Origin of the sequence: Shewanella sp. BJSY2023SW001 (assembly GCF_047314685.1) — a bacterium.
Lineage (GTDB): Bacteria > Pseudomonadota > Gammaproteobacteria > Enterobacterales > Shewanellaceae > Shewanella > Shewanella indica.
In genome coordinates this window covers 1-57671 of record NZ_JBKORF010000081.1, presented here as the reverse complement: position 1 = coordinate 57671, position 57671 = coordinate 1, and the positions used below count along the sequence as shown (strand labels likewise).

Below are 57671 nucleotides of genomic sequence, written 5' to 3'. Positions count from 1 at the left end.
AAGACTGCCGCCGTTTACCCCGATGCGGATTGGGATATTTTTGTCACGGGCAGACTCAACCACGGCACGGATACGTTCTTCATTGCCTATGTTGCCTGGGTTAATACGCAGACAGTCGGCACCGTATTCCGCCACTTTAAGCGCTATGCGGTAGTCGAAATGGATATCGGCCACCAGCGGCACCTTGACCTGCTGCTTGATAAGCTTGAACGCCTCGGCGGCATCCATGGTAGGCACAGACACCCGTACGATATCAGCGCCCACAGTTTCCAGCGCCCGGATTTGCGCTACTGTGGCTTCTATATCTGTGGTGCGGGTATTGGTCATGGATTGCACGGCAATCGGAGCGCCATCACCTATGGGAACATTGCCGACATAGATGCGGGTGGAAGGACGGCGTTTTATGGGATTTTCACTGTACATCGTATTCTGCTCTGTTGACTCGGCGCCATGAGTGCGCCACTTCAATTATCCTGCTTGGTGCTATTATGCCTGTGGCAGGGTCAGTCTGGCTACCCGGCCGCTGGGGAAATCGGCAAGGCTCACAGCCTGGCCGTTAAACGTCAGACTCACTGTCTGCGGTGCGCCCAAGACCAGTTTAAAAGGCGCCTTGCCTTGTACCCTGATGGTTTGTCCTGGCGATCTCAAGCCATCTATCAAAGTTTTGCCGTTGGCATCTGTAAGTTTAATCCAGCAGTCGCCATCAAGCTCGATACCGACAGAAGCCTGCGTTGCCACTGTTGCCACCGGTTGCTCGGTCATATCGACATCTGAGTTAACAACACCAGAGTTGACTTCATCAGTATTGTTATCCTCAACAAGACTCTTCTCTACTTCAGCGGTAGGTGTTTCGGTTGAAGTTTCAGGCGGAAGTTCGGTTTCTGCTATTTGTGCCTGACGCGATTCAAACTCTCTGGCCTGCTGCACCTCTTCTGCCGTAGGTTGGGAGAAATCGACATCGGAAACCACAGAAGGTTTTTGCAGCCACCACACCACCAGCAGGGCCAGCAGCAGAAAACCGATAAGGTAAGTCACCAGCATCAAACGGCTGTCGGTAGCCTGACGGCTGGTCTTGCGCGAAAAGCTCTGCATCGCCGGCTCAGTCACCTTGGGGACCTGCCGTGCCAGGCAATTGTTGATAGCTTCTTTATCCACGCCCAATATGCGGGCATAGTTCTTCACGTAGCCGCGGACATAGGTGGAGGAATCGATATTGCTGAAACAGTCTGCTTCAATATCGGTCACTATGCAGGGGCGCAAGTGCAGCCTGGTAGCCGCATCTTCTACAGTGATACCTTTTTGTTCGCGTGCGCTTTTCAGTAATGACCCGAGCGTATCCTCTTGCCCGGGAACCTTTGGGTTCTCGTCTTCATCCTTGTTGACTTGGTTATTCAACTCTGTCATCAGTGCATACTTGCCCGGTATTGTTTAGCCTGGGGAGACGCCGGAAATTTGGCCTGCAGCAATATTCCATATCGCTTGGCGGCCGCGTCATCATTTAACCCTTGCTCAATGCGAATGCCCAACGCCAAGCTTTCCGCGGTTTCAGGAACTACTCGGTGGAGGCGTTCCAATTGCATTCTGGCCGCGGCGTAGTTATGGGCGTCAAGCTCCAATTCTGTCAGTTCCAGTAATGAGACCTGTCTTCTGGGCTCATACTTTAGCGCCATCTCAAAATAGTGTCGCGCTTTTTCTCTTTCCCCGGCATCCCGACTGCAAATACCCAGGTTTTCATAGCTGGAGGCGGTGCGGGTATATCTGGGGTTGTCGATTGCCATCAGGAACATCTTCTCTGCCTTGGCATATTTCTGCTGCTGGCAGAGAAATACCCCAAAGTTGTTCATCGAGTCGCCGCTGGCATTGCGGGTATCTATGGCGGCTTCATAAGCTTGCTCAGCCTTCACCACTTCACCCACGGTTTGATAATAATAAGCCATGGCAATATGCACATCCTCAAGGTGAGGGGCGTATTCCATGGCTCTGTCTAGATTATATTTGGCTTGTTGGGAGTTACCTTTTTGCAGATAGGTCAGGCCTAGCTGCGTCCGTTCCTTGGCGGCGGCAATTTTATCAAACTGGCGTTGCGAGACCGGAATGTCCGTGCCGGCATAAGTTCGCTCGGTTACACATCCGGGCAACATGGCCCCTAGCAGTAACGCGAGCGTTAAACCTGGCAATCCGTGCTTCATTGGCAAACCTATAAATCTGGACAAACAAAGAGTTAATCCATTGTGACCGAAATTTGATTGGCTTGCATGCGTTTTTTCGCCAGACGCTTGGTTCTATCACGTATATCACCGGCCAACTGGCCACAGGCGGCATCGATATCATCGCCGCGGGTCTTACGCACTATTACAGTCAGACCGTATTCCATCAGCACTTTGGCAAACCTGTCGATACGGGAGTTGGAAGAACGCCCGTAAGGAGATCCCGGATAAGGATTAAACGGAATAAGGTTGACCTTGCAAGGAGTATCCTTCATCAGTTTGGCCAACTCATGGGCTTGCTCTGTGCTGTCGTTGATATGATCCAGCATCACATATTCCAGTGTGACCCGGCCACGGTTAGCGTTGGACTTGGCGATATAACGACGAATAGCAGCCAAAAATTCGTTAAGCGGATACTTCTTGTTGATAGGCACCAACTCGTTACGCAGCTCGTCATTGGGGGCATGGATACTGACCGCCAGCGCCACATCGAGGGCATCGCCCAACTTATCCAGCGCAGGTACTACGCCTGATGTCGAAACCGTTACCCGCCGTTTGGACAGGGCAAAACCAAAGTCATCCAGCATGATATCCATCGCCGGGATCACATTGGCCAGGTTCAGCAAGGGCTCACCCATGCCCATCATCACCACATTGGTGACCGGGCGCTCACCGGTTTCCTTCTGAAAACCGAGGAAGTGGGATACCCGCCAGATCTGGCCGACAATTTCAGACACTGTCAGGTTACGGTTAAAGCCCTGCTGAGCCGTGGAGCAGAAAGTACATTCCAGCGCACATCCCACCTGAGATGAGATACACAGAGTCGCCCTATCATCTTCCGGAATATAGACAGTTTCCACTTCCTGACCTTCGCCGACATTAATGGCAAACTTGATGGTGCCATCGGCCGACTTCTGATAGCTGGAGATCTCCGGCGCTACCACTTCACAGCGCTCTTTCAACTTGGCCCGCAGGTGTTTGTTGATATTGGTCATCTGGTCAAAGTCACTGATCCCGAAGTGATACAACCACTTCATCAGCTGTTCGGCACGAAACGGCTTATCGCCCAACTCGACGAAAAGCTCACGCATTGCCTTACGATCAAGATCCAAAAGATTGATCTTTTTTTCACTCATTTGACTTTCCTCAACACCAAAACCTGCAGCAGGGCGGCGAATTATACAGATAGGCCGCAACTATAGCCAGTAATTCAGCGGTTCCCCTTATACCCTACTTTCTCTCTACCGAGCATAAAATTAAGCTTCAGCTCACAAGCTCTATGATAGAATAGCGCTGGGCTAATGTTGGCCTTTGCATCGGAGTGATAATTCCCCCCTTATGCTAACGCTTATCGTTATTGTATTGGTCGCCATCGGCGTCTCTTTTCTCTGTAGTGTGTTTGAAGCCGTGCTGCTTTCGGTGACGCCCAGCTATATCGCGTCGCAGCGCCAGTCCAACCCGGACGCTGCCGAACGTCTTCAAAAACAGAAAGACAATGTCGAATCTCCTCTGGTCGCCATTTTGACACTCAACACCATAGCCCATACCGTAGGTGCGGCCGTGGCCGGTGCCCAGGCCGCCAAAGTGTTTGGCGATGAGATGTTGGGGGTATTCTCCGGGGTACTGACCTTCCTCATTCTATTCTTTTCCGAAATCATCCCCAAAACCATAGGTGCCAACTACTGGCGAGCCATGGCCCCCAGTGTGTCTGTTGCCCTGGTGTGGATGGAACGCATCACTCTGCCGCTTATCTGGATGTCCAATAAGGTTACCCGTTTGCTCGGCAAAGGTGACTCTGGCCAGTATATCCGTCAGGAAATGAGCGCCATGGCCAAGATAGGCCATGAATCCGGTGAGCTGGATGAGCAGGAAAGCAAAATTCTGACTCAGATGCTGAGCGTCAAGGAGATGCCGGTTACTGCCATCATGACCCCAAGAACCGTGATGTTCACTCTGCCGGCCGCCCTGACTCAACATGAATTTGTCAGCCAGCATATCAACAAGCCTTTCACCCGGGTGCCTATTTTCGACAAGGATCACGACGACATTATAGGCTATGTCAATCGTACCGATGTGCTGCTGAGTGAACGGGATAACCCAGATGCGCCCCTAGGGAACCTCAAGCGCAATTTGGTGATAGTGCCGGAAACCGCCCGCATCCTGCCGCTGTTTGAACTGATGATCAAACGCAACGCTCAGATAGCCATGGTGGTTGACGAGTACGGCAGCGGTCAGGGGCTGGTGACACTGGAAGACATAATCGAATCCTTGCTGGGGCTGGAGATTGTCGATATCAATGACCCGGCCACCGACATGCAGCAACTGGCAAGGCGACTTTGGAAACGTCGCATGAAAGACAAAGGGATCCGCCTCTCGGATGACAGAGAGCCGGTCAGCGAATCCCAAGGGCTCTGATTGCAGATTATTAATTCAGCGCTTTAACACAAATGTCATCCTAGTGGGAGATAGTGTGACAGGCTAACGACCCACCCATCAATACAGTCATCATTTTGGGGGAGCTCAGGCTCCCCCTTTTTCATCTGCCTCTGGAGGTGTACAATCCCCGCTCGCAGAATGAGGATGATATGCACACAGATTATGTTTTAAGACTTGCCCATCTCAACGATACCCACTCACACTTGGATCCCAGCCGGGTTCAGTTCAAGATTGACTCTCAGGGACGCGAGTTTGATCTTCACAGCCACAGTGGTGGCTACGCTCGGATCTCGGCTCAGGTCAAGGCCGCAAGAGACGCTGCCCAAGCACAAAACCAGCCTTTTATCCTGCTCCACGGCGGCGATTGTTTCCAGGGCACCTTGTATTACAGCCAGTTCAAAGGCCGGGCCAACGCCAAACTGCTAAAGATGTTGGCACCCGATGCCATGGTCATAGGCAACCATGATATTGACGATGGCAACGCTCTACTGGCCGGTTTTATCAAGGAGGTTGGCTTCCCTGTGCTGGCGGCCAATATGGATCTCAGCGGCGAAGCTGAAGATAAGCCCGGGCGTCTTCGAGGGCTGGACAACCTCTATGATCTGGATACTACCTCAGGCATCGGCCGCTGCCTGATAAAACCTTTCCACGACAAGCAGCTGGCGATAGTTGGTATTACTCTGGATCAAATGAAAGCCATCGCCAGGCCGGATCCCGATACCGAATTTACCGATGCCTTTGCCACTACCAGGAAGACTGTTGAAGCCCTCAGAGCCAAAGGCATAGTGCATATCATAGTGCTCAGTCACTTAGGGTTGGATCAAGACAGATTACTGGCCGAAACTATCCCTGGGATCAGCCTGATCGTCGGCGGCCACACCCATACCCTGATGGGTGATTTCCGCGGTTTTGGCCTGCCATGCCTGCCCTATGGTGAAAGCGTCAACGGCGTGCCTATCCTCCATGCCGGTAAACATGCCGAAACCCTGGGGCTCGCCGACATTCAGTTCGATGACGCGGGCCGGGTGACCCGACTCGAAGGCAGTAACATCTTTATGCTGGACCGTCAGTTTCTGCTGAGCGGCCCCCAGGCGGCCACCGAAGCCGACTATCAAGCCGCCAAGGCGATCTTGGAGCAACACCCAGGTATTCACTGGGATGATAACGATGAAGCCATGGAGCAAGTGATAGCCAACGAGTTCCGCCCGGCGATAAGCTGCATGGAAAATCAGGTGCTTGCCCTGGTATCCAAACCTCTGGTGCATACCCGTCTGCCAAGCCGCAGCCTGCCCCACGGCAGTGAAATAGCCCCCTGGGTCAGCCGCAGTATGTTTCTGGAGTCCAAAGCCAAAGACCAAAGAGTGGACTTTGCGCTGCATAACGCCGGCGGCGTGCGTCAATCTGTGCCCCAAGGACAACTGACCAAAGCCGATGTGCTCGGGCGCCTGTTGCCGTTTGAATTGCCGCTGGTTAAATATGAAATCGCCGGGGAACACCTCTACCAGGCACTGGAGTCGGCCATCAACGCCGCCACCAACAACGGTGTGCGTGGTACCGGCGCCGGCAGTTTTCCCTATACCTATGGGCTGAGATATTTCTATGATGGCCGCAGACAGCAGGGAGAAAGACTATTCCGGCTGGAGCTGTTGCGGGCAAATGGCCTGTGGCAAGCGCTGGCACCAGAGCAGCATTATGTCGGGGTGTCCACCTGCTACACCACGGCCGGGAAAGAAGGCTATGAACCTCTGCTGCAAGCCCGCTGGCAGGAGTCCATGCCATCACTGACATTGCCGGGCGCCTTCATCAACTTCCTGAAAAAGGCTCCCAAACTGGATGAGTTGCTATTGCCCCATGTGCACTATACCAGCCACAGAGCCGAAGCAGCCGGCGAATAAGCCTGCCACATTGAGCGCGGTTATCCCTCGCCCCTGTGCGGGCAAAGCAACCATTCAAGGCCATAAGCTCTGCTCCTAAACCCTGGTTGTAAGCCATTTTATAAACTGCTTTATAAACCTACCGCCTTCATAAACCTATGGTTCCATAAACCTACAGCTTCATAAACCAACCGCTTCATAAACCAACCGCTTCATAAACCAAAGTCACTGCCTTGCAGGCGCTCGGCAAACCAGCCAAGCGCCTTTCCCATCTCCCCTTTTCGCCAGGCCATATAGATGGGCAGCGAAGGCCTGGGCAAGGCCACTTCACGCTGCACCAACTCACCTTTGGCCAACGCATCCCGGATCAAATGCACAGGCAGAAAACCCACCCCTATTCCCATCTTCTGTGCGGTGATCTTGGCTTCCATCGACGACACCCGGATAAGCTGACGACTGTCAAACACCCCACTGGAGCGCTGACTCAAGGAGCGCGAGGTATCTGCCACTATGATAGATGGAAATTGCAACAAGGCTTCAGAGGCTATCTCAGTGTCAAATTGCGCCAAGGGATGCTCAGGCGCCACAACAAACACAAACTCCAGCTCACCAAGCTTTTGCAACTCATACTGACCTCTTGGCAATTCGCCCGTGACGCCTATGGCGATATCGGCGCGGTTGGAATAAAGCGCATCCCAGCCGCCGCCAAGGGCCTCATGGGTCACGCTGACGGTGAGCTGTTTACCCAGCTCAGTGAATTCTTTAATTAGTGAAAGCAGCGGCGCCTGCGGCAAAACCGTATCCAGCGCCAGGGTCAGTTGCGCCTCCCAACCGGTTTCCAATTGCCTCACGGCATCCTCAAGCCGGGCGGTGGCCGCCAGGATCTCCCGCCCCTGGGTCAACACCAAACGTCCCACTTCGGTAAGTTGAGCCCGAGTGCCCTTACGTTCAAATAATCTGCTTCCCAGCTCACTCTCCAGCTTTTGAACCTGATAGGTCAAGGCAGATGGCACCTTGAAAAGCGCCTCGGCCGCTGCCGAGAAACTGCCTTTTCTATCTATAGCATCCAATACTTTAAGCGCATCCAGGCTAATGACAGAGTGCATGACAAAACCTATGTTCAATTTTTTTGAAGTTCAATGTCAAAATGTTCCGATTTTCAGCCGCAAAGGTCAAGAATAAACTGCACAGTAACTGGACAGGAAAGCCTATCCACCCTATTCAAATTCATTGAGGACACCATTATGAAACACCTGATGATAAAACTGCTCCGCACCGATGCCGGTTTCGCGCCTCTGGCGCTGCGCCTGCCTATAGGTATCACTTTTATGGCTCACGGCGCCCAGAAGCTCTTTGGCTGGTTCGGCGGTTACGGCCTGGAAGGCACAGGACAATGGATGACCTCTATCGGCCTGACTCCCGGATATTTGATGGCGCTGATGGCCGGTTCCAGTGAGTTTTTCGGTGGCCTGCTGCTTATCATAGGCCTGCTGGTTCGCCCCACTTCCGCGGTGTTGGCCTTCACCATGCTGATGGCGATAGTCACAGTGCACCTGGACAACGGTTTGTTTATGTCCAACAACGGTTACGAGTTTGGTCTGGCATTGTTGGCCGCCACTGTATCCCTGGCGATTTCCGGCGCCGGTAAACTGTCCGTCGACAACATGATTGCCAGCAAGACACATTAATTCTCGCAAAGCACACATCTTGCTTTAAGCCATTCACTGCTTACAGGCCTTGCATCCTGGCCTGTAAGTCTGTGAAGAGCACATAAAAGACTTGTCTGCACCTTCCCAGCAGGAGAACTGAATTATGATTTATGTACGTCATGCCGATGAGCGCGGCCGGGCCGACTTCGGCTGGCTCAAGAGCCAACACAGTTTTTCATTCGGCAACTATTACGATCCAAGGTTGATGGGGGTCTCGGCCCTAAGGGTCATCAATGATGACAGAGTCGCGCCAAGCGCCGGTTTTGATACCCACGGCCACAAGGATATGGAGATCATCAGCTATGTGATTTCCGGCACCATAGCCCATAAAGACAGCTTTGGTCATGTGAAAACCCTGCCGGCCGGTGAGTTCCAACTTATGTCTGCCGGCACGGGGATCTATCACAGTGAATACAATGCCTCGGCAACTGAACCTCTGCATTTCCTGCAGATCTGGATCCAACCGAGTAGCCAGGGAGGCACCCCGGGTTATCAGCAAAAAGCCTTTGTCCAGAGTTCGGCCCTGACCCCGGTCGTCACTCCCGATGGCCGCGATGGCACCCTGTCCATCAAACAGGACGCCAGCGTCTACCGCCTGGAGCTGACCGCTGCCGAGCAGACGAGCTTCAAGCTGGCAAAGGGGCGCAACTTCTATGCTCAAGTGGTGGAAGGAGAGCTGCAATTGGCAGGTGAACCCCTGCAAAGTGGTGATGGCATTCACATCAACGAACTTGAGGAGTTTGTCATCAAGGCCGGCAACAAGCGTACTGTCGCCCTGGTGTTTGATTTGCCGTAACCAGCAGCGTTTTTGGCGTTTGCCCAAGGCCGCCCCTGGAACTTCATTTGGGTGATTTTCCAGGGCAGCTTAGGTTATAACTGCAACTGCATACTGAAATTGGTCAACACTTCCCCGTGACGTTGATGCTGATTGCGCTTCAAGGTTGTAAAGCCCTGCTTGCCGAAAAACGCTTTGGCATAGAAAGAAGCTTCAACCCTCAAACACTGCACCCCGGAATCGACGGCGTATCTCAACAGCTGCCGGTAAAGCTTGGCGGCAATCCCCCGGCGCTGGGCATTGGGGTGAGAAAAAAGGCAGTCTATCTCGGCTTCACCCGGCGCATTCAAAGGCTTTAAGTTAATAAATCCAAGCAAATTGCGACCATCTTCGGCAACCCAGAGCGCCGTCCCCTGCAAACGATTTCGCCACTCATCTTCGCTGCGCTTTGCCGGCGACCAGGCCTGGCATTGCGCCTGACTGTAATGCTCAGTGCTGGCGTTTACCACCAGATGAAACAGCTCGGCGATGGCCGCGCAGTCCTCAGGGCGACCTTGGCGAACAATAAAGCCATGCTCGATTTGAGTGGCAGTTGGTGAGTTCATGAAGACTTAACTCTTTCGTGCACCAAAGGCGCCAGTATCAGCTTCATAAAATAGCTGCCGAACATTTGGCCGGATTTTTCCTGATAGCTTTTGTGACGCAAACGAAACCCTGCACGCTCAAACACAGGTTTGGACAGCGCCGAAGCATCTGTTGTCAGGTGATGATAGCCTTGGGTGAGTGCCCACTTCTTGGTGGCTTCAAGCAAGGATGAGGCAACCCCCTGACGCTGGCTATCGGGCGCCACATAAAGGCAAGCGATGTAACCTCGCTCACGGAAGGTGGTCTCCAGCAACACAAAGCCCACACATAGAGGACTTTGCTCACTGCCCTTGAGCATCACCCAGGCCTGAGCCCGTTTGAGCCTTAGCTGCCAGTATCGCCCCGAGCGCGGCGCCGCCGACCAAGCCAGACGCTGAGCCGCATTATAGCGGGCATCATCTATGGCAGTAACGGCACTGTGGTACAGATTGGCTATCTGCTCCCCCAAGTGCCTGTGACGAGAATGAGAGTAAACCTCTACCCGCAACATGAGAATTGGTACCAACACAGTTGAATTGCAGGCATTTTGCCCGACATTTGTGCTCAGGCAAAGCCCTTAAGCACAAATAAAAAAAGCCGCGAACAGAGTCGCGACTTTAACAGAGAGTGGATGAAATCACTTCTTATCGATTTCACCAACAAACATCAGCTTGTCAAAAGTACGGTTGAGGGTCTTGCTGGTGAAGTTGTTCATCCACATCTGCTCGGTCACCTGCACCTTATCACCCTTGGCCACAGCTACCTGAGGACCAGCCGCCCAAAAGGTTTTATCGGCTTCTTTAATCTGCACATAGGTATAACCGCCACTATTCATGGTGTCGACCACTGTGCCTTCATGTACCGCACCTTGTGCCCAGGCTGAAGATATACCCAGAGCCAAAGCCGCGGTCGCCAAGATCTTTGCCAATTTTGCCATTGTCTGTTGCTTCCTGTTGTCGTTGGAAATACTGCGCCATTAAAACATGTGTTATTTCATAAATCGCTAATAGGGTTCACACTTTTGACAGCTTCACGGACGTAGCAATGGCCGCAGCATAGACTCAAGACCATTGAGCTTCACCTCATAGATAAGCGCCAATTGCTGCCCAAGCTTGCCCTCGGGGAACCCCTTGGAGTGAAACCACACCAGATAAGGCTCGGGAAGCTCCAATAACTTGCGTCCGGCGTACTTGCCAAAGGGCATGGTCTGATTGATCGCTTCCAACAACTGCTGTTCCGGCTGCATCTTCTCTCCGTTTCAGGCTAAAGTTGCCAGTATACTCCGGAAAAGTAAACTTGAGTGGAAAGCCTGCCAAGCCGCGCGGCTCAGCGCCAACTTTTGTCTGAGGTCAATTCAGCGACGTATAAGTGACCCACGACATGAATAACTGTCGAATTGATAACTCAACTAGCCTACCTGGGTAAACCGCAGCGTTAGCCTGGCCTTCAACAAAGAAAGGCAAGCTTTCAATTCAACCTACGCTTTTCAGCCAAAGATTTCCCGGCACACTATGGCCGCCAGGCTTGAACCCCAGGCGCTGCGCCAAGACTTCATCTCCCGGAAGCACCTCCAGCATCAGTTGCCATTTAGGCGAGCCCAGAAGCGATAATCGCTCAATGACAGTCTCCAACAAAAAGCTGCCGAGTCCAAGATGGCGAAATTCGGGCAACACCAGAAAATCCTGTAGCAGATAGTGTCCAGGCTCCCGACAAGATCCAGCTGCAGAGCCGCTTCGCACCAAAGCCAGCGCCACCAGTTGCCCACCTTGCTGATTTTCCCTGATACATAAGGACAACAATGGTTTGGCAGGCAAATAACTGTCATCCAGTCCATGCACGGGCAGTCCAGCCCTGTCTCTAAGCAACAAGAGTTCATGGATTGCCAGACAACACTCCTCAACTTCAAAGCGACTGGTCTGGTTAAGTACGTGGCCCATAAATGCCTCCTTGCATAAATGCAGATGGTCGGAACGTCCAGAGAAAAGTCTGGCTAGCATCCCAACATGGCAGAGTTCTGTGGCAAGGAAATGACAGTTGCTAAGCTCACCAAGCGGCATAGAGTAATAAAAGACCACTCCCTTCTCGGCCCATAGACACCCAAGCGTTTGATTAACAGCCCAATCGACAAAGATCACATTTATTTATATTTTTTAAATCTAAAAAAATACTTTTAATTCCTATATACAGTATTGGCGGTGTCATAAAAGAGACTCTGGCGGTTCGGATCCGGGCACAGTTCAGTTTTAACAAATAAATGACGCGGCAACATTTTTTTAACGACATAATTTTATTGATAATTTCTCCGGCAACCTTACTCATGGATAACACCGCCATTATTACGACAACCCAAGAGGGTAACGCCAAAAACATGACGCCACAAAAACAGTAAAAACCAATAAAAATCATCAAGTTGACCAATAACAATTTAACTTTTACATTTGTTTTACCGTTCACTGTTCACCTCCGTCAGCGAAAGCTTTTGGGAGCGCAAACAAGCAACGACACGGTAAACATTAAGTAGGGAACATTTCCGAACCAAGGAAAGTTGTAAGCCATCAGGGAAAGAACAAATAACTTAAGAACAAACTTTCAGAGGGCAAGACAATGATCATACTCGTTGGCGGTGAAAAGGGGGGCAGCGGCAAAAGCTGCCTGGCACAAAACATTGCCGTTTTTCTCACGGTAGAGTGTGGCGCATCGGTGATCATGGTGGATTGCGACCCTCAGCGAACCACCTCTGATTGGATCCAGGCCCGCAACAACGACAGCAAACTCGCCGGGATTAACTGTGTGCAACTCTATGGCAAAATCCGCAACGATCTACTGAGCCTGGAGCAACACTACGACTACGTGATAGTCGATTGCGGCGGCCAGGACAACTTGGCGCTACGTGCCACCATGTCAGTAGCCTCCCATGTACTTATGCCCCTTAGACCCAAGCGCCGCGATCTTAAAACCGTCAGCCATATGGATGATATCGTCGCCACCTGCATGATGATAAACCCCAAGATGCGCGCCTCTTTTGTTATCACCCAGTGCCCTAACCTGCCCAACCAGGCCAGCCGTATTCTCGAGGCCAAGGAAGTCTGTAAAACCTACGATATCAATGTGCTGGACGCCATTACCTACAGCCGCAACATCTATGATGACAGCGAAGAGTCCGGCCGCTCGGTAATTGAATTCGAGCCCAAGGGCAAGGCCGCCACCGAGATCCGTGCCATCGCCTGCGAAATGCTGCAGGCACAGAATGCCACTGAGATCCGCAGCCGCCTGATGACCAACCAACTCAACAGCATGAGGACTCAGTATGGGACTGGCCGATCTGAAGAAAAACGTTACGCCATCTGAGGTTGATGCCCGCAGACATATGATGGCCATGCAATCCCTGGATGAGTTTATCGACGGCGCCATCTATTACGCCATGGGACAAACACAACAAGCGGCGGTAACTATGCAGGTTGAACAGCTGTGTTCCAATACAGCTTCCACCAATCAGGAAACCACCCAGCAAAAGCTGATACCCAAACGTCGCCACGAACCTTTTCGCAAGGCGACTTTTACCCTGAGTGAAGCGGCCATCAGCCACCTGGCCGAAATGGCCAGCGATTGTGATATTGCCAAGTCACGCCTGATACGTTTGCTTATCAAGCATCATCACAGCCTGGCGCCACAAGAGCGCCGCGAGCTGGAACAGAAGTTTATGCCGGACTAACTCTTTCCCTTGAACTGCGTGGACTGTTTGACACTCCCACCCTTTGCTGACAGCCGATAACAGGTTTCAACCTCTTTGCTGTCAGCTTTTTTTTGCTTATTTTTCATGCGCCGAGCTTGAGTTATTCCCACTGAGCCCCCACAGATCTGATTAGACGCTTTAGCCATGGAGCCGGATCATGCTGGCCATTCTGATAACCCTCGCCGCCGGCGCCAGCGCCATAGGTTGGATCCTCAGCCAATCCTGGCGGGATCGCAGACGCAGAGACAAGATACGCGCCAAGCCTTTCCCCAAGGAATGGCGCACTATCCTGAAAAAACGTATGCCCTATTTCCGTTCCCTGCCCAGTGACCTGCAACTGCAGCTCAAGAAACACATTCAGGTATTTCTGGCGGAAAAGCAGTTTGTCGGTTGCGACGGGTTGGAGATAGATGATGAAATCCGCGTAACCATAGCCGCGCAGGCCTGTCTCTTGTTACTCAATCGTCAAACCGACTATTACCCTAACCTGAGACAAATTCTGGTGTACCCATCAGCCTTTATTGTTCGCCAGCAGCAGCGGGATGCCAATGGCTTGGAATGGCACAGTCAAAGGTTATTGGCGGGAGAATCCTGGGGGCAGGGGAAAGTCGTCCTTTCCTGGCAAAATACCCTGGATGACGCCGCCGATCCGGCAGACGGCAGGAATGTCGTGATCCATGAGTTTGCCCATCAACTGGATCAGGAAGCAGGCGATGCCAATGGCGCTCCCAGACTCGGTGAGTTCAACGCCTATCCTGTGTGGTCGCAGGTTTTGGGGCAGGAGTTTGCCAAACTGCAGGCTCAGGCCGCCCGTGGTGAGCCGAGCCTATTCAGTTACTACGGCGCCACCAATCCGGCCGAGTTCTTTGCTGTCATAAGCGAGGTATTCTTCGAGCAACCGCAGCAGATGAAAGCCGATTATCCGCAACTCTACCAGGAACTGAGCCGCTTCTATCGTCTCGATCCCTTGAATTGGCACTAGGTCATCCTTGCAACAGTACAATTGCACACTTCCCCCCTCCTTTGGCTCACATCTTGTGCCCAATTGGGTTAAGCTGGGTTCGATAATAAAAAATTATAATAGGGAACATTATGTTGCACCTTAAACCTTTGTTGCTGACCACAGCGCTGCTAGCGATTTACGGCCATTCAGCCTTGGCAAATAACCCACAAGCCGGCAATCAAACCGGCCAAGAGCAAAGCGGCCAGCTCGATGACAGCCAAACTCAGGCCGCTTTGGTATTGGATAAACTGCACCAAAGTGCTGCCAATGCTGACTGGGACAGTTACTTTAGCCTTTTCAGCCCGGACGCGGGATTTATCGGCACAGATGCCAGTGAATACTGGAATATGGTTGAATTTGAGCAGTATGCCCGTGCCACCCAGGGCTGGACTTACCAAAGCTCCTCACGCCGCCTGGTGCAGCACGGCGAGGTGATAGTGTTCGATGAACTGCTGGACAGCCAGTCCTATGGACTTGGACGGGGCACAGGCACGCTTGTTAAAACCGAACAAGGCTGGCAAATACTGCAGTACAGCCTGAGTTTTCCCATTCCCAACGCCCTGGCGCCCAGAATTACTGATCAGATAAAGCTGTATCGAAAAAAGCAGAAATCAGTGCCTGAAGGCAACTGAAAAACAGATATTGGCCAGCTGCACGAAGTGACTAAAGCTGTCAAAATCTTCAGGATGAATATCCCGGCCTGAACTGGCTCTGTCAGCGTAATAGACGCCTATCACCTTATTATCCACCTGTAATGGTGCCAGCAAAAAACCACTGGCGGGGACTTTTCTCGCCAGCTGTTCACCCAGTACAGCTTTGTCGGCCCCCTCGCCCTGCCAGATCAGACGCTGATTTTCGATGCAATCCTTCAGCAAGGTGCCGCGACCTTCCAGCTCGAGAATAAAGTCGTTTTTCATCTCCTCGGCGCCGTCCCCAAGCGCGATTCTCGGTTGCAACATGCGCCTGCTCGGTGACAGCAAGAGCACGGCGCAGCGGTCGAGACCAATGCCCTCGAGTATTCCCTCCAATGCCGTGGTCACTACCTTATTGAAATCAGTCTTCTCAACAGCAAAGCCGGTCAGCTCTCTAAGTTTTTTCAGCTGAAACGCAAGATTTTCCTCGCGCACCACAACCTCAGCCAACCTCTCCTGAGGCAGCAGCAGATCTGTGTCCGGCAGATACTCGATAAGTACTTTGGCACCATAGGCTTCGGCCAACTTGGCGGTAGCGTTGGAACAGCGAAGGACCCGACCCCGAAACTCATCTGTATCCAGCTTTAGCATATCGGCGGCTTGTTTAAGGCGCCGCTCCAGCTCCTCGGGTTTGAGTGAGGCGCCGGCCAGCGCTTCGCTGAGTTTATTGGCCAGAAAAATACTGCGAATTTCCGGCGTGCGTTCATCGGGATTACTGAGCGACTTGCACAAGAGTTCACCCAGGCCCCAACTGCGGGCCAACCCCTGGCTGAGCTGATTGAATGAAGTCCCGAGCGCTTCGCGCACCAGATTGAGCCTACTTACGGCATCACTCTCGGCGCTGAGGGCTGAATCCAGTTCCTCGGCCAGTTCGGCTCCCGTGCTCCAAAAGGCACTCTCACCCAGGTGATAGAGCAGCGCGGCGATAAACACCTCTTCCTGCAACTCCTCATCGTAACCGTCAAGCATCATCTTGGCCAACATGGCGGCCTGAAACGCCTGAGCCATCAACTTCAGCAACCTTTGGTAAACCGAGGGTGTCAGATTTTTGCTTTCCAGCAAACTGGAGAGGAGTTTGGCGGTAATGCAGATATTGCGGATGGTGTCGAACCCCAGCACCACAGCAGCGCGGCTGACCGTAGTAACAGGGCTTATCCCCTTGTTATAGATGGCGCTGTTGGCCACCCGCAAAATACGGGAAGTGAGCGCATTGTCGTGCATTATGCTGCGCCCCAGAATCGCCATGGAGGACACATCGTCCTTGGCGAGTTTTTCCAATGTCCTTATTGTTGAGCAAAGTGCGGGCATTTCCTGATCACTGATCCTGCGGGTCCAGTAATCCACCCCCTTGTTGGCTGATTTCAAATACGACTCAACTCTTTCAGGTATTGGCCCAGTGGTGGGCTTGAGAATGGAACTCTTGTTATGAATAAAGCACAAACTTCAAAGAAATAACACAATTACAACAAAAAAAGGCGACTCAATGAGTCGCCAAAACACAAGCAACAAGGCTCAAATGACTGGGAAGTCACAAATTACCCCCGAAAATGGCGTAGGTTCATTTCCGGGGAAGTGGCGCCCGAGGACGCCAACACAGGGGATTAAAACTGCTCTTCTTCGGTCGAACCGCTCAGAGCCGTGACAGAGGACTGGCCGCCCTGGATAACATTGGTCACCTGATCAAAGTAACCTGTACCCACTTCCTGCTGGTGCGCCACAAAGGTGTATCCCTTCTGCGCGGCAGCGAATTCGGCTTCCTGAACCTTCTCAACATAGTGCTTCATGCCTTCGCCACGGGCATAGTCGTAGGCGAGATCGAACATGTTGTACCACATGTTGTGAATACCGGCCAAAGTGATGAACTGGTACTTGTAGCCCATGTTGGCAAGCTCCTGCTGGAACTTGGCAATGGTGGCGTCATCCAGGTTCTTCTTCCAGTTGAACGAAGGTGAACAGTTATAGGCCAACAGTTGATCCGGATACTGGGCATGAATGGCTTCGGCAAAGCGGCGCGCCTCTTCCAGATCCGGCTTAGCGGTTTCACACCAGATAAGGTCGGCATAAGGTGCATAGGCAAGCCCACGGGAAATGGCCTGATCCAAACCTGCCTTCACCCGGTAGAAACCTTCCTGGGTACGCTCTCCGGTGATGAAGTCGCGATCATAGGGGTCGCAATCTGAGGTCAGCAAATCAGCAGCGTTGGCATCGGTACGGGCAATCACCAGAGTATCCACTCCGGATACATCGGCTGCCAGACGGGCCGCCACCAGCTTCTGTACCGCTTCCTGAGTCGGCACCAAAACCTTGCCGCCCATGTGACCACATTTTTTCACTGAGGCCAGCTGATCTTCGAAGTGCACCCCGGCAGCGCCAGCGTCTATCATGGACTTCATCAACTCATAGGCGTTCAGCACGCCACCGAATCCGGCTTCCGCATCGGCCACAATCGGCAGGAAGTAATCGACATAACCCTCATCTTCCGGGTTTTTGCCTTGGCTCCACTGGATCTGATCGGCGCGGCGGAAGGAGTTATTTATTCGCCCCACTACGGCAGGCACGGAGTTGGCCGGATAGAGTGACTGATCCGGATACATGGTGCCCGCCAGGTTGGCATCGGCCGCCACCTGCCAGCCTGAAAGGTAGATGGCCTCGATACCGGCCTTGGCCTGCTGCACCGCCTGACCGCCGGTCAAAGCGCCGAGAGAGTTGACATAGCCCTTCTTGGCGCCACCGTTAACCAGCTCCCACAACTTGGCTGCGCCGCGCTTGGCGATGGTGTTTTCAGGAACCACTGAACCGCGCAATGCCACAACCTCTTCGGCGGTAAATGGACGGCGAACGCCCTGCCAACGTGGATTTTCAGCCCAATCCTTTTTCAAAGCTTCTATCTGCGCCTGACGTGAATTCTGTGTTGCCTTGGTCATTTTAACTCTCCTTCGTAGGGTAATTTGGCAGCCCCCAGCCCCCGCGGGCAACTGCCGTAAATGGTTATTGGGTTACTGGGTAAGCAGCTCGTAGCCCGGCAAGGTCAGGAAGGTCACCAGCTCATCGGCGGTGGTGATCTCTTCCAATAAACTTGCCGCCCGCTTGAATTGACCGTTATCAAAACGCTCGCTGCCGAGCTCTTCACGCACATTGGCCAACTCTTCTTTCAACATGGCGCTGAACAGTGCCTTGGTCACCGGCTTGCCGTTGGAAAGCTTTTGTCCGTGCTGGATCCATTGCCAGATAGAGGCGCGGCTGATTTCTGCTGTGGCTGCATCTTCCATCAAGCCATAGATGGGCACACAACCATTACCGCCAATCCAGGCTTCTATGTACTGCAATGCAATACGGATATTGAGTCGCATCCCCTCTTCGGTGCGCTCACCATCACAGGGTTTGAGCAGCTCGGCCGCCAGGATGGGTGCATCCACGTCGCGGGTGATATGCAGCTGGTTGGCGTGCTCTTCACCTATATATTCGTTGAAAATTCCCATGGCCGTATCAGCCAGGCCAGGGTGCGCCACCCAGGTGCCGTCATGGCCGTTTCGGGCCTCAAGCTCTTTGTCCTTGCGAACCCGCTCCAGTACCTGGGCATTGGTTTGCGGATCCTTGGCGGGAATAAAGGCCGCCATGCCGCCCATCGCCAGCGCGCCACGCTTGTGACAGGTCTTGATCAGCAGACGTGAATAAGCGCTGAGGAACGGTTTATCCATGGTCACTTGCTGGCGGTCCGGCAAAATACGATCCGGATGCTTCTTCAAGGTTTTGATATAGCTGAAAATGTAATCCCACCGGCCACAGTTGAGCGCCACTATGTTGGAGCGCAGTTCATAGAGGATCTCCTCCATCTCGAACACGGCCGGCAGGGTTTCAATCAGGCAGGTGCACTTGATGGTGCCACTCTGCAGGCAGAAACGCTCTTCGGCGAAGGCAAACACTTTGGCCCACCAGCGTGCCTCAAGATGGCTTTCCAGCTTGGGAATATAGAAGTAAGGTCCACTGCCCTTGGCTAGCAGTTGGCGATAGTTATGGTAGAAGTACAAAGCAAAATCGAATAAGCAGCCGGGAATGGACTTACCGTTGAATTCGACATGCGCTTCCGGCAGGTGCAGCCCACGCACCCGGGCAATCAATACCGCAGGGTTGGCCTGCAATTGATAATGTTTGCCGGTTTCCGGCGCGGTAAAATCAATTTCACCGCGGACGGCGTCACGCAGGTTGATTTGGCCCTCGACCACTTTCTGCCAGCTGGGTGCCAGCGAATCTTCGAAGTCGGCCATAAAGACTTTTACATTGGCGTTGAGCGCATTGATGATCATCTTGCGATCCACAGGCCCGGTGATCTCGACCCGTCTATCTTTAAGATCCGCCGGTATACCGCGAATTTGCCAATCACCATCTCGAATGGCTCGGGTTTGCGGTAAAAAGTCCGGTAACTCACCACCGTCTATCCGCAGCTGACGTTGCTCACGCTTTTCCAGCAAACTGGTCACTTCCGGAGCAAACTCCCGACACAGAGCCTCGAGGAAGTTGAGCGCACCTTCAGTAAAAAGGCTTTGCTGTTGTGGTATTTCGGCCCCCTTTATACTGAGCCCTTGCTGTGCGACTGTCTCTGCTATCATCTTGCTGTCTCCCTGGGAGGCAGAATAAAGCCTGCCAAACCCTGCAAATGTTCGTTTCGTACTAAAACCTATCGATAAACATTTGTGTTTGCAACAGTCAAAACGTCGAAAAAACCGGCAAAACCTAGGCTTCAACTTGACTTAAAATTGGTATGACCAAGCAAAAAATGGAACACCAAGATATTGTTTTACAAGAAAAAATTAAAACAACAAAAAGACTTAACCTGCAGATTACAGAAAAATGTCAGACAACTTTACCACATTGGCAACAAAGTAATTTGTTACGTAATTAAATAACCAAATGAAATTTATAGTTTCCACAAAATATCATTAAAACTTAGGTCTAATCCGTTAATATCCGTTTCGAACTCTCGTCAGGGTCAACTTTAAATAACCAACAAAAACAAATAGCTAACAAAAACGCAACCACAACCAAAATCAAACGATCGTTTTAATCTTACCTTTACGTAAAGGTTAAAATTAAATGTGATCAAGATCCGTTTTTCACGACTTGCGTATAGTGATCAACACAGGCAGGTACTTTGGTCAGTCTCAATAAAAAAACGATTTTTTTTAAATTTTTTTCAAAAACTTGCCTCTTTAGGCTCTCGAAAGCGGATCCATGTGGCCTAGTCAAAAAACACCCAGCCAACCGATACAGTTTGAAACTTTTGTTGCAACACAAATAAAAACCATTATCATTCGCACCCTACTTTCGAGGGGATGATCTCAAATGCAGCAATCCGCAATATCTCTGGCGGTGACGGCTTGTCTGTCACTGACCATGGCACAGGCCACACAGGCAAACGAAACAACTCAACCACCACAGGTTTCACAGGATGTAGAACGTATTACCGTTTATGGTAAACAGAACAAAGTGGTAATGAATTCAGGACTGGCGACCAAATCAGACATGTCGCTGATGGAAACCCCGGCTGCCTTGGTGGTGATAGATAAAGAGCTGTTTGCCGCCCAGGGAGCCGACTCGCTGCAGGATCTGGTGCGTAACATCAGTGGTGTTACCCAAGCCGGCAACAACTACGGCATAGGTGATAACCTGGTGATCCGTGGCCTGGACGCCAACTACACTTATGACGGTATGTACGGCGGCGCGGGACTCGGCAACAGTTTTAATCCCACCCGCTCCATGACCAATGTGGAAGCGGTTGAGGTGCTCAAAGGCCCGGCGACCGGGCTTTATGGTATGGGCAGCGCCGGCGGGATCATCAACCTTATTGAAAAGAAACCTCAATTTCAGGACAGCACAGAAGTCAGCGCCGAACTGGGCTCATGGAACAGTTACAGCCTGGGGCTCGACTCTACCGGAGGCTTGAGCGACACCCTGGCCTATCGTCTGGTGGCCAAACATGCCCGTAGCGATGGCTATCGTGATATCGGCAGCGACAGAGATGAAGTCTATGCCTCGTTGAAAATTCTGCCTTCAAACGCTCAAGATTTGGTGCTGTCGGCCGCCTGGATTAAAGACTCTGTGCAGGTAGACTCTGTAGGCCACCCGATACGTATCTACAACGCCGCCTCTACCGGTGGCCTGAGCGGCGCACAAGTCAGCTGGCAAGATTTGATTAACGACCCTAATGGTGCCGGCATTCAACTGACCCAGGCGCAGCGGCAACAACTGGCTGATTCCCTGGTGGCGAGCGACGGTCTCGAACCCTTCGATATAGGCGATACCAGCCTGGCCTCTCCCATCAGCAGGCCCAATGAAGGCGAAGAGTGGCGCTTCAAGTTAAACCACAACATCACCCTTAGCGACAATCTGCAACTTAATCAGCAGTTACAGTATCGAGACTATCAGTCCGGGTTCATCCGCCAAACTGGCGCCTATAACTATGTGTACTGGAAACGTAAGGTCAAATCCGTGGACGTGATCAACGCCGATCCCCGTGCTCCATTGGTTATTGATGATGTCCTGTATCCTTATGCCGCCAGAAGACAGGAATACCGCAAGGTAGATGCCCACGAGAAATCCTGGCAATACTTTGCCGATATGCGCTACAACTTCAGCCTGGCAGGCGTAGACAGTGAGCTGTTGCTGAATGCCAACCTGGAAGACAGAGATATCGCTTATAAGAGCTGGGCACTGTACGACAAAGATGGCGGCGGTGAACTGCCCTATATTCTGGATATCCGTAATCCCAACTGGAGCGACAAGGCCTTTGAGGACTACAACCCTGATCTCAAGGACAACTACAACAAACAAGTCCGCGCCTGGGGCCTGGGCATGCAGTATGTGGGTTACCTGAGTGAAACCTTTACTGCCAGGGTGGGTGTGGCGTTCAATGAGATTGAACAGAAGTACAGTCATCTGGGCACGCCAAAGAAAGACCCGACTCCGGAGCAGGACAGCAAAGATCACGGCATGACCTACAACCTGGGTCTGACCTATATGCCGACCGATAACCTGTCATTTTTCATCAACCATGCCAAGGGACGCACGGCTTACAGCGTGCTGGGTGCCGTAACGGGCGCACAGAGTGGCCGCGCAGCGGATAGAAAGGATTCAGAGTCCCTGAGCTATGATCTCGGTATGCGCTTCAAGGGCTTTGATGATCAGCTGCTCGGTTCCTTGGTTCTATTCCAGAGTGAACGTACCAATTTGCGTTACAGCAACCCGGAATACAATGACAAACAAGGCGCGCCTGACTACAACATCTCAGTACCCGAGTTCTTCTACGACGGCATGGATAAGACCACAGGTGCCGAGCTGGATCTCAACGCCCACCTCAACGAAGAATGGCTGATAAACCTCAACGGTCTGTACCAGGATGCACGCAACAAAAATGACCCTAACTCCAGCAGTTACAACAGTCGCCAGAAAGGGGTTCCCCAGGTCAGTGCCAGTGCCTGGGTTACATACAGTCATCAGTGGCAGGCGCTGCCAAATCCCTTGTCTGTCAGCTTTGGGGTTCGTTATGTCGACGAGCGCAGCACCAACTCGGCTTCCTTCGGGATCCCGGATGGCAAAGTGCCCGCCTATACAGTTTGGGACTCTGCCATTGCCTACAAGGCTGATGACTGGAGTGTGCAGCTGAACCTCAATAACCTGTTCAACACCCGCTACTATGACAAGGCCATGTTCCTTGGCGGTATGCCGGGGGCCGAACGCAACGCCAAGTTGAGCGTCAGCTACCGCTTCTAAACTGCATTGGGCCAACCCAATGGTCAATGCCATACAATCAATGTCATACAATCAATGTCATACGATCAATGCCATACGATCAATGTCATATAGTTTTTTGGCAAAATCGTTCGACGCCTGCAGAAAAGAACCCCAATCCGATGGCCTTTGAGTCATCGGATTTTCTCATGCTTCCAGCAATTCCCTATCCAGCTGTGCCTTGCATCTGAGTGACGGCCTTTTACCGGCTTGAATCTTAATCCATCGCCTTTCTTAACTTGTCCAAGCCACATAATGAGCCTGTATGAAGGCTTCAGTCTGACCCATTTTTACTCTTTGGCCATTTTGCAACCAATTGCAAACCTCCCTCCTTGACCATAAAGCCAAACGCTATAATGAACACCACTGGCAAAAAACATCACAAAATAAACTTTTTCGCTACATTGGCATCAAACACCTCAATGCAGCAGACACTGAAACATCATTAACCTTTGTTTTAAAAGGAAATTAAAAATTGGCACCGGTTTTGCTTTATCGCAACAAAGATCAAGATAAGGACTTTCACATGAAGCGTAACCTCACCTACACCCTGAGCACTGTTTTACTGCTTGGGTCTCTGGCCAGCGGCTGCAGCGAACAACAGCAGGAAGAACAACAACAAGCCTTTGCCATTCCGGTCGAAACCAGCATAGTCACTCAAGGCCAGGTTTCCTCCTTCTACGCCACCACAGCCACACTGGAAGCGCCACAAGAAGCCCATGTGGTCAGCCGTATTGCCGGGCTGATAGAAACTCTGCAAGTCGAGGAAGGTGACAGAGTCAACAAGGGACAGTTGCTGGCGGTGATAGACTCCCGTCGCCAACGCTATGAGCTGGATAAGGCCGAAGCCGAGGTGCAAATCATCGAGCAGGAGCTCAACCGGCTGAAGAAAATGAATAACCGTGAGTTTGTCAGTGCCGATGCCATGGCCAAACTGGAATTCAACCTGCAAGCGGCCAAGGCGCGTCGGGACTTGGCCAAACTGCAGGTGGAAGAAAGCCAAATCCGCTCTCCCATAGATGGCGTGGTCGCCAAACGTTTTGTCAAACAGGGCAATATGGCCAAAGAGTTTGAAGAGCTGTTCTATCTGGTCAATCAGGATGAGCTCTACGGCATAGTCAATCTGCCGGAGCAGCAACTGAGCAGTTTGCGCATAGGTCAGGAAGCCGAAGTTATCAGTTCCCGCCAGCAGCAAGTAGCGGCCAAGGTACTCAGAATAAGCCCTGTGGTGGAAGCCACCAGCGGCACTTTCAAGGTAACCCTTTCGATCCCCAATCAGGATGCCAGTCTCAAGGCCGGGATGTTTACCCGGGTCGAACTCAGATACGACACCCACGATAATGTGATAGTGGTGCCCTATAACGCCGTCATCAATCAGGATGATCGCAAGGCGCTCTATGTTATCGAAGAGGGCAAGGCGCAGCGCCGCGAGGTCAAACTGGGTTACCGCCAGGATGATAAAGTGGAAATCACCGAGGGCATAAGTCCGGGTGAGCAGGTGGTGGTTCGCGGTCAACACAATCTCAAGGATCAATCATTGGTGGAAGTGATAGCTCCGCTGGATCTGGCCAAGGCCAACTAACTGTCACAAGGACCACCTCTTATGTCTATTATTACCACTTCGGTCAAGCGTCCGGTGACCGTCTGGATGTTTATGCTGGCCGTTATCCTGTTCGGCATGGTGGGTTTCTCCCGTCTGGCGGTAAAGCTGTTGCCTGACTTGAGCTACCCCACACTCACCATACGCACCCTCTACGAGGGCGCTGCACCCGTGGAGGTGGAGCAGCTTATCTCCAAACCTATCGAAGAAGCGGTCGGCATTGTTAAAGGCTTGAGACAGATAAGTTCGATTTCCCGTTCCGGTATGTCCGATGTGGTGCTCGAATTTGAATGGGGCACAGAGATGGATATGGCCAGTCTCGATGTGCGGGAAAAACTCGATACCATAGAATTGCCGCTGGATGTGAAAAAGCCTTTGTTGCTGCGCTTTAATCCCAATCTCGATCCCATCATGCGCCTGGCACTGCCGGCCCCCAAGGCCACAGAAGCCGAGCTCAAGCGCCTGCGGACTTATGCCGAAGAGGAGCTTAAGCGGGATCTCGAGTCACTTTCCGGAGTCGCTGCCGTGCGCCTTTCCGGCGGGCTGGAGCAGGAAGTGCATATTCTGCTCAATCAACAGAAACTGGCGCAGCTGGATCTCAGCAGCGAAGCCATTCGTAACCGTATCAGTGAAGAAAACGTCAACCTTTCTGCCGGTAAGGTGATCCAGGGCGACCGCGAATATCTGGTGCGCACTGTTAACCAGTTTCACTCCCTCGATGAGCTGGCCAATGTGATTGTCTATCAAAAGGGCAATACCCTGGTACGTCTTGGCGAAATAGCAGAGGTCACAGATGCCTTTAAAGAGCGCAGCGATATTACCCGCATCGGCGGCAAGGAGTCCATTGAGCTCGCCATCTATAAGGAGGGCGATGCCAATACGGTAGCCGTAGCCAATAAGCTTAAGAGCCAGTTGCAACAGATGCGCTCTGAGGCCAAAGACAGCGCCACGCCAGTGCCTGAAATAATTTACGATCAGTCGGAGTTTATCGAAAGCGCCGTCAGCGAAGTGACCTCATCAGCCCTTATCGGCAGTCTGCTCGCGATGCTGGTCATCTACCTGTTCCTTCGAGACATCATCCCTACCCTGATCATCTCCATCTCTATCCCTTTTTCTGTGATAGCCACCTTTAACATGATGTATTTTGCCGATATCAGTCTTAACATCATGTCGCTCGGCGGTATCGCGCTGGCGGTGGGGTTGTTGGTGGATAACGCCATCGTGGTGCTGGAAAACATCGACAGGTGCAAGGCCCAAGGGATGGATCGCCGTCAGGCCGCCATCACAGGAACCAAAGAGGTGGCCGGGGCGATTTTTGCCTCCACCCTGACCACGCTGGCGGTATTTGTGCCCTTGGTATTTGTCGACGGCATTGCCGGAGCCCTGTTTGCCGATCAGGCCCTGACCGTTACTTTCGCCCTGCTGGCCTCTTTGCTGGTTGCCCTCACCTCAATTCCTATGCTGGCTTCCCGCGAAGGCTTCACTATGTTGCCGGAACTGGTCAAGCGTGACAAACCGCAGCCTCCGGCGGGTAAGCTTGGCAAACTCAAGCATTACAGCGCCACTGTGTTTACCTTCCCTTTCCTGTTGCTGCTCAGCTATCTGCCAAGATTGCTGCTGACGCTGGTGTTAATCGTCACCCGGCTGCTGGTGTGGCTGGTATCCCTGGTGATGAAGCCGCTGTCCAGACTGTTTAACCTTTGCTACGGCTGGCTGGCCGATGGCTATCGGCCGCTGCTGAACCTGGCGCTCAAGTTCCGTGGCATCACTCTGGCGCTGGCCATTGCGGTCACCGCCATCTCTGGCGTCTTGATGAGCCGCCTGGGAATGGAGCTGATCCCACCGATGAATCAAGGCGAATTCTATGTGGAAATCCTGCTGCCTCCCGGCAGTGAGGTGAGCCAAACCGATGCCGTATTGCAGCGTCTGGCACTGGCTATCAAGGACAGAGAGGACGTGAAACACGCCTACAGCCAGGCCGGCAGCGGTGGTCTCATGACTTCGGATACCCGGCGTGGCGGCGAAAACTGGGGGCGGCTGCAGGTGGTGCTGGCCGATCACCGCGCGTTTGACCAAGTTGCCGCCAAGCTGCGCAGCACGTTGCGCACTATTCCCGAGCTGGAAGCGCAGATCCAATATCCCGAGCTGTTCAGCTTCAAGACTCCGCTGGAGATAGAGTTGTCCGGCTATGAACTGGAACAGTTGAAAACCTCGGCCGCTTCATTGGTTAAGGCGCTGGAGGGCGATCCCCGCTTTGTCGATGTCAGCAGCAGCCTGCGTGACGGTCAGCCGGAGCTGAGTATCCGTTTTGATCACGCCAGAATGGCCGCCCTTGGCCTGGATGCACCAACCGTGGCCACCAGCATAGCCCAGCGGGTTGGCGGTACCGTAGCCAGCAAATACACTCTGAGGGAGCGCAAGATAGATATTCTGGTGCGCAGCGAGTTGGATGAACGCAATCAGATAAGCGATATCGATGCCATGCTGATCAACCCATCCAGCCCACAGCCCATCCCCTTGAGCGCCGTGGCCGATGTCTCGCTGACTCTGGGACCTTCGGCAATCAATCGCATCAGCCAGCAGCGGGTAGCCATAGTGTCGGCCAATCTGGCCTATGGCGATCTCAATCAGGCTGTGGCCAGTGCCAAGCACATTCTCAGCCAACTGACACTACCCGCCTCGGTGCAGAGCCGATTCGGCGGTCAGAATGAAGAGATGGAGCATTCTTTCCAATCGCTGAAGATAGCGCTGATCTTGGCGGTATTCCTGGTTTATCTGGTGATGGCCAGTCAGTTTGAGTCATTGCTGCATCCCTTGCTTATCCTGATGGCTGTACCTATGGCACTGAGCGGCAGTATCTACGGCCTGGCGATAACCGGCACCCAGCTGTCTGTCATCGTCTTTATCGGCCTTATCATGCTGGCCGGGATAGTGGTCAATAACGCCATAGTATTGGTGGACAGGATCAATCAGCTCAGGCAAAGCGGCAAACCACGTCTCGACGCCATCAAGCAAGCGGCAGCATCGCGTTTAAGACCCATACTGATGACCACACTGACCACCAATCTGGGGCTGCTGCCCATGGCAATAGGCTTAGGAGACGGCAGCGAAGTGCGCGCGCCGATGGCGATCACTGTCATTTTCGGCCTCAGCCTGTCGACTCTGCTGACTCTGGTGGTTATTCCTGTGCTCTATGCCCTGTTCGACCGCAAACAGTACGCCGAGCCGGCCACCATGGGAGAAGGCGCATGAACCTGACCAAACTGGCGCTCAAGCGCCCGGTGACCACCAGCATGTTCTTTGTGGCCATTCTGCTCTTTGGTCTGGCCGCCAGCCGCTTGCTGCCGCTGGAGATGTTCCCCGGGATAGAGATACCGCGGATCTTTATCCAGGTGCCTTACAAAGGCTCCTCTCCTGCGGAAGTGGAACGCGACATCACCAATGTACTGGAAGAGTCGCTCGCCACCATGGGCGGACTCGATGAGCTGCGCTCACGTTCCAGCCAGGATGGCAGCGAGATAGAAGTGAGAATGAAGTGGGGTGAAAACGTCGCCGCCCGCAGCCTGGAAGCGCGGGAAAAGGTGGATGCGGTGCGCCATCTGCTGCCAACCGATGTGGAGCGGGTGTTTATCATGCAGTTCTCCACTGCCGACATGCCTATGCTGAATATCAGGATCTCCAGTGAGCGGGAACTCTCCGGCGCCTTCGATCTGCTGGAGAAACAGCTCAAACGGCCACTGGAGCGGGTGGAAGGCGTCTCCAAGGTCACCCTCTATGGCGTGGAGCAAAAACAGATAGAGATACGTCTCGATGCCCAGCGCCTGGCCGCCAGTGGCATGAGTGTTCCCGCCATTCACAAGCGTCTGGCGGCAGAAAACTTTGTGATAAGCGGCGGCAACCTGAGGGATAACGGCCGGGTCTATCAGGTGTCTCCCAAGGGCGAGTTCCGTAATCTCGAAGAGATCAAGGCGCTGGTATTGCTGCCGGGTTTGACCCTGGGCGATATCAGCGAAGTCAATTTCGCCCTGCCTGAAGCCACCGAGGGCCGCCATCTGGATAAGAAATATGCCGTCGGCCTGGATGTGTTCAAGGAATCCGGCGCCAATCTGGTGGAGGTTTCGACCAGGGTGCTTAAAGTGATTGAGGCCGCCAGAGAGGACAAGCAATTTCAGGGGATCAAGCTGTTTATCATGGAAGATCAGGCCCATGGAGTGAAATCGTCGCTCAAGGACTTGTTGATGTCCGGCCTGCTGGGCGCCCTGCTCTCCTTTGCCGTGCTGTACCTGTTCCTGCGCAACCTGCGCATGACCCTGGTGGTGGTTTCCTCCGTGCCCATCTCCATCTGCATGACATTGGCCGGCATGTACTTTCTCGGCTACAGCCTCAATATTCTCTCTATGATGGGGCTGCTGCTGGCGATAGGTATGCTGATTGATAATGCCGTGGTGGTCACAGAGAGTGTGTTGCAGGAGCAGCAACATGGCGCTAACGATAACAATACAGATGACAGCCCCAACAACACTGGCGATCGAGCAATCCTCAACGGGGTCGACAAGGTGGCGCTGGCGGTGCTGGCCGGTACCCTGACCACGGCGATAGTGTTCCTGCCGAATATTTTCGGGGTCAAAGTGGAGCTGACCATCTTCCTCGAACACGTTGCCATCGCCATCTGCATTTCGCTGGCGGCCTCGCTGTTGGTGGCCAAGACGCTGATCCCCTTGATGCTGTCAAAACTGCAACTCAGGTTTGAGCGGGTCGAGAAAGAATCGCGGCTGCAGAAGTCTTACCACACCAGTCTCAACTGGATACTGCAGCACCCGAAAATCGCTACTTGCCTGGCACTGCTGATGTTGCTGTCAACCGCCCTGCCGCTGTCGTTGGTGAAACAGGACAGTCAGGACAGCCAAAGCAAGGAGCGCTTCTACATCAACTACCAGTTGCAAGGACGTCACAGCCTGGCGGTCACCGAGGCCATGGTCAGCCAGATGGAAGACTACCTCTATGCCCATAAGGATGAGTTCCACATAGATGCCGTCTACAGCTATTACTCTCCCGAGGATGCCTCTTCCACCATACTGCTAAAGCCGGATCTGGAGGAGGATGTCGCCGAGCTGAAAAAGCGGATCCGCGAAGGATTTCCCAAGTTCTCCATTGCCAAGCCTCAGTTTGGCTGGGGCAGCGATGAGTCCGGCGTCAGAGTAACACTGACCGGGCGCTCCACCTCAGAGCTTGTTCGCCTCAGTGAACAGGTGATCCCTTTGCTCTCCAACATAGAGGGCCTGCATGATGTGCGCTCTGAGCTCAACGGCGCCCAGCAGGAGGTGATAGTACAGATAGACAGAGAGCTGGCCGCCCGCCTGGGGCTGAGCATCAAGGATATTGCCGGCAGTATCTCCCTGGCACTTCGGGGCGCAGCACTGCGTTCATTTCGCCACGATCCCAGTGGTGAGCTCAGAATCGAACTGGCCTTTGAACGCGACTGGCGTCAGTCGCTGGAGCGGCTAAAACAATTGCCCATAGTGCGACAGGACAACAAGGTCTATTCGCTGGAGAGTCTGGCCAAGGTGGAAATTGTCCCCAGATTCGATGTCATTCGTCACTATGATCGCCAGACGGCACTTTCCATAGGCGCTAACCTTGAAGATCTCAGCATGGAAGAGGCGCAGAAACAGATCATGGCGGCGCTCAAGCATGTCAACTTCCCCCATGGTTATGACTACTCACTCAGAGGCGGCTTTCAACGTCAGGACGAGGAAGAGTCTGTCATGCTGATCAACATGGTGTTGGCGATTGCCATGATCTATATAGTGATGGCGGCTTTGTTTGAGTCGCTGCTGCTGCCGAGCGCCATCATTACCAGCATACTCTTCTCCATCACAGGGGTATTCTGGGCCCTGTGGCTGAGCGGCACGCCTATGTCCGTGATGGCCATGATAGGCATACTGATCCTGATGGGGATAGTGGTCAACAACGGCATAGTGCTGGTGGATCAAATCAATCAGATGACGCCGCCACTGGAGCAGTTGTCTGAGGTCATCGCCTCTGTCTGTGTCACCCGTTTGCGGCCGGTATTGATGACGGTTGGGACCACAGTGCTGGGCCTGCTTCCGCTGGCGCTGGGAGACACTCAGATAGGCGGCGGTGGCCCGCCATACTCACCTATGGCGATTGCCATCATAGGTGGCTTGAGTTTCTCCACCCTGACCAGTCTCTATTTGGTGCCCCTGTGTTACCAGGCCTTCTTCCGCCTGCGTCATAATGCGGCCATCAGGCTCGGGCAATCGCTCAAACTCAGTCAGCGCCTGCTGCCCTGGACCTGAGCCGAAAAGCGCCGCTGAACAGATAAAAAAGCTGCATTGCAGCTTTTTTATTGCCCGGACATCAATAGCGAACTAGCTTTATCCCAGCACTCAACTATTTGGAGTTCCCATGCCAGGTTTGCTTAAACGCTTTACATCACTCGTGCTGTTTACACTTGTCAGCTTGGCTGCCGCGGCGGAAAACAATTCCTATGCCAAGAATCCCTATGCCGAGGTCAAGATAACCACTCATGAACTGCTGCCAGGTCGCTATATGTTGACCGGCGCCGGCGGCAACATAGGTGTCAGTGCCGGGGAGGATGGACTGCTTATTATAGATGACCAGTTTGCGCCGCTGGCAGAGAAGATTTCTGCGGCACTACAAGGTCTCAAGCCGGGCCATCCGGCTTTTGTCATCAATACCCATTTTCACGGCGATCATACCGGGGGCAATCTGTACTTTGGCCAAAACGCCAACATTCTTGCCCACGAGAATGTGCTCAAGCGCTTGAATGAGAAAGCAACCCATAAGAAGGCGCTACCTGTTATCACCTATGACAAGGGACTGAAAATTCACTTCAACAACCAGGTGTTGGAACTTATTCACCTAGGCCCAGGGCATACGGATGGTGACACCCTGGTGCTGTGGCAGGATCGCAAACTGGTGCATATGGGCGATCTCTTCTTTAAAGACAGGTTTCCTTTTATCGATCTCGACCACGGCGGCTCGGTCATCGGCTACAGAGACAATGTCGCGGCCGTGCTTGAACTCATAGATCAGGATACCCTGGTTATTCCAGGTCATGGGGAACTGGCTAATAAGGCCGATCTCCTGAGGTTCAAACATATGCTGGATGACTGCATCAATTGGATGAAAGAGGGCAAGCAGCGCGGCATGACTCTCGAGCAGATGCAGGCCAAGGAACTGCCCCAAGCATGGCGGGAATGGGGCTGGCAATTCATCCCCAAGGAGCGCTGGGTCAAGACCTTATATTCAGGGGTTTCAGACGACCAAAACCCTGCCCGGTAACTTGAGGCTCTTCCCTGAGCTGACTAAACTTAAAGTCTGATACGCCCAGGGATCTGAACGCTCATGAACCAAGAAGTTCCAAGCGATTCTAAAGGGTCCAGAATCAGTCGGCGTAACATATTGGTCCTGGATCCTGTCGATGGCTTGCCTGATATTGCCGCCGAGTTGGCACCCTTTGGCTGGCATTGCTTCAAAGCACAGCGAGCCCATGATGCATTGACCCTACTGGGTCAATACGACATCAGGGTAATTGTTGCCGTCATTGAAACCAGTAGTCACAAATGCCAGGCCAGAGAAATAGCCGAGATCCAAAGAAAACACCCCAAATTGCAATGGTTGGCGGTGACAGATGGCATATTGGACACAAGTTGTAGCTGGCTATTGTCGGCAAACTTTATCGATTACTATCACAAGCCTTTGAGCTGGTGCCGCTTCAATGACTCTCTGGGGCATGCCTGGGGTATGTCACAACTGGCGAGGAACAATCCCACCGTCGCCATTGATGGCGCCCCGCTGACCGCGATTGAAGGCAAGCACCCACTGATCCAAACCTTGCGGCGGGATCTGGAAAAACTGGGACAATCTGACGATACGGTACTTCTCAGCGGTGAAACCGGCTCAGGAAAAGGCCTTTGTGCCAAATGGTTGCATTTTCTGTCCCATCGCCGTCAAGGCCCTTTCGTTACCCTCAACTGCGGCGCCCTGCCCGCAAGTCTGATCCAATCAACGCTGTTTGGCCATGAAAAAGGCGCCTTTACCGGGGCAGACAAGCGCTATATAGGACATTTGGAACAAGCTGATGGTGGCACCCTGTTTCTAGATGAAATCGCCGATCTGCCGCTGGACCTCCAGGTGAATCTGTTGCACTTTCTCGATGACAAACAAATTATGCGGATAGGCGCCTGCCATCCACAGACAGTCAACTGCCGAATGATATTTGCCTCCCATCAGGACCTTGAAAACGCCGTCGATGAAGGTCGATTTCGGGAAGATCTCTATCATCGCCTCAATGTATTGCGGCTACATGTCCCCAGCCTGAGGGAGTACAAAATCGATATCATTCCCATGGCTGAACGTTTTTTGCAAAGCATCCCGGGCAATGCCAGTTCACTGGTATTCAGTAACGAAGCCCTCAATGCCATTCAGAATTACAACTGGCCGGGTAATGTCAGGGAACTGCAAAACCGTATTCGCCGTGCAGCCGTCATGGCCGAAGGCACAGAGATCTCAGCCAAAGCCCTGGGGCTGGATAGAATAAAGGAGCATAACCCTGATATAGACCTGGCCAAACAGAGGGATAACCTGGATGCCGAAGTACTGCTCAAGGCCATTGCCGATAACCGCCACAATATCTCTGCTGCGGCCCGACAACTCAATATTTCCAGAACGACCTTCTATCGCTTGATAAAGAAGTGTCAAATTCAACTCTGATGCTGCCAGGGAGTCAGTGGCAGCCACTAAAGGAGCTCACTATGTTCAATCATCCGCTGATGTTTATCTGGCTTCCACTACTGTTGCTGTCTGGATGTCAGCCACAGCAGCCGTCCTCTTCAGAGCAGGAACTTAAACAATCTATGGCTGAGATCAAACTCCAACTGATCCAAATGGAAAAACAAATCAAGGAGATCCATGAAATAGCTACAGCATCAACAACCCCTAAAGCCAAAGAGTTGCCGCCCTTGGCTGACCTGGATAATCAAGGCAAGCTACCCTCCTTGGGTCAATCTGAAGCACCAATCGTCATAGTGGAGTTTTCAGACTTTCAATGTCCCTATTGCAAACGCTTTTTGGATCTCAGCTTTCCCAAACTCAAGCAGCAATATATAGATACAGGTAAGGTCAGATACCTGGTTCGCAACTTTCCGCTAAGCTTTCACGCCAATGCCGAAAGCGCTGCTATTGCAGCAGCCTGTGCCGGCAAACAAGATAGTTACTGGCCAATGCGAGAACAACTTTTTGCCAATATTACCCGGCTCAATCCTGAACTCTATTTAAGTAGTGCCAAGCAGCAAGATTTACAACTGCCGGACTTTGAAGCCTGCCTTGATGATCCTGCCATTAAGGCGAGTGTCATGGCAGATCTCCAGTACGGTCAGCAATATGGCGTCACCGGCACCCCAAGTTTTATCATAGGTCGAGTAAGTAATAACCAGATGCAGACACCCAAGTTATTGGTAGGAGCTCATCCCTACGAAGCCTTTAGTGCCATTTTGGATAAATTACAGCAGGATAATTAGTCTGACGCCTCATCCCACCGACTCACTTCCCCCCTCAGCGCCAAACAAACTGGCCTGCGCTACACGCAGGCCAGCTACTGAACAAGTGATACAAGCTGAAACATACTCAAGCCTCTGATTCTAAAGCAAGCCATTCACAGTGTTCCAAAGACGAAACACCCAGACTGTTACACCTGGCAGACAAAAACATAGAAAACACCTAAAAATCAAAGTATTAACTATATGGAATGACGTTTGCTTATCAGGGAGGCGTTTGGATATTTGCTGTGCGAATCCGGCCATTCCTTTGGGAAGCCTTAACCGGTGATGTTACTCGATTGCAGCAAGCTCACTAAAATGTGCGGCCACTGTCAGTGGCCAAACAAACTTCGGAGGGATAGCAAGATGAAACTATTCCAGTGTAACTGGCTGATCAGGGCTCTGGGTGTCGTCCTGATTGGCGGCGCCTCGCTTTACGGTGCCTCGAGTTTGACGCCCGTCAACGCCTCCTTCTTCCCGCAACAGTTCGATCAAGCTTGTATGGCCGAACAAGCGGGATTTGCCCTCAATTGTACAGCCAATGATGTCAGGGTAAGTAAGGTGGATAATGTCCGTAACCTGGATGGTACCACGCCGGTAGAGTGCGTACTGGGTGACGATGTAACTTTCCTGGCAGATGTGACCATTACCACTACGGCTAATCAAAGGTATGACTATTCCGTCTATCTGCCGGAAGGCAGTTGGAGCGCTCAGGACTCAGATCCCAATAATGAGTGTTCAATTCTGCTCGGGCGTACCAATGGTCCCGGCGTTGACCTGGAAGAAAACCTCGATGCCTGTGCCGATATCAGTAAAGCTGCAGGTTATGATGCCACTCATGTCTATAGCGGCGAGCAGATCACCCTGTTCTGTCGCGATGATGATAACTCAGGCAAGGCTGAGTTCAATTACTGTGCCGCCTGGCACAACAAAACCGGTGCCGATTGCAGTGAAAACAATCCCGCTGCCCCCGGCACACCATCCAAGTGTCGTTGCGATGCGTTTGATATCGACGTCTTTATCAAACCCAACCCACCTGTGATCAATAAAAAACTCATCACCAGCAATACCCAAAATGAACCCGGAGGCACTTACACTTTTGAGTTGAGTTTCAACAACCCCAATGCCCAAACTTCACTATTCATCACTTCGTTAAGCGATGAAGTGGATATTGGTGCCGATGGTACCTATGACACTTCACTGAACTTGTGGAGTGCAGGCGGACCTGTGGGAGCCAGTGATGGTGTGTACCTAAAATCCTCCAACTGTACTCAACCGGCGAATGGTGGCGAAATTCTGCCAAGTGGGTCTTATAGCTGTCAGTTTACTGTTCATATAGTCGATAGGGACTTGCCGGATCTTGCTCCTAATATCGAGTTGTATGATGACTTGATTAAACTGGCGCTGGAAGACAAAAACGGCGATGACGTCATCGACAGCAACAGCTGCGCTGCGGTTAATGGCATAGACGGTGAACACTGCTCCAATGTGGTCCAGGTACAAGTTGAAAACCTGAACCCCTCCATCACAGTGTTGAAAACTGCAAACCCGGATCAGGTTCCTGAGTCAGGCGGAAACGTGACTTATACCGTCAGGGTCAATAACACTGCCGAAGCCTATGATTCACCACTTGAACTCTTCTATTTGGTAGATGACAAGTTTGGTGATCTCAATGGCAAAGGGAGTTGTAGTACTTATCTCGATATCGCCTACGGTAGTTACTATGAATGTAGCTTCACCGAATTTATCAGTGGCACCGGCGCCGGTTCTCACACTAATACTGTGACTGCCAAGGCCTATGACGATGAGATGATAGAAGCTATGGCTGCCGACTCAGCCACAGTGGTTATCAATGATATTCCTTCCATGATCACCTTGGATAAGAGTGCCGATCCTACTTCTGTACTGGAAACAGGTGATGACCTCTCTATCTTCCGTGATGTGGAGTTTACCTTCCTGTTTGGTGTTAAAGATCAAATCAATGGTCAAAACACAGTTGATACCGTGACCTTCAACACCTTGGATGACTCTGTATTTGGTGATCTTACCGCTAAATGTGAAGTAGACACTGTTGACGGCTTGCCATATGGTCCGGCACCACTCGCTGGTTTAATGCTGGATCCCGGTCACAATGCCAGTTGTACCATCACACTGCAGGTGCAAGGAAACAGGACAGATATACATACCAATCTGGCAACCATATACGGTACAGATGAAGATGGCCAGGCCGTGGATGCCATGGATGATGCCACTGTAACCTTTACCCCAGGGTCACCCGCAGTTGATATGGACTTTGCCGCCAGTATGTTGGTGGTACTGGGTATGCATAATGCCGACGTGAACAATGCCAACCTGACTATGCTCACCGCTGCAGGTGTCGATGTGTTCCCAGGTGCCGATATGCCCGGTTTCAAACTGATTAATTCGGGCGGCACTTTCGAAGGCGTCAACTATGGTTCCTGTGCATTAAACCATCCATTTGGTTACACAGGTTCTGGAACAGAAGACTACTTCTGTGCCTTTACCATAGAATTTAAACCCGGTTTGGAAAACACAGATCCTATCGTCTTCCTGGGTGATGTGATAGTGAAACTGGTTAACAGTAAAGGAGATGAATCTACAGCCGATGTGACCATTCAAGTCGGCACCAATGAGAACTAGCCAGCTCAGGCGTTCTCCAATACAAAAAGCCAAGGGTATTACCCCTTGGCTTTTCCACTCTTGGCTTCAGCCAGTTTGATTGTCATACAAAACCAAAATCAACTAGTGCTTACCCTTTCCCTTATTGCCACCTTGGCTGCTACCGGAATCTGTCGAGCTCAAACTGATGGTCACAATTGCGGTTGCACTCTCTTTACCATCAGAAATGGTATAGCTGAAACTATCTGTGCTCTTGAAACGTTTACCCGGTGTGTAACTTATCTGTCCATTAGCCAACAGCTCGACCGTGCCCAGGCTGCTGCGACCAACTGACGTAACCTGCAAAACATCGTCATCCGCGTCTGTGTCATTGCCAAGCACATTGATACTCACCGCCGACTTACTGGCGATACTGACGCTATCATTCACTGCTTCAGGGGCGGAATTCACTGGAGCAGCAATTGAAAACAAGGCTTCAGTACTTGCCTGGTAACCACTATCAGCATTATCCAAGACTCTGAACGTCAGCCCATAATCACCGGCTTCAGCATTAGCAGCAGAAATCACTGTCACAGAAACCGTTTTGCTCTCTCCCGGAGCCAGGTTCAGCTCCTGACTGTTACTACTCCATCCGGCGGGAACATCGGCCAAAATGCGATAGCTGGACGCCTGGCAACTGCCACTGTTTTTATTGCTGACAGTCAGTTGGTAGCTTTGAGCAGCCCCGGCAGCGACCGCGACATCCGGACCAACGACCGAGACCAATGGCGCCACCAAACTACAAGGTGTTTTCACTACATAGCTGGCCAAGGCCGAGCTCTGGTACTCCGGCGCATCGCTCTGCACAGCTGCCAAACTAAAATTGTATACCCCATCGGAACTCTGTTCACTGGAGGTAATCTGAATACCGACATTGGTACTCTCCCCCGGGGCCAAAATAACGCGACCGCTGTTTGCCTGCCAACCGCTGGGTAAAGCCGCCGTCAGTCGATATTCTGCCGCCTCACAACTCGTGTTGCTGTTGTTGGTCAAAGTCCCCTGATAAGTTACCGTCTCCCCCGGTACAGCAATCACATTGGCCTGCTCCAGTGCCCAGGATGGTGCAGCCAATTCACAAACCGCAGCGACTTCGTCCACCATATATCCAAGCAGTACTTCACTCTGGTAACCACTATCGGCTTGATTGGCGGCAACCACAGAAACTTCATAAAGGCCAGGCGTAACATCTGCAGCCGAACTCAAGCTAAAGCTCACGGGTTGACTTTGACCCGGAGCCAACTCAACACTGCTCCCTTGGAATTGCCAACCTGCAGGTACTGAAGCATTCAGCGCAAACACACTGGCAGCACATTCCAGACTATCTCTGTTGGTCAGTATTGCGTTATAGGTAACCAAGGTTCCCGGCTGAACCCACTGCGGGGTTTGCTGCTCAAGCACCAGCTCAGGCGCAGCTGCCACACAGGCCCTTCCCTGGTAATCAACATAAACTCCAGCACCGTTGGCATCGGCATATTCAGTGGTAAAACTCACGCCGGCATCGCTATCTGTGTAACTGTTGCCGACAACCAGGGCAGCATCGTCGAGGTCAAACAGGCTACTCTGCGGGGTCATGTCCAATAATTGACTGCTCTCGATATCCTGATCGCTACTGTTAAGGTGCACCAGCACGCCTTGAGTCACCGCCTTGCCTGCCATAAAGGCATCAAATCCCAGAGGCTGACGATACTCAAGATAGTACCAAAGCGGCTCACCACTCAAACTGTCTGTGCCACGACGAACTTTCAGGCCGCGAGCCCCCCCTTGCGCATCACTTTCATAGGGAGCCAGCTGAAAACTACCGGCTTCATCGGCGCTGACAATATCGCCCCGCTCTTCGGTCAACCAACCTAAGCGGGCCTTGTTCAACAGATTGAAATGTCCTTCCGACTTACCCATGATGTCCAGCGTATCGCCATAGGTAATGGCAACACAGGAATCACTCAAATAGCCGCTACCACAGTTAAGTTCTTTGGCATGTTTCAAGCCCAGGTTATGCCCAAGCTCATGCCCTATGGTCATCAAATTCAGTTCACCGTTGATCCAGGCTCTGGAGGGACTACCACCTACCGTCCCCTGACCACGCCAACTGCAACTACTGTTCTTAGGCAGGAGATAAACCAAACGTGAGTACTGACTCAGATCAAAACCTGCATCTTTGGCGGCTTGTTGGGCATAACTGTCCATTCCAAAATAATCACAGTTAGTGTCGATTGGCAAAGTCAGATAGTCGCTAACATCACCACTAAGCCAGGTCTGACCGTATGAGGCTTCCAGGTAATAATCATTGACTCTACCGAACACCATCTGCTTAACTTCCTCGATACTCCAAGGTTGCAGGTTCGGGTTATCCTGGAAGTTAAGCAGCAATACCAAGAGTTTTTGCTCACCCGTGGTGCCACTGAGTACAGCCCCGGTACCCTTGACCAGGTTTTGGCTTTGCGTTTCATCCAAAGCCAAAACCTGTAAATTTTCCGGTTTGGTAAGAACTACAGCCTTGGGCTCTTGTGCCGCATCTTTAAACTGCCAACCTTTTACCCTGACTTGAATGCCGGTTTTCAATGCAGCTTCGGCCTTGGGCAAAAACAGCTCCACTGAGGTTTCGCCACTGGTGAGGAAGTATCTGAGTTTATGACCATCACCTGTCGCCAACTCCTCATAAATAACCTCAAGCTTCCCCTGAAACTCTTGTTCGGATGCAAAAAAAGTTTGTAACTCAGTTGGGCTCTGGGTTCTGAGAGACCCTGGTAATATCAGCCCCAAAGCAGCCTGAGGCTGGCTACGCACCAACTCAAGCATGGCCATTTGTCTGGACTCGGCCAAAGATTGCAACGAGCCAATATCTTTCTTGGCTCTCAGACCTCTGGCGAGAGCTTGGGATTGAGAAATCGCCTGTTGTTTCAGTTGAGTGGCGGGCGTTGCATTAACCCCGGCATGTCTATGGGAGTTCTTTTGTACACCGTTAGGGGACTGAGCCAATACCGGCATGGCAAGCAACAAGCTGCTAAGCAGCAGAAGAACTGAACGGGTCATATCTGTCTCTCAGGCAATACAAAGCCCTGCAAACCTAAAAAGGTTCTTGCAGACTTTGCATATGGTTTACAGGGAAGCCAAGTAACTCTTTAGATTTCCTTTCCGCCGTGAATGAGGACTTGCTTCGAACTTAGCCCAGGATTTCTTCGAATCCTTAGGAGGACGACATTCTATAAAACCAGCCTATATTTTGTACACCCCTCAAAACCCTTGAATTTAGCGGCTTTGGGGAGTTTTCCTTGTAAAACAGACCTTAATAAAGATTAAAAAATAAACTGGTTTGACCAGATTATTTTTTGACATTATTCATGATGTTAATGAAAAGTAAACTTGAATAAGTGTTTTTTTCTGCCATTACAGTTCGTTATTAGATAAGGTCAAATTTACATCCAATAACATTTTTTTGACACCCTGCTTTCAACTTCAAACAGGACATGTCCCGAGTGAAACTAATCAGGCAGAAATTTAGAGGGGAATATTACGAAAATGCCACAACACCCAATAGATGGGCTTAAGGTCGCGGCCGCCGATATCACGAAAAGGCCGCAGCAACAGATATAACCACTGCCAACTGACCAGGAAACTTTTGGCCTCACGCCAGATAGCTTCACCGCCGGCCAGGCGATAACTGGCTATCGCCTGGGTTATCGCTTCATTGGCAGGCCCCATGTAGCGGTATAAGCTGTGAATGTACACCAGCAGATCCCTTATCTGCTGCATCAGCATATCTTGACCCTTTTGATTGGCCTCAAAATCGATAAAGGTCACCTGTCCTTGCTGCCAACTGATATCCCTGAGCGCCGGACGGCCATGGGCCAGCCCCATGCTGTGTAAACCAGCCAGCGCTGCTGCGCTGTCATTGAGGATCTGTTGCATGCCCGGTTTATCTTGCGATTTGAGTATCAACCATTCTCTGACTGTTACTCCAACATCCTCCACCACAAAGTAGCCCTTGTCGGCCTGAACAATACGCGGCACCGGGGCTGAACGGCTGGCCAGGTGCTCCAGAGTCTGTTTCTCTTTCTCAAGCGCCAGTTGGGGATTGGGTTTCAACACCCGCATGGCTCCCTGCAGTGTCTCGGCTTGTTTAAGCCAATACTTTTTACCCTCATATTCAAACGAGCAAATACGTTCCCCGGGATGAGCTTCCAGCACCCGCAGAACATATTGATTGAATTTGGGTTGAGTCATCTACAAGGTTTCCTTCAAAGAGTTTGTTGTAAGTCACAGAAATTACTTATTAGTATCTTAGGGAGTGGCGTTCGAAGCAAACCAACTCAGGATAAACTCTTGTTATTTAACGAATCCCAAGTGAAATTCGCCACAAATGGTTAATAATGAAAACAGCAAAACAATAGAGTTAACAAGCTGCGAACAAATCAACTACTACTAATGAGGGGGGCTAGCGGATAGGCTTTTAGCAGGCTCCGATCAGCAAGACTGATCGGAGTTTAAGAGCGGGAACTATTACTGTTTTTCTTGCCAAGGTTCGGCCTTATCAGCCAACAACACTGGGATCCCGTCATTGATCGGATAAGCCAGCCTATCTGCCTTACAGATAAGCAGCTGTGCCTGTTTGTCATATTCCAGTCTGCCTTTACATACCGGGCAGGCTACGATTTCCAATAGTTTCTTATCAAACGCCATCAGACTGTCCTTTTTGGTTTGCCTTTTGTTTGTTTGCCATTGCCTCCCGTACTCGAGTCAGCAATTGGGCATCGAATTGGGGTGATAGCTTGGCATTGACGGCCAGATACCACCAGTGTTGTTTTGCAAATTCGCGACACTTGATCGCATCTTTTTCTGTCATCAGCACAGGCAGCTCATCACCAAGCGGTGCCAAAGCCTCTGGGCTGTAGGCTTGATGATCGGCAAAAACTTCTTGAGCTTCGAGCTTAAACCCCATCAGAGAGAGGGTTTCAAAAAAACGCTCCGGATTACCGATACCTGCCATGGCTTTGACCGCCATAGGCGCTGTAGGAGCCTGAGCCTGGTTTTCCCCAGCAACACTCAGCACAGCGCCGGGAATGAGCTGCATACCAAACTCTCTGACGGTATCACAGGCTTCGCCGTTGTGGATTACAAAATCAGCCTTTTCCAAACGCCAGGCTCCCTCTCTCAAAGGGCCCGCCGGCAGTAACATACCGTTGCCCAAGCGGCGCCTGGCATCAACAACCACCACTTCGATATCCCGCGCCAAGCGATAGTGCTGCAAACCGTCATCACTGATAATAATATCCACAGTGTTGGAAGTAAGCAGTAACTCGGCGGTGGCGATACGATCCACTCCCACGGCCATGGGCACTTGAGTACGGGCCACTATCATCGCCGGCTCATCACCAAAATCGCTTGGATTGGCCCCGGGAGGCACCAGCCTAGGTTCAGTTTGACCACTGCCATAACCACGGCTTATTACTCCGGGCCGATAGCCATAGTGCCTGAGCAGCTCAATCAAATAGATGACGGTTGGCGTCTTACCGCTGCCGCCAACGGTAATATTACCGACTATGATCACAGGTACAGGCAGAGTTTGCGAGGCCTTGAGGCCAAGTTTAAACCCCAGGCGTCTCAGGCCACTGAGCAAAGCAAACAGCCAGGAAAGCGGCCAAAGTAGCCACCTTGCCCAATGCTTGTGATACCAGATACGGTTAAGCAGAGCTTCCACTTAACCTCCGAATTGCATCTGGTACAGCTTGGCGTACGTCCCATCCTTTTCCAGCAGACTCTGGTGAGTGCCACGCTCGAGGATCTTGCCCTGATCGACCACTAATATCTGATCGGCACTTTCAATGGTCGACAGTCTGTGGGCAATCACAATCGAGGTGCGATTGCGGCGCAGGTTATCCAGCCCCTTCTGAATCGCCTTCTCGGATTCGGTATCCAGTGCCGAGGTTGCCTCATCAAGGATCAACACAGGGGCGTCTCTGAGGATGGCTCTGGCAATGGCGATCCGCTGGCGCTGACCACCAGACAGCATCACGCCGTTCTCACCTATCTCGGTATCCAGTCCTTGGGGCAAGGCTTCGATAAACTCCATCGCATAGGCTAATCTGGCGGCGTTTTCTATCTGTTCGCGGGTCGCCTCGCCTGGGTAGGCATAAGCGATATTGTTGGCTATGGTGTCGTTGAACAGGGTGACCTGCTGCGACACCAACGCAACCTGGCTACGCAAACACTTGAGTGAATAGTCGTAAATGCTGACATCATCCAGGGTGATCTCCCCCTGCTTGAGCCCGGTGTAGAAACGGGTTACCAGACTGGCGATGGTCGACTTACCCGAGCCTGAGCGGCCCACCAGCGCCAGTGTCTGCCCCTGACGCACTTCAAAGTCGATATTCTCAAGCGCCAGACGTTCCTGTCCCGGATAACCAAAGCTGACATTATCGAAACGCAGATTGCCTTCAACCCGCTCTACTGTGTGAGTGCCGCTATCGGATTCCCCGGGAGTATCCAGCAGCTCAAACACTGTGGTACAGGCGGCGATACCACGTTGAAACTCGGCGTTGACCCGGGTCAGGTTCTTGATGGGCTGTAACATGGCCAGCATAGCGCCCAGGATAGTGGCAAAGGTACCCGCCGTCAGTTCATCCTTCAGGCTGTCAAAACTGGCAGCATAGAGCACAAAGGCCAATGCAAAGGAGCCGATGATCATGATAAGCGGCTGGCTGATGGCCTGGGCCGCAGCCAATTTCATATTCTGATAACGGTTGTGATCGTTGACCTTGGCAAAGCGATCGGCCTCTGTCTTCTGACCACCAAAAGACAATACGTTCTTGTGGCCCTTGATCATCTGCTCGGTCACAGCAGTCACTGACCCCATGGCGCCCTGGATCTGCCGCGATACTTTACGGAAGCGGCGGCTGACAACGGCAATCACCACCCCGATGAAAGGACCAATGATCAGAATACACAGCGACAGTTTCCAGGAGTAATAGAACATCAATCCCAGCATGCCTATGACAGTAACGCTATCTCTCACCAAGGTGATCAGCGCACTGCCGGAGGCTCTGGCGATTTGCTCTGTGTCAAAGGTCACTTTGGAGATCAAGGAACCTGTGTTTTCCCTATCCATATAGCTGACCGGCAGCGACAGTATGTGTTCAAACACCTGCTGACGCATGTCCTGAATAAGCTTGGCGCTGATATAAGAGATGCCATAGGTAGAGACAAAGTTGGCCACCCCCCGAAGACTGAACAGCCCCACCACCACAAAGGGAGCCATGGTCAACACATCCGAGCTGGCATTAAACCCCTTGGAGGTACCCAGCTCGACGCCGGCAACGACCGAATTATTGGCAAACCCTTCATCGATAAAAGGTTTCACAAAAGCGATAAAAGTAGCGTCCACAACCCCATAGGTGATCAACGCCAGAATCGAGATGACAAATACCCCTTTGAGGGGCTTGAGGTAGGTCAGCAAACGTCTGAAAACTGTCCAGACTTCACGTTGTTGAGATGTGCTCATCAGCGAAACTATATTTATGACAAAGTCGCCATTCTACTCTGGATTCCCTGCCATACCAAACCCAAACAAGCGGTTATACCAAAATGGCGCCAGATCCTCGCGGTAACTGTGCACTGTGTAACCCTGGCCATCAAAGTGGAGACTCACCTGCCCCAGCTCCCCGGAAATCAAGGCTTGGGCGCCGATGGCCCGATACCTCAAGCGTATCTCCTCCTTGGGAAATCCCCAGCGATTGCCATGCCCGGCAGCAAACAACACCCACTCGGGGGCTATTTCGCCGATAAACTCCGGGTGAGATGAAGTACGGCTGCCATGATGGGGCGCCAGTAAAATATCACTCTCAAGTGAGCCTTTTCCATGCAATAAGGCGACCTCACCGGCCAATTCTATATCCCCCGGCAACAGCACCCTATGATGACCATCGAAGAGTTGCAGTACGCAGGAGCCGTTGTTGCCTGGCTCAGGCACTTTGGGGCCAAGAAAGTTAAGCTCTATCCCTTGCCAATCAAGCATCCCCGGACGGCAGCCCCTGTGCCAACGCTTTGAATGACGGCTCTGTAGCTCAGAAACATCGGTTATCAACCCTGCCTTGTCAAAGGCCTGCATCAGCACTTGAGTGCCACCGGCGTGGTCATTATCCCCATGGCTGATAATCAGGTAATCGAGTTTGGTCACACCTTTGGCACCAAGGAAAGGCACTATCACCCGCTCTGCGTAGCTGAAACGCTCGCCAAAGGCCGCACCTGTATCATAAAGCAAGGCATGTGGCCCCTTTTGTACCACCACAGCCAGCCCCTGGCCTACATCCAACATATGCATTTGCCAGCGCTTGGGTTTGAGCAGGCCAAGCCATAGCCCGAGCTGCAGTACAAAGGGTATTATCAGCAGCATCGCCACTCCCCGCCCCTTGGGCAACATACGCCAGCAAAGCCATGCCGGAAACAACAACAGCGCCGCGGCGCTGAGAGCCTGCGGCAACATGAGCCAGCCGCCGGGAAGCTGACTATTGAACTGCCATAATTTTTGTACCGGCCAGAGACTGAAAGACGCCAATTGCCAAGGCATGAGTGCCACTGCATCCATGCCGAGAGCTGAAAATATCGACCACAGCAGCAGTGCCAGCAGCGCCAGGGGGATCACCAGTAAACTGAACCAAGGCACCAGCAGCAAATTGAGCCACAAACTGTGAACCGTCACGGCGCCAAAGAGTACCGCCTGCAGTAGCGACAGCCCCAGACAAAGGCGCCACTGTATCGCCCAGAATGCCAGGGCCCAGCGCTTGAGCTTTGCTGGCCAGTGGGTCAGTACTTGCTCCTGATCCAGAGCCTTAGGATTATGAACTTGGTGATTAAGGCTCAACAGAATTAACGCCAGCGCCGAAAATGACAGCCAAAAGCCGCCACTGAGACTGGCCAAGGGATCAATCAAGAGCACACAGGCCAGTGCCCACAGCAGCCGCTCCCAGGCCGAGGCATAGCGCATCATTAAAGTCGATAACACCAACAAGCACAGCATCAACAAGGCTCTTTGGGTGGCAATGGCAAAACCTGCCAGATAGGCATAAAAGAGTGCCATCAGCAATGCCGCCAAAGATGCCAGTACCAAATTGCGCCGCCCATAGACGGGTGCCCAACGCTTGAGCGCTCCAAAACTCAGCAGATAACACCAGAAAGCGACCACCGAAAGATGCAACCCCGAAATCGCCACCAAGTGGGCATTGCCGGATTGGCGTAACTCTTGCCAGCGCGCCTCGGAAAAGAGTGACCGCTCACCCAAGGTCAGCGCCAGCAGCAAATCGCCGCCCTCGATTTCGGCCAATACTGGAGTTAACTCTGTGACCAAACGTGCCCGAAGCCCACTTGATGGCAACAGCCGCTCACCTGATATCACCTGGCCTCTGGCGGTTATCCGCTCACCAAGCAGATAGCGCTGACGATTGAAGCCGCCCTGATTGAGCACGGCGGCAAAGGATCTGGGTTTGACTTCAAACTGCCACACCTCACCCAATTGCGGCGACGGCAATGCATCCCCCTGCCAGCTCAAACGCCACATCGAGGCCAGGGGTGCCGACAGGGTTGCAGAATTATCATCAATTGGCCGAATATCCATGCGGATCCAGTCGCCGTTTGCAGAAACTAGTGATATGATTTCGCCCCGCAGTGTCTGAGTAACAGATGTTTCAGAGCTGGAGGATGAGTCAGTAAGGCTTTTAATATCAATGACTAACTGACAGTAAACACTGACCCACAGCACGCCGCCCAAAGCACCATAGAGCAAAGCACTTCCCTTGGGGATCCAGCTCCCGCTCCAGACTCTGAGGCACAAAACCAGCAGCACTGCAATAATTGGCAATGAGAATAAGGGCGGTATCCAGGGCCAAAGCATGGCCGAAAGTACGGCGATGCCAAAGCCCGATAAGCATTGATTCATCATTGAGTAATTTAAGACAGCAATCTGAGCCTATGCCAAAAAAGATCATTCAGAGATTCATGCCCGATCCGGAGAAACTGAGGAATCATAAACACCTCAAGATCTTCGGCAGCCTGCTGAACAAACCCAATCTTTGGGCACTGAATCGCCGCTCTGCCCCCGGCGCCTTCGCCATAGGCCTGTTTGTTGCCTGGATGCCAATGCCGTTTCAAATGGTGTTGGCGGCGGCGCTGGCGATCTACTTTCATGTCAACCTGCCGGTGTCAGTCGCTCTGGTTTGGATTACTAACCCAGTAACCATGCCGGCCATGTTTTATCTGGCTTATTTGATAGGTGCCAAGCTGCTCAATCACCCGCCGCAGCAGTTTGTCTTCGAAGCCAGTTGGGCCTGGATAGAATCCTCCATCAGCACCATAGGCCCACCTTTCCTGTTCGGTTGTTTGGTGTTGGGTGTGGTCAGTGCCCTGACGGGATATTTTGTGATCAAGAGTGCCTGGCAGTACTCCATCTATCTGCAGTGGCAAAAACGACGTAAATAACTGCTGCTGGCAGTAACGTCACTGGAGCGGCACAATTCAGGGATACTTCAGGAGTACTTCAGGGATACATAGTCTTAGCGCTGACCAAATTTGGCAACCCAAAGCGCATTCAACCAACAAATAGCAAGAACCCGGCGATGGCCGGGTTCTTGCTATTTAGGATCTGCCTGTCGCTTATCAACGCCCGGCCAGGGCGGTTGCCGGGGCAATTCGACTGGCCCTGAACGCCGGATACAAGGTAGCCAGCAGACTCATCAGCAGCGCCATAGCCACCACGGCCAACACATCGGTGAGCTCAAGCCTGGATGGCAAGAAATCGATAAAATAGATATCCCCCGAGAGCAACTTATGCCCGGTCAACTGCTCAATCCCCTTGGCGATAGCCGAAAGATTCTTGGCCAGCAATACCCCCAGCAAGGTTCCTATGGCGCAGCCCAGCACACCATTGAGCGCGCCCTGAACAATAAACACCAGCATCACGGCGCCGCGCTTAAGTCCCATGGTCATCAAGATGGCGATTTCCGAAGCCTTGTCACGCACCGCCATCACCAGGGTGGAGACTATGTTGAAACAGGCCACACCTATTACCAATGCCAGCACCAGATACATGACGGCGCGCACCAGCTGAATGTCCTGATAGAGATGCCCCTGGGTGCGGGTCCAGTCATTGAGATACAAAGTCTGGCTCTGGGCATAACCCAGCTCGCGAATCAACCGCGGCGCTTCAAATACCCGCTCAACCTTGATTCTCACCCCGGTCACCTCGTCTGCAAGCCCAAGCAGGCGCTGGGCATAGGCCATGGGCACATAAGCCGTGGTGTATTCAAGCTCGCCGCCGAGACGAAAACTGCCGCTTATCAACAGTGAATGACTGCGGACCTGCGCCAGTTGACCACTACCCTGGCCATGGGGTGATGGCAGATAGAGGGTCAGGCGATCACCCACCTTAAGTCCCAGTTTGTCCAGCATCCCCTGGCCCAGCACGATATGATTGCTGTCGCCCTCAAGGCTCTGCCAGCTTTCCTGTGTCAGATACTGACTCAGGGTCGAAACCCGCGCTTCGGCCTCGGGGTTAACCCCCACCACAGACAAACCGACAAAACCGCCCGGCTTTTGCACCAAGCCCTGCATACGTACCAGAGGAGCGGCGGCGCTGATGCCGTCGATTTGCTCGGCGTCCGACACTATCTGACGCCAGTCATGAATAGGTTCGCGGACCTGGCTCAACTCCCCCTGGGGCACAACCCCGAGCAGGCGCTGCTCCAGTTCGCGCTCAAAGCCATTCATCGCCGATAGCACCAGAATAAGCACGGCAACCCCGAGGGCGATACCTGCGGTGGAAGCAAAAGAGATAAAACTGATAAAACTGCTGCTCTGGCGGGCACGGTAAAAGCGCCAGCCGATGACCAGGGGCAGCAAGGCGGGATGCGCCGTCATTGGCCCGCCTCCGGCGCCGACAAACGACCATCGACCATCTGCAGCTGCCTATCCATCCTGGCCGCCAATTGATGATCATGGGTTACCACCACAAAAGCCGTGCCCAGTTGCGAGGCCAGCTCGCGGATAAGCTCATAGACAGCCTCGCCGCTGTGGGCATCCAGGTTACCCGTAGGTTCATCGGCAAGTACCACCTTGGGGTTGTTTATCAAGGCTCTGGCAATGGCCACCCGCTGACGCTCACCACCGGAAAGTTCCGCCGGGGTGTGATCCAATCTATGTCCCAGCCCCACTCTTTCGAGCAAGGCCCTGGCCTGCGCTCGCACTTCCGCCTTGGGGCGACCGGCAATCAGCCCCGGCATGGCCACATTTTCCAGGGCGTTGAATTCGGGTAACAGATGATGAAACTGGTAGATAAAGCCCATCGCCTGATTGCGCAGCTGTGCCTGGCGGGAGGCCGAGGCCTTATATAAGTCCTCGCCTTCGAGCAACACCTGACCGGCAGAGGGCTTATCCAGGGTGCCAAGAATATGCAGCAAGGTACTCTTGCCCGAGCCCGAACTGCCGACAATCGCCAACTGCTCCCCCGGATACACCTTGAGGTCGACCTGCTCGAGCACCTTGGTGCTGAGCTTGCCTTCCTGATAACTCTTGCTGACGGCTTTGGCTTCAAGGAGCGCGGCTTGTTGCATGGTATTGATTCTCTTATTCATATCTAAGTGCAGTCGCAGGTTCTACCCGGGCGGCCCGAATGGCCGGGTACAAGGTGGCGGCCAGAGTCATCAGCAGAGTGCCGATGGCGATAAGCACCAGTTGCTGTGGTTCCAGCTGCACGGGTAACCTCTGCCCGGCGCCCAATACAGCAATCCCCAGGGTCGACAGCAGCGGATTGATGTTGAGGGTGGCCACTATGCCAACCCCGAGGCCCAGCGCCAGGCCTATCAGAGCGTTGAGGGAGCCCTGGGAGATAAAAATGGTCATGATATCCAGCCTGCCCAGCCCCTGGGTCTTGAGCACTGCGACATCGGCAGTTTTATCCACCACCATCATCACCAGCGCCGAGACAATATTGAAGGCTGCCACTGCGACAATCAGGCTTAACATCAAAGACATCATGTTCTTTTCCATCTTCACCGCGGCGAAGAGATGGCCATAACTGTCACGCCAGTCGCTGACGCTCACCTCAACGCCCTTAGCTTCGAACAAATGTTCAACCTTGGGCGTCAGCGCCGGGGCGCTGAAGGGGTCGCTCAGAAACAGCCTGAGATCCTGAATTTGCTTTGGCGACTGACGCATCAAACGGCGGGCATCTTCATAGTGCAGAAAAGCCACTCCGGCATCGACCTGAGAACCCATCTCAAAAATACCCGCCACTTCAAAAATTCGCTGGCTGGGAACCGGCCCAAGCGGCGAGTACACCACACCATCACCGCTGAGCAGGCGCAGCTTGTCTCCGGTGGCAACATTAAGCCGCCGTGCCAGCTCTGAGCCCAACAACACCCGGTAGCTGCCGCTGCTGAGCGAATCGAAGGCATCCAGATAAGCATGTTTGGCTACAACCGAGAGATTTTTTTCGGCCTCGGGGTAGATGCCATAGAGCTGCACCGCACTGATATTATCGGCCGACTGGGCCATCGCCTGGGTGGTCGCAGAGGGCGCCAGCCCAAGCACGCCGGGCAATTGCTGTAAATCACCTTTAAAGCTTTGCCAGTCATCAAAAGAGTGGTCTGTATGTACTGTCAGTTGTGGAATGGCCCCCAGGATACGGGTCTTGAGCTGGCCTTCCAGGCCGTTCATCACAGAGCTGACAATAATCAATGCTGCCACCCCGAGAAAAATTCCGCTGACGGCGAAGAAGGTAATAAAGGAAGCAAAAGCGTTGGCCTTGCGGGCACGCCAGTAACGATAACCTATGTAAAATGAGAGTCCCGGATTCATGAGAGGGATAGCATGTCCTGTGCGCTGCGCTTGCTAAATCAATGAAGTGGGCACGATAATAGGTGGATTGACCGGGTAAATACAAGAGGCGGGACCTTGTTTCCTGAATCCAATCCATACTTCAGCGTGCCCCACGCCTTCGATGTCTATCTCAGCCTCTGGCCCAAGGACACTCCCTTGCCGACCGAGAGCCAACTGTTGGCGATGCAATCCACCGGCTTGAAACTGATGAGCGAGGTCAAGGCGTTGGAAGCCGGCTGTTTGTTGCAGCTCAGGCAACTCGGCGATGAGGGCCGGGCGATAGTCGACTACCTCAAACTCCAGTCCCGTAAGATAGATCTGGTGTTACAGCACGTATTGGAGCAGGAGAGCCGCGAAGGCCAACACTGCCCCGGAGTGCAATTTGGCGGCAGCGGCGTGCGGGTGCAGTTACCCCAGGCACTGGACACCGGTACATTTTGCAAGCTGACCCTGTTTATTCGCGATGAAATCCTGTCCTTGCAGTGTATCGCCTCGGTGCGGGAATGCCGCGCCGACCCAGGCCATGAAGGCCAGTTTCTGGCCGATCTCGACTATCGGGTGATCCAGGATGCCGATATCGAACTCTTGGTCAAGGCCAGTCTCAGCGTGCAACAAAAGCAGCTCAAAAGGCGTAAGGCCAGTCAGGATCCCAACTGGCATGAGCCATCCTAAATCTCTACAATGGTGCGTAATCCATTCAGAATGAATCTGTTATCACATCTTCAATGAATAAGTTTTCTGTACTGGCGCCTGCGGGTGCCCCAAAGGCCGGCGAGATCCGCCATCTTGGTCTCGGCGAAGGCGTGGAGCGCGCGCTGACCTTGGCCAACCTCGCCCGCCAACATCAAGGTGTCAGCCTGTTGGTAACAGCGGATACGCCAACCGCCCTGACACTGGAAGCCGAACTCAAATACCTTTTGGGTGATACCCTGCCCGTGTGGTTGTTTCCCGATCGGGAGACCCTGCCCTACGACAGCTTTTCGCCGCATCAGGATCTGATCTCCCAGCGGCTGGAAACCCTGTCAAGGTTGCCGAGTGCCAAGCGCGCCCTGGTAATAGTGCCTATCAACACCCTGATGGTGCGACTGCCGCCCAAGTCTTTCCTGTCGGCCAATGTGATGTTGCTGAATAAGGGCGACAACTACAGCCTGCAACAGATGCGCGAGCACTTGGTCAGCGCCGGTTATCATCTGGTCGGCCAGGTTTATGAACATGGCGAATTTGCCATTCGCGGCTCGATTCTGGATATCTTTCCCATGGGCTCAGCCGAGCCGCTGCGAATTGAACTGTTCGATGATGAAGTGGAATCGATTCGCCATTTCGATCCTGAAACCCAACTATCCAAGGAACCCCTGTCGCAGATACGAATGCTGCCGGCCAAGGAGTTCCCCACAGATGAACGGGCCATAGAAGGCTTCCGCCAGCGTTATCGGCGCTATTTTGAAGTATTGGTTAAAGAGCCCGAGTCCATCTATCAGCAGGTGAGCCGCCATTTGATGCCCGCCGGTATCGAAAACTACCTGCCCTTGTTCTTTGATGAAACCGCGACCCTATTCGACTATTTTGCCGGCGATGTGCAACTGCTGACGCTGGGCGACCTGCAGCAGGCCGCCGACACCCACCTGACTCAGGTGCGCAATCGCTATGAAGACAGGCGGGTCGATCCGCTGCGGCCCTTGCTGGCCCCGGCAGACCTATATCTGTTGACCGAGCAGCTGTTTGCCGCCTTCAAGCGCTGGCCAAGACTGCAACTGAGCCAGGTGGATGCCCAAAAACAGCAGCAATTGGCTGCAGTAAGCGCGCTGCCGGATATCTCGGTCAACCATAAGCTGAAGCAGCCCTTGCAGGCATTGGCCGACTATATCGCCTCGGCGGGCAGAGTCCTGCTCAGCGCCGAATCCGAAGGCCGCCGCGAGGCGCTGATGGAGCTGCTGGCCAAGATAGAGTTGCGCCCGGTACTGTTCCCGCATCTCAAGGCGTTTATCGACTCGGATGCACAGCTGGGGTTAATCGTCTCGCCCCTTGCCAAGGGCTGCATACTCAATGAGCCCAAGCTCAGCATTATTTGCGAGACCGAGCTCTTCGGTCAGCGGATCTCCCAGCAGAGGCGGCGGGAAAAACAGCGCCAGATCAGCAGCGATGCCCTGATTAAAAACCTCGCCGAGCTCAAGGTCGGCCAACCCATAGTGCACCTGGAGCACGGGGTCGCCCTCTATCAGGGGCTGGAAACCCTGGATACCGGCGGCGTGGTGGCCGAATACCTCAAGCTGGAATACGCCGGTGGCGACAAACTCTATGTGCCTGTGTCGTCACTCCACCTCATCAGCCGCTACGCCGTGGCGCCGGATGAATCCCCCAACCTCAACAAGTTGGGCAACGAAAGCTGGGCCAAGGCCAAGAAGAAGGCGATTGAGCGCATTCGCGATGTGGCCGCCGAGCTGCTGGATGTTTACGCCCGCCGTCAGGCCCGCCCCGGCGAGGCCTGTGAACTGGATGAGGCCGAATACGCCCTGTTCGCCCAGGGTTTCCCGTTCGAAGAGACTGTGGATCAGGAAACCTCCATCGCCGCCGTTCTCGCCGATATGCAGTCACCGGTGGCTATGGACCGTCTGATCTGTGGTGACGTGGGCTTTGGCAAGACAGAAGTGGCCATGCGCGCCGCCTTTGTTGCCGTCAACGCCGGCAAGCAAGTGGTGGTGTTGGTGCCCACGACTCTGCTGGCTCAGCAGCACTATGAAAACTTCAAGGACAGGTTCGCCGACTGGCCGGTGCAGATTGAAGTCATGTCCCGTTTTCGCACCGCCAAAGAGCAGCAACAGGTGATTGCCGACCTGGCAAACGGCAAGGTGGATATTGTTATCGGCACCCATAAGCTGCTCAACAGCGAGGTAAAATTTGACGCCCTCGGCCTGCTTATCATAGATGAGGAGCACAGGTTCGGGGTACGGCAGAAAGAGAAGATCAAGGCGCTCAGGGCCAATGTGGACATTCTCACCCTGACGGCGACCCCAATTCCCCGCACCCTGAATATGGCCATGTCCGGCATGCGGGATCTGTCGATTATCGCCACCCCGCCGGCCAAACGCCTGGCAGTGAAAACTTTTGTGCGCGAATACGACAAGGCCAGTGTCCGTGAGGCCATAGAGCGGGAGATCCTCCGTGGCGGCCAGGTCTATTACCTGCACAACAATGTGGAGAGCATAGAGAAACGCGCCGAGGAGCTACGCGAGCTGTTGCCCGATGCCAGAGTGGTAGTGGCCCACGGCCAGATGCGCGAGCGCGAGCTGGAGCGGGTAATGTCAGATTTTTACCACAGACGCTACAACGTGTTGGTGTGCACCACCATTATTGAAACCGGTATTGATGTACCGAGCGCCAACACCATCATCATAGAGCGGGCCGACACCTTCGGATTGGCGCAGCTGCATCAGCTCAGGGGCCGGGTTGGCCGCTCCCATCACCAGGCCTATGCCTATCTGATGACCCCGCATCCGAAACGCATGACCTCAGATGCCCGCAAGCGTTTGGAAGCGATTGACGCTCTGGAAGATCTTGGCGCCGGCTTTATGCTGGCGACTCAGGATCTGGAGATCCGCGGCGCCGGAGAATTGCTGGGGGATGAGCAGAGCGGCCATATCTCCAAGATAGGCTTCAGCCTCTATATGGAGATGCTGGAGTCGGCGGTCAAGGCGCTGAAACAGGGTAAGGAACCATCCCTGGCGCAGATGCTCAACCAGCAGTGCGAAATCGAGCTGAGGATCCCGGCGCTGTTGCCGGAAGACTATGTGGGCGATGTCAATATTCGCCTATCGCTCTACAAACGGATAGCCAACTGCACTACGGAAGCGGCACTGGATGAGCTCAAGGTGGAACTGATTGACCGTTTCGGTTTGTTGCCTGAAGCCACCCGTAACCTGATGCAACTGACACTGTACAAGCATCAGGCCACTGCGCTCGGGCTGAAGAAACTCGATTTTCACGCCCGCGGCGGCAGTGTCGAGTTCGGTGACGATCATATTATCGATCCCGGCTTTATCATCGGCCTGTTGCAATCCCAGCCACAAATCTATCGAATGGATGGACCGAATAAGTTAAAGTTCACCCTGGCGGCCGAAAGCAGTAAAGAACGCCTGGAGATGGTGGGTCTACTGCTGCAACAACTGGCACAACACACTGTGGGAGAAAAATAGTGTATCGAAATATGCTGGCAACCCTGGCTCTGGGGCTGACACTTTCGCCTGTATTGCAGGCGGCACAATACCCTTGGTACGAAGTCGAGGTATACCTGTTTGAGCGCCCCGGGCCAAGCACGGAAAAGTGGCCGGATACGCCGCTGGAGCTCAAACTGAACAAGACCATAGACTTGATCACTCCCCAGGTCGCCACCGAAATCAGCTCAGGCAGCATGGCTGGGGGAGACTGTGACCCGCAATGGCAATCTCAATCCGCAGACAACGCAGCAGATAAGGCTCTCAATAACGATGCCTCCGGCTCACAGCACGGCCGCCCCCTTCAGGCAGGCCAAGTGATATCTCTGGCCCAGGCCGATAACACGACTCAAGCGGATGCCACCGCTTTGCCTTGCCAACAGCGGCAAGCGGAAATCCGTATGCCCAAGCAGTTGCCTGTGAATATCAGCCCCAGAGACAGCAGCACAGCCGCCCAACCCGGCGCCCTGCTGCTCAGTGAAAGTCGGGCCCAATTTGGCGGTGTTATCAATGCCCTCAAGCGGCAACGCGGTTTGAAAGGGCTTTTGCATCTCACCTGGCAGCAACAGATGAAACCCCGCCACAGAGCCGAGGCACTGCATCTCTTCGGTGGCCGTAACTTTGGCTCGGACTTCAAGCTTTCAGGCTTGCCCCAGAGCCAGTTGGACACGGCTTCGAACTCATCTTTGAATGGTTTATCAGAAGACTTATCTGAAGAAAAACTGCCTGAGCAAGCATTGGACAATGGCCTGAGTGAACCAACTCAAATGGGCAGTGAGGAATATACGGCGCTTGGAAGCTTGATGGTGCCGCAAACGCCCAAGGCGGTGTGGGAGTTGGATGGGCTTTTAAATATCTATCTCAGCCATTATCTCTATGTGGAAACCCGCTTTAATTTGAGGGAGGCCGGTTTTAAATCTCTGGCCACCCAGGAAGGTGAGCCTGAACTGCAAACCCCCTTTCTTTACAGCATTCCCATGGAGCAAAATCGCCGTATTCGCAGCGGGGAAATACACTACTTCGATCATCCCAGAATGGGGATGATCCTACAGGTAAGGCGTATGGCTCAGCCGGGCAGCCAAACTCAAGCTGAAAGTAGCGAAAAGCTCTGATCAGTGGCTGATAGAGAAGTCGAGGTAGATCTCATCTGCCTCGTCTTCCTCAACATAGACACTGTCGACCCGCGCCTGAGGTGGCCCCTGTTCGCACCAGGTTATTAAGTGATCGACTGCCGGATAAGCCCCCTGCGCCAACACTTCTACCGAACCATCTTCTTTGTTGCGCACATAACCAGTCACCCCCAGTGACTGAGCCTTTTGCTGGGTAAAGCGTCTGAAACAGACTCCCTGCACCTTGCCTTTCACAGTCAGCAGCACCCGCTTCATGGGCGTCTCCTTGTGGCTTCATTATCTTGCTACGCTTATAAATCAAGCAGTTGATTAACAAAAAAGCAAAAAAAACAGCTAACAAAAGAGTGTTAGCTGCATCGGGCGACATACGCAAAATGTCCGGTAATTTTGCAACCACAAAGCGTAACACTTTGTATCAAAATCACCATAAAAGGTAACTTTACACAGCTACAGGCCCGATGCAACCAGCGCAACATACAGAACAACAACCCGAAACCCCTCTCGTGACATTGAGAAGTGGCCCCCAATTTTCGGACATGACTTTAAGTGGTCGATCTGTTTTGATAGTACCCAACAATACAGGGACAGATTATGACTAGAAAACGTAGAAACCACTCTCCTGAGTTTAAAGCTAAGGTGGCTCTCGATGCCGCTAAAGGCGATAAAACCGTCGCTGAGCTAGCTCAGAAATATAACCTGCACGCTAACCAGATCTCAACATGGAAAAAGGAGCTGCTTGAAAACGCAGCCATGATTTTTGCCACCGAAAATCACTCAGGAAAAGAGAGTTCCGAAGAAGTGGACAAACTTCACGCCAAGATCGGTCAATTGACCATGGAAAATGATTTTTTGGCCAAAGTGCTCGGTCGTTAGACCGAGCCCAGCGAAAGAGTTCGCTGGTTAAATCCACCCCATTGCCGATAAAGCGCCAATGTGAGCTGCTCAATATTGCTCGCTCTACCGCTTACTATCAACCCATCGGACTCTCTGCTGAGGAGATCACGTTACGACGAATGATTGACGAAATTCATCTGCAGTATCCGTTTATGGGCAGTCGGCGCATTCGAACTGAGCTGGCTAAAAATGGCCATAGCGTTAATCGTAAGCGTGTTGTTCGACTCATGCGCGATATGGGGATTGGGGCGATTTACCCCAAGCCCAAAACGACGCTGGCGAACAAAGCACACAAGGTGTATCCCTACCTGTTGCGTGATATCGAAGTCACTTACCCAAACCAAGCTTGGGCGATTGATATCACATATATCCCAATGGCGAAGGGGTTCCTGTACCTCGTTGCGATTATCGACTGGTATAGCCGCAAAGTGCTGGCTTGGCGACTATCCAACACCATGGACACGAGTTTTTGTATCGAAGCGCTTGAGGAAGCGCTGAAGCATTATGGGCCACCTGATATCTTTAACTCAGATCAAGGCAGCCAGTTTACCAGCACAGAGTTCACACAGAAGTTAATTGAGCATAACGTACGTATAAGCATGGATGGGAAAGGCCGCTGGGTTGACAATGTTTTCATTGAGCGATTATGGCGAAGCCTGAAATATGAGGAGGTTTACTTAAAGGCTTATACCACGCCCCGTGAAGCCGAGCTTGAAATCGGCAACTACATGGTGTTTTATAATGAAGAGCGTAACCATCAAGGACTCAATAACCTCACTCCTGATGAGGCCTACTTCGGTAGGCAAAGATACGCAGCATGAGCTGGGTCAACCACTTAAGAAATGAGCTTATGTGTCCAACCGTTGGGGACCACTTCT

At 52.7% G+C, this 57671-nt stretch carries 45 protein-coding genes (1 of these 45 running past the window's edge); 21 read left to right on the top strand and 24 right to left on the bottom strand.

Annotation, left to right across the window (positions count from 1 at the left end):
• The 4 genes from ispG to ACMHXH_RS18615 all read right to left on the bottom strand — a co-directional run.
• On the bottom strand, positions 1–423 hold the beginning of the coding sequence (ispG, locus tag ACMHXH_RS18630; protein ID WP_071477412.1) for a flavodoxin-dependent (E)-4-hydroxy-3-methylbut-2-enyl-diphosphate synthase. The gene continues 690 nt to the left of window position 1, outside the view; only the first 423 of its 1113 coding nucleotides appear in the window; its start codon is at positions 421–423; its stop codon lies off the left edge, out of view.
• 63 nt (positions 424–486) lie between these two features.
• Complete coding sequence (locus ACMHXH_RS18625) at positions 487–1404, bottom strand: RodZ domain-containing protein (protein WP_083399908.1); 918 nt, start codon at positions 1402–1404, stop codon at positions 487–489.
• Positions 1404–2189, bottom strand: a complete 786-nt coding sequence (gene pilW / locus ACMHXH_RS18620) for a type IV pilus biogenesis/stability protein PilW (RefSeq protein WP_039035075.1) — start codon at positions 2187–2189, stop codon at positions 1404–1406. The genes ACMHXH_RS18625 and pilW overlap by 1 nt, the downstream gene beginning before the upstream one ends.
• A gap of 32 nt (positions 2190–2221) precedes the next feature.
• Positions 2222–3343: a bifunctional tRNA (adenosine(37)-C2)-methyltransferase TrmG/ribosomal RNA large subunit methyltransferase RlmN gene (locus tag ACMHXH_RS18615; protein WP_039035076.1), complete on the bottom strand. Its 1122-nt coding sequence runs from the start codon at positions 3341–3343 to the stop codon at positions 2222–2224.
• A gap of 202 nt (positions 3344–3545) precedes the next feature.
• Here ACMHXH_RS18615 and ACMHXH_RS18610 point away from each other — a divergent pair, with 202 nt between their 5' ends.
• Complete coding sequence (locus ACMHXH_RS18610; RefSeq protein WP_071477413.1) at positions 3546–4622, top strand: CNNM domain-containing protein; 1077 nt, start codon at positions 3546–3548, stop codon at positions 4620–4622.
• Between the two features lie 170 nt (positions 4623–4792).
• Positions 4793–6538 (top strand): bifunctional metallophosphatase/5'-nucleotidase, encoded by a 1746-nt coding sequence (locus ACMHXH_RS18605; RefSeq protein WP_039035117.1) that lies wholly within the window; start codon positions 4793–4795, stop codon positions 6536–6538.
• Between the two features lie 191 nt (positions 6539–6729).
• Here the strand turns inward: ACMHXH_RS18605 and ACMHXH_RS18600 are convergent, their stop codons facing one another.
• Positions 6730–7623, bottom strand: a complete 894-nt coding sequence (locus ACMHXH_RS18600; protein ID WP_039035078.1) for a LysR family transcriptional regulator — start codon at positions 7621–7623, stop codon at positions 6730–6732.
• A gap of 138 nt (positions 7624–7761) precedes the next feature.
• On the opposite strand from ACMHXH_RS18600, the gene ACMHXH_RS18595 reads away from it, so the two are divergent.
• Both ACMHXH_RS18595 and ACMHXH_RS18590 read left to right on the top strand, forming a co-directional pair.
• On the top strand, positions 7762–8205 hold the full coding sequence (locus ACMHXH_RS18595; RefSeq protein ID WP_335911613.1) for a DoxX family protein: 444 nt from the start codon (positions 7762–7764) through the stop codon (positions 8203–8205).
• Between the two features lie 124 nt (positions 8206–8329).
• Positions 8330–9022, top strand: coding sequence for a pirin family protein (locus ACMHXH_RS18590; RefSeq protein WP_039035080.1), 693 nt, complete (start codon positions 8330–8332; stop codon positions 9020–9022).
• 74 nt (positions 9023–9096) lie between these two features.
• Here ACMHXH_RS18590 and ACMHXH_RS18585 read toward each other — a convergent pair whose 3' ends face one another.
• The 6 genes from ACMHXH_RS18585 to ACMHXH_RS18560 all read right to left on the bottom strand — a co-directional run bounded on the left by ACMHXH_RS18585 (position 9097) and on the right by ACMHXH_RS18560 (position 12079).
• Positions 9097–9606 carry a GNAT family N-acetyltransferase gene (locus ACMHXH_RS18585; RefSeq protein ID WP_052248190.1) on the bottom strand — a complete coding sequence of 170 codons (510 nt, stop codon included), beginning with the start codon at positions 9604–9606 and terminating at the stop codon, positions 9097–9099.
• A complete protein-coding gene (locus tag ACMHXH_RS18580; protein WP_233962487.1) occupies positions 9603–10154 on the bottom strand; it encodes a GNAT family N-acetyltransferase in 552 nt (183 codons plus the stop codon). Before ACMHXH_RS18580 ends, ACMHXH_RS18585 begins: the two co-directional genes overlap by 4 nt.
• Positions 10155–10262: 108 nt before the next feature.
• Entirely contained in the window at positions 10263–10562 is a 300-nt protein-coding gene (locus tag ACMHXH_RS18575) for a hypothetical protein (protein ID WP_039035081.1), read from the bottom strand.
• Between the two features lie 93 nt (positions 10563–10655).
• On the bottom strand, positions 10656–10871 hold the full coding sequence (locus tag ACMHXH_RS18570) for a DUF3820 family protein (protein ID WP_028779188.1): 216 nt from the start codon (positions 10869–10871) through the stop codon (positions 10656–10658).
• Positions 10872–11097: 226 nt separating this feature from the next.
• Positions 11098–11562, bottom strand: coding sequence for a GNAT family N-acetyltransferase (locus tag ACMHXH_RS18565; protein ID WP_039035082.1), 465 nt, complete (start codon positions 11560–11562; stop codon positions 11098–11100).
• 172 nt (positions 11563–11734) lie between these two features.
• A complete protein-coding gene (locus tag ACMHXH_RS18560) occupies positions 11735–12079 on the bottom strand; it encodes a hypothetical protein (protein ID WP_143078492.1) in 345 nt (114 codons plus the stop codon).
• 150 nt (positions 12080–12229) lie between these two features.
• Between ACMHXH_RS18560 and ACMHXH_RS18555 the strand changes: the two genes are divergently transcribed.
• The 4 genes from ACMHXH_RS18555 (at position 12230) to ACMHXH_RS18540 (ending at position 14993) form a co-directional block, all read left to right on the top strand.
• Positions 12230–12973: an AAA family ATPase gene (locus ACMHXH_RS18555; protein ID WP_039035083.1), complete on the top strand. Its 744-nt coding sequence runs from the start codon at positions 12230–12232 to the stop codon at positions 12971–12973.
• Complete coding sequence (locus ACMHXH_RS18550) at positions 12933–13337, top strand: CopG family transcriptional regulator (protein ID WP_234500874.1); 405 nt, start codon at positions 12933–12935, stop codon at positions 13335–13337. Before ACMHXH_RS18555 ends, ACMHXH_RS18550 begins: the two co-directional genes overlap by 41 nt.
• Positions 13338–13515: 178 nt before the next feature.
• A complete protein-coding gene (locus ACMHXH_RS18545) occupies positions 13516–14340 on the top strand; it encodes a zinc-dependent peptidase (protein WP_039035085.1) in 825 nt (274 codons plus the stop codon).
• Between the two features lie 110 nt (positions 14341–14450).
• Entirely contained in the window at positions 14451–14993 is a 543-nt protein-coding gene (locus ACMHXH_RS18540) for a nuclear transport factor 2 family protein (protein ID WP_052248192.1), read from the top strand.
• Here ACMHXH_RS18540 and ACMHXH_RS18535 read toward each other — a convergent pair.
• The 3 genes from ACMHXH_RS18535 to aceB all read right to left on the bottom strand — a co-directional run bounded on the left by ACMHXH_RS18535 (position 14973) and on the right by aceB (position 19660).
• Positions 14973–16361 carry an HDOD domain-containing protein gene (locus tag ACMHXH_RS18535; RefSeq protein ID WP_319619972.1) on the bottom strand — a complete coding sequence of 463 codons (1389 nt, stop codon included), beginning with the start codon at positions 16359–16361 and terminating at the stop codon, positions 14973–14975. The genes ACMHXH_RS18540 and ACMHXH_RS18535 overlap by 21 nt on opposite strands.
• A 293-nt stretch (positions 16362–16654) precedes the next feature.
• Positions 16655–17977 (bottom strand): isocitrate lyase, encoded by a 1323-nt coding sequence (gene aceA, locus ACMHXH_RS18530; RefSeq protein WP_039035087.1) that lies wholly within the window; start codon positions 17975–17977, stop codon positions 16655–16657.
• A gap of 72 nt (positions 17978–18049) precedes the next feature.
• A complete protein-coding gene (gene aceB, locus ACMHXH_RS18525; RefSeq protein ID WP_071477420.1) occupies positions 18050–19660 on the bottom strand; it encodes a malate synthase A in 1611 nt (536 codons plus the stop codon).
• A 733-nt stretch (positions 19661–20393) separates the two neighbouring features.
• On the opposite strand from aceB, the gene ACMHXH_RS18520 reads away from it, so the two are divergent.
• The 8 genes from ACMHXH_RS18520 to ACMHXH_RS18485 all read left to right on the top strand — a co-directional run bounded on the left by ACMHXH_RS18520 (position 20394) and on the right by ACMHXH_RS18485 (position 36683).
• Positions 20394–22820, top strand: a complete 2427-nt coding sequence (locus ACMHXH_RS18520; RefSeq protein ID WP_144361866.1) for a TonB-dependent receptor — start codon at positions 20394–20396, stop codon at positions 22818–22820.
• A 544-nt stretch (positions 22821–23364) separates the two neighbouring features.
• Complete coding sequence (locus ACMHXH_RS18515; protein ID WP_039035121.1) at positions 23365–24420, top strand: efflux RND transporter periplasmic adaptor subunit; 1056 nt, start codon at positions 23365–23367, stop codon at positions 24418–24420.
• 21 nt (positions 24421–24441) lie between these two features.
• Positions 24442–27690, top strand: a complete 3249-nt coding sequence (locus tag ACMHXH_RS18510) for an efflux RND transporter permease subunit (RefSeq protein WP_335911615.1) — start codon at positions 24442–24444, stop codon at positions 27688–27690.
• Positions 27687–30758: an efflux RND transporter permease subunit gene (locus ACMHXH_RS18505; RefSeq protein ID WP_335911616.1), complete on the top strand. Its 3072-nt coding sequence runs from the start codon at positions 27687–27689 to the stop codon at positions 30756–30758. The genes ACMHXH_RS18510 and ACMHXH_RS18505 overlap by 4 nt, the downstream gene beginning before the upstream one ends.
• Positions 30759–30867: 109 nt before the next feature.
• Complete coding sequence (locus ACMHXH_RS18500) at positions 30868–31767, top strand: MBL fold metallo-hydrolase (RefSeq protein WP_162207121.1); 900 nt, start codon at positions 30868–30870, stop codon at positions 31765–31767.
• A 63-nt stretch (positions 31768–31830) separates the two neighbouring features.
• The gene (locus ACMHXH_RS18495) at positions 31831–33198 is read left to right on the top strand and encodes a sigma-54-dependent transcriptional regulator (RefSeq protein WP_039035093.1); all 1368 of its coding nucleotides are present in this window, start codon (positions 31831–31833) and stop codon (positions 33196–33198) included.
• Positions 33199–33239: 41 nt separating this feature from the next.
• A complete protein-coding gene (locus ACMHXH_RS18490) occupies positions 33240–34004 on the top strand; it encodes a DsbA family protein (RefSeq protein WP_071477426.1) in 765 nt (254 codons plus the stop codon).
• Positions 34005–34388: 384 nt separating this feature from the next.
• Positions 34389–36683 (top strand): hypothetical protein, encoded by a 2295-nt coding sequence (locus ACMHXH_RS18485; protein WP_071477427.1) that lies wholly within the window; start codon positions 34389–34391, stop codon positions 36681–36683.
• Positions 36684–36785: 102 nt separating this feature from the next.
• Here ACMHXH_RS18485 and ACMHXH_RS18480 read toward each other — a convergent pair whose 3' ends face one another.
• From ACMHXH_RS18480 to ACMHXH_RS18455, 6 genes are all read right to left on the bottom strand, one after another.
• On the bottom strand, positions 36786–39731 hold the full coding sequence (locus tag ACMHXH_RS18480) for an NEW3 domain-containing protein (RefSeq protein ID WP_335911617.1): 2946 nt from the start codon (positions 39729–39731) through the stop codon (positions 36786–36788).
• Between the two features lie 465 nt (positions 39732–40196).
• Positions 40197–40922 carry a serine/threonine protein phosphatase gene (locus tag ACMHXH_RS18475; protein WP_413738453.1) on the bottom strand — a complete coding sequence of 242 codons (726 nt, stop codon included), beginning with the start codon at positions 40920–40922 and terminating at the stop codon, positions 40197–40199.
• Between the two features lie 276 nt (positions 40923–41198).
• The gene (locus tag ACMHXH_RS18470) at positions 41199–41378 is read right to left on the bottom strand and encodes a Trm112 family protein (RefSeq protein ID WP_101056684.1); all 180 of its coding nucleotides are present in this window, start codon (positions 41376–41378) and stop codon (positions 41199–41201) included.
• Positions 41368–42396: a tetraacyldisaccharide 4'-kinase gene (gene lpxK, locus ACMHXH_RS18465; RefSeq protein ID WP_101056685.1), complete on the bottom strand. Its 1029-nt coding sequence runs from the start codon at positions 42394–42396 to the stop codon at positions 41368–41370. Before lpxK ends, ACMHXH_RS18470 begins: the two co-directional genes overlap by 11 nt.
• Positions 42397–44196 carry a lipid A export permease/ATP-binding protein MsbA gene (gene msbA / locus ACMHXH_RS18460; RefSeq protein WP_101056686.1) on the bottom strand — a complete coding sequence of 600 codons (1800 nt, stop codon included), beginning with the start codon at positions 44194–44196 and terminating at the stop codon, positions 42397–42399. It lies immediately after the preceding gene.
• A gap of 33 nt (positions 44197–44229) precedes the next feature.
• Positions 44230–46581: a DNA internalization-related competence protein ComEC/Rec2 gene (locus ACMHXH_RS18455; RefSeq protein ID WP_413738460.1), complete on the bottom strand. Its 2352-nt coding sequence runs from the start codon at positions 46579–46581 to the stop codon at positions 44230–44232.
• Between the two features lie 77 nt (positions 46582–46658).
• Between ACMHXH_RS18455 and ACMHXH_RS18450 the strand changes: the two genes are divergently transcribed.
• Positions 46659–47165: a DUF2062 domain-containing protein gene (locus ACMHXH_RS18450; protein ID WP_039035101.1), complete on the top strand. Its 507-nt coding sequence runs from the start codon at positions 46659–46661 to the stop codon at positions 47163–47165.
• Between the two features lie 177 nt (positions 47166–47342).
• On the opposite strand, the gene lolE is transcribed toward ACMHXH_RS18450, so the two are convergent.
• The 3 genes from lolE to ACMHXH_RS18435 are packed head-to-tail and all read right to left on the bottom strand — an operon-like array spanning position 47343 to position 50540.
• Positions 47343–48602 carry a lipoprotein-releasing ABC transporter permease subunit LolE gene (lolE, locus tag ACMHXH_RS18445; RefSeq protein ID WP_413738450.1) on the bottom strand — a complete coding sequence of 420 codons (1260 nt, stop codon included), beginning with the start codon at positions 48600–48602 and terminating at the stop codon, positions 47343–47345.
• Positions 48599–49315 (bottom strand): lipoprotein-releasing ABC transporter ATP-binding protein LolD, encoded by a 717-nt coding sequence (gene lolD / locus ACMHXH_RS18440; protein WP_101056689.1) that lies wholly within the window; start codon positions 49313–49315, stop codon positions 48599–48601. Before lolD ends, lolE begins: the two co-directional genes overlap by 4 nt.
• Entirely contained in the window at positions 49308–50540 is a 1233-nt protein-coding gene (locus ACMHXH_RS18435; protein WP_101095808.1) for a lipoprotein-releasing ABC transporter permease subunit, read from the bottom strand. Before ACMHXH_RS18435 ends, lolD begins: the two co-directional genes overlap by 8 nt.
• A gap of 96 nt (positions 50541–50636) precedes the next feature.
• Here ACMHXH_RS18435 and ACMHXH_RS18430 point away from each other — a divergent pair, with 96 nt between their 5' ends.
• Genes ACMHXH_RS18430 through ACMHXH_RS18420 form a run of 3 tightly spaced genes read left to right on the top strand, consistent with a single transcriptional unit; the run spans position 50637 to position 55881 of the window.
• A complete protein-coding gene (locus tag ACMHXH_RS18430) occupies positions 50637–51233 on the top strand; it encodes a hypothetical protein (protein WP_413738448.1) in 597 nt (198 codons plus the stop codon).
• 53 nt (positions 51234–51286) lie between these two features.
• The gene (gene mfd, locus ACMHXH_RS18425) at positions 51287–54751 is read left to right on the top strand and encodes a transcription-repair coupling factor (RefSeq protein ID WP_413738446.1); all 3465 of its coding nucleotides are present in this window, start codon (positions 51287–51289) and stop codon (positions 54749–54751) included.
• Positions 54751–55881 (top strand): CsiV family protein, encoded by a 1131-nt coding sequence (locus ACMHXH_RS18420; protein WP_413738444.1) that lies wholly within the window; start codon positions 54751–54753, stop codon positions 55879–55881. Before mfd ends, ACMHXH_RS18420 begins: the two co-directional genes overlap by 1 nt.
• Here ACMHXH_RS18420 and ACMHXH_RS18415 read toward each other — a convergent pair whose 3' ends face one another.
• Positions 55882–56154: an acylphosphatase gene (locus tag ACMHXH_RS18415; protein ID WP_101056694.1), complete on the bottom strand. Its 273-nt coding sequence runs from the start codon at positions 56152–56154 to the stop codon at positions 55882–55884.
• Between the two features lie 336 nt (positions 56155–56490).
• Here ACMHXH_RS18415 and ACMHXH_RS18410 point away from each other — a divergent pair.
• Positions 56491–57614 (top strand): IS3-like element ISVpa4 family transposase gene (locus ACMHXH_RS18410; protein ID WP_114139936.1). Its coding sequence is split into 2 segments (ribosomal slippage): positions 56491–56743 and positions 56743–57614, totalling 1125 coding nucleotides; the frame shifts between segments, so codons are not numbered across the junction.
• Positions 57615–57671: the final 57 nt, after the last annotated feature.

Excerpts from the sequence above, each read along its gene's own strand:
- ACMHXH_RS18505 (WP_335911616.1), top strand. The coding sequence starts at position 27,687 with ATGAACCTGACCAAACTGGCGCTCAAGCGCCCGGTGACCACCAGCATG.
- ACMHXH_RS18595 (WP_335911613.1), top strand. The coding sequence starts at position 7,762 with ATGAAACACCTGATGATAAAACTGCTCCGCACCGATGCCGGTTTCGCG.
- ACMHXH_RS18550 (WP_234500874.1), top strand. The coding sequence starts at position 12,933 with ATGGGACTGGCCGATCTGAAGAAAAACGTTACGCCATCTGAGGTTGAT.
- ACMHXH_RS18535 (WP_319619972.1), bottom strand. The coding sequence starts at position 16,361 with ATGCCCGCACTTTGCTCAACAATAAGGACATTGGAAAAACTCGCCAAG.
- ACMHXH_RS18455 (WP_413738460.1), bottom strand. The coding sequence starts at position 46,581 with ATGCTTTGGCCCTGGATACCGCCCTTATTCTCATTGCCAATTATTGCA.
- ACMHXH_RS18450 (WP_039035101.1), top strand. The coding sequence starts at position 46,659 with ATGCCAAAAAAGATCATTCAGAGATTCATGCCCGATCCGGAGAAACTG.
- ACMHXH_RS18615 (WP_039035076.1), bottom strand. The coding sequence starts at position 3,343 with ATGAGTGAAAAAAAGATCAATCTTTTGGATCTTGATCGTAAGGCAATG.
- lolE (WP_413738450.1), bottom strand. The coding sequence starts at position 48,602 with ATGACGGCGCATCCCGCCTTGCTGCCCCTGGTCATCGGCTGGCGCTTT.
- ACMHXH_RS18600 (WP_039035078.1), bottom strand. The coding sequence starts at position 7,623 with ATGCACTCTGTCATTAGCCTGGATGCGCTTAAAGTATTGGATGCTATA.
- aceB (WP_071477420.1), bottom strand. The coding sequence starts at position 19,660 with ATGATAGCAGAGACAGTCGCACAGCAAGGGCTCAGTATAAAGGGGGCC.
- ACMHXH_RS18625 (WP_083399908.1), bottom strand. The coding sequence starts at position 1,404 with ATGACAGAGTTGAATAACCAAGTCAACAAGGATGAAGACGAGAACCCA.
- ACMHXH_RS18485 (WP_071477427.1), top strand. The coding sequence starts at position 34,389 with ATGAAACTATTCCAGTGTAACTGGCTGATCAGGGCTCTGGGTGTCGTC.
- ACMHXH_RS18490 (WP_071477426.1), top strand. The coding sequence starts at position 33,240 with ATGTTCAATCATCCGCTGATGTTTATCTGGCTTCCACTACTGTTGCTG.
- ACMHXH_RS18480 (WP_335911617.1), bottom strand. The coding sequence starts at position 39,731 with ATGACCCGTTCAGTTCTTCTGCTGCTTAGCAGCTTGTTGCTTGCCATG.
- ACMHXH_RS18565 (WP_039035082.1), bottom strand. The coding sequence starts at position 11,562 with ATGGGCCACGTACTTAACCAGACCAGTCGCTTTGAAGTTGAGGAGTGT.
- ACMHXH_RS18470 (WP_101056684.1), bottom strand. The coding sequence starts at position 41,378 with ATGGCGTTTGATAAGAAACTATTGGAAATCGTAGCCTGCCCGGTATGT.
- ACMHXH_RS18475 (WP_413738453.1), bottom strand. The coding sequence starts at position 40,922 with ATGACTCAACCCAAATTCAATCAATATGTTCTGCGGGTGCTGGAAGCT.
- ACMHXH_RS18500 (WP_162207121.1), top strand. The coding sequence starts at position 30,868 with ATGCCAGGTTTGCTTAAACGCTTTACATCACTCGTGCTGTTTACACTT.
- ACMHXH_RS18585 (WP_052248190.1), bottom strand. The coding sequence starts at position 9,606 with ATGAACTCACCAACTGCCACTCAAATCGAGCATGGCTTTATTGTTCGC.
- ACMHXH_RS18510 (WP_335911615.1), top strand. The coding sequence starts at position 24,442 with ATGTCTATTATTACCACTTCGGTCAAGCGTCCGGTGACCGTCTGGATG.
- pilW (WP_039035075.1), bottom strand. The coding sequence starts at position 2,189 with ATGAAGCACGGATTGCCAGGTTTAACGCTCGCGTTACTGCTAGGGGCC.
- ACMHXH_RS18555 (WP_039035083.1), top strand. The coding sequence starts at position 12,230 with ATGATCATACTCGTTGGCGGTGAAAAGGGGGGCAGCGGCAAAAGCTGC.
- ACMHXH_RS18515 (WP_039035121.1), top strand. The coding sequence starts at position 23,365 with ATGAAGCGTAACCTCACCTACACCCTGAGCACTGTTTTACTGCTTGGG.
- ACMHXH_RS18605 (WP_039035117.1), top strand. The coding sequence starts at position 4,793 with ATGCACACAGATTATGTTTTAAGACTTGCCCATCTCAACGATACCCAC.
- ACMHXH_RS18610 (WP_071477413.1), top strand. The coding sequence starts at position 3,546 with ATGCTAACGCTTATCGTTATTGTATTGGTCGCCATCGGCGTCTCTTTT.
- ACMHXH_RS18540 (WP_052248192.1), top strand. The coding sequence starts at position 14,451 with ATGTTGCACCTTAAACCTTTGTTGCTGACCACAGCGCTGCTAGCGATT.
- ACMHXH_RS18520 (WP_144361866.1), top strand. The coding sequence starts at position 20,394 with ATGCAGCAATCCGCAATATCTCTGGCGGTGACGGCTTGTCTGTCACTG.
- ACMHXH_RS18415 (WP_101056694.1), bottom strand. The coding sequence starts at position 56,154 with ATGAAGCGGGTGCTGCTGACTGTGAAAGGCAAGGTGCAGGGAGTCTGT.
- aceA (WP_039035087.1), bottom strand. The coding sequence starts at position 17,977 with ATGACCAAGGCAACACAGAATTCACGTCAGGCGCAGATAGAAGCTTTG.
- lolD (WP_101056689.1), bottom strand. The coding sequence starts at position 49,315 with ATGAATAAGAGAATCAATACCATGCAACAAGCCGCGCTCCTTGAAGCC.
- ACMHXH_RS18570 (WP_028779188.1), bottom strand. The coding sequence starts at position 10,871 with ATGCAGCCGGAACAGCAGTTGTTGGAAGCGATCAATCAGACCATGCCC.
- ACMHXH_RS18575 (WP_039035081.1), bottom strand. The coding sequence starts at position 10,562 with ATGGCAAAATTGGCAAAGATCTTGGCGACCGCGGCTTTGGCTCTGGGT.
- ACMHXH_RS18495 (WP_039035093.1), top strand. The coding sequence starts at position 31,831 with ATGAACCAAGAAGTTCCAAGCGATTCTAAAGGGTCCAGAATCAGTCGG.
- mfd (WP_413738446.1), top strand. The coding sequence starts at position 51,287 with ATGAATAAGTTTTCTGTACTGGCGCCTGCGGGTGCCCCAAAGGCCGGC.
- msbA (WP_101056686.1), bottom strand. The coding sequence starts at position 44,196 with ATGAGCACATCTCAACAACGTGAAGTCTGGACAGTTTTCAGACGTTTG.
- ACMHXH_RS18435 (WP_101095808.1), bottom strand. The coding sequence starts at position 50,540 with ATGAATCCGGGACTCTCATTTTACATAGGTTATCGTTACTGGCGTGCC.
- ACMHXH_RS18590 (WP_039035080.1), top strand. The coding sequence starts at position 8,330 with ATGATTTATGTACGTCATGCCGATGAGCGCGGCCGGGCCGACTTCGGC.
- ACMHXH_RS18545 (WP_039035085.1), top strand. The coding sequence starts at position 13,516 with ATGCTGGCCATTCTGATAACCCTCGCCGCCGGCGCCAGCGCCATAGGT.